The organism is Chelativorans sp. M5D2P16 (assembly GCF_034427935.1).
In the GTDB taxonomy this organism is placed as follows: domain Bacteria; phylum Pseudomonadota; class Alphaproteobacteria; order Rhizobiales; family Rhizobiaceae; genus Chelativorans.
Genome location: NZ_JAXQNM010000027.1, coordinates 1 through 55,044, shown reverse-complemented (window position 1 = coordinate 55,044; position 55,044 = coordinate 1). Strand labels below are relative to the sequence as shown.

The 55,044-nt window shown below is 65.7% G+C and carries 58 protein-coding genes (1 of these 58 only partly in view); 10 read left to right on the top strand and 48 right to left on the bottom strand.

Annotated elements, in window-relative coordinates:
• From SIN08_RS14590 to SIN08_RS14580, 3 genes are all read right to left on the bottom strand, one after another.
• Positions 1–275 carry the 5' end (the start) of a DUF1007 family protein gene (locus tag SIN08_RS14590; RefSeq protein WP_322452330.1) on the bottom strand. 391 nt of this gene lie to the left of the window's left edge, so only the first 275 of its 666 coding nucleotides appear in the window; the start codon lies at positions 273–275; its stop codon lies off the left edge, out of view.
• A gap of 68 nt (positions 276–343) precedes the next feature.
• Positions 344–1,255, bottom strand: a complete 912-nt coding sequence (locus tag SIN08_RS14585) for a LysR family transcriptional regulator (protein WP_322452329.1) — start codon at positions 1,253–1,255, stop codon at positions 344–346.
• A gap of 3 nt (positions 1,256–1,258) precedes the next feature.
• Complete coding sequence (locus tag SIN08_RS14580; protein ID WP_322452328.1) at positions 1,259–2,440, bottom strand: amidase; 1,182 nt, start codon at positions 2,438–2,440, stop codon at positions 1,259–1,261.
• A gap of 545 nt (positions 2,441–2,985) precedes the next feature.
• Between SIN08_RS14580 and SIN08_RS14575 the strand changes: the two genes are divergently transcribed.
• Positions 2,986–4,119 carry a type III PLP-dependent enzyme gene (locus SIN08_RS14575; RefSeq protein WP_322452327.1) on the top strand — a complete coding sequence of 378 codons (1,134 nt, stop codon included), beginning with the start codon at positions 2,986–2,988 and terminating at the stop codon, positions 4,117–4,119.
• 144 nt (positions 4,120–4,263) lie between these two features.
• Positions 4,264–4,806 (top strand): N-acetyltransferase, encoded by a 543-nt coding sequence (locus SIN08_RS14570; protein WP_322452336.1) that lies wholly within the window; start codon positions 4,264–4,266, stop codon positions 4,804–4,806.
• Positions 4,807–4,822: 16 nt separating this feature from the next.
• Here SIN08_RS14570 and SIN08_RS14565 read toward each other — a convergent pair whose 3' ends face one another.
• The 39 genes from SIN08_RS14565 to SIN08_RS14375 all read right to left on the bottom strand — a co-directional run bounded on the left by SIN08_RS14565 (position 4,823) and on the right by SIN08_RS14375 (position 37,302).
• Positions 4,823–5,104, bottom strand: a complete 282-nt coding sequence (locus tag SIN08_RS14565; protein WP_322452326.1) for an SCP2 sterol-binding domain-containing protein — start codon at positions 5,102–5,104, stop codon at positions 4,823–4,825.
• A gap of 99 nt (positions 5,105–5,203) precedes the next feature.
• Positions 5,204–5,743 carry a MarR family winged helix-turn-helix transcriptional regulator gene (locus SIN08_RS14560; protein ID WP_322452325.1) on the bottom strand — a complete coding sequence of 180 codons (540 nt, stop codon included), beginning with the start codon at positions 5,741–5,743 and terminating at the stop codon, positions 5,204–5,206.
• A gap of 245 nt (positions 5,744–5,988) precedes the next feature.
• Positions 5,989–6,477, bottom strand: coding sequence for a hypothetical protein (locus SIN08_RS14555; protein ID WP_322452324.1), 489 nt, complete (start codon positions 6,475–6,477; stop codon positions 5,989–5,991).
• A gap of 12 nt (positions 6,478–6,489) precedes the next feature.
• Positions 6,490–6,897 carry a hypothetical protein gene (locus SIN08_RS14550; protein ID WP_322452323.1) on the bottom strand — a complete coding sequence of 136 codons (408 nt, stop codon included), beginning with the start codon at positions 6,895–6,897 and terminating at the stop codon, positions 6,490–6,492.
• A 13-nt stretch (positions 6,898–6,910) separates the two neighbouring features.
• Positions 6,911–7,414: a rod-binding protein gene (locus tag SIN08_RS14545; RefSeq protein WP_322452322.1), complete on the bottom strand. Its 504-nt coding sequence runs from the start codon at positions 7,412–7,414 to the stop codon at positions 6,911–6,913.
• 112 nt (positions 7,415–7,526) lie between these two features.
• A complete protein-coding gene (locus SIN08_RS14540) occupies positions 7,527–7,916 on the bottom strand; it encodes a hypothetical protein (protein WP_322452321.1) in 390 nt (129 codons plus the stop codon).
• Positions 7,917–7,919: 3 nt separating this feature from the next.
• Entirely contained in the window at positions 7,920–8,666 is a 747-nt protein-coding gene (gene fliR, locus SIN08_RS14535; RefSeq protein WP_322452320.1) for a flagellar biosynthetic protein FliR, read from the bottom strand.
• Positions 8,667–8,918: 252 nt separating this feature from the next.
• Positions 8,919–11,006: a flagellar biosynthesis protein FlhA gene (flhA, locus tag SIN08_RS14530; protein ID WP_322452319.1), complete on the bottom strand. Its 2,088-nt coding sequence runs from the start codon at positions 11,004–11,006 to the stop codon at positions 8,919–8,921.
• Between the two features lie 151 nt (positions 11,007–11,157).
• The gene (locus SIN08_RS14525; RefSeq protein ID WP_322452318.1) at positions 11,158–13,359 is read right to left on the bottom strand and encodes a xanthine dehydrogenase family protein molybdopterin-binding subunit; all 2,202 of its coding nucleotides are present in this window, start codon (positions 13,357–13,359) and stop codon (positions 11,158–11,160) included.
• Positions 13,360–13,362: 3 nt separating this feature from the next.
• The gene (locus SIN08_RS14520) at positions 13,363–13,821 is read right to left on the bottom strand and encodes a (2Fe-2S)-binding protein (protein ID WP_322452317.1); all 459 of its coding nucleotides are present in this window, start codon (positions 13,819–13,821) and stop codon (positions 13,363–13,365) included.
• Positions 13,822–14,029: 208 nt separating this feature from the next.
• Positions 14,030–14,296, bottom strand: coding sequence for a flagellar biosynthesis protein FliQ (gene fliQ, locus SIN08_RS14515; protein ID WP_322452316.1), 267 nt, complete (start codon positions 14,294–14,296; stop codon positions 14,030–14,032).
• Between the two features lie 2 nt (positions 14,297–14,298).
• Positions 14,299–14,688, bottom strand: coding sequence for a flagellar hook assembly protein FlgD (gene flgD / locus SIN08_RS14510; RefSeq protein ID WP_322452315.1), 390 nt, complete (start codon positions 14,686–14,688; stop codon positions 14,299–14,301).
• A 1-nt stretch (position 14,689) separates the two neighbouring features.
• Positions 14,690–15,127, bottom strand: a complete 438-nt coding sequence (gene flbT, locus SIN08_RS14505) for a flagellar biosynthesis repressor FlbT (RefSeq protein WP_322452314.1) — start codon at positions 15,125–15,127, stop codon at positions 14,690–14,692.
• Positions 15,124–15,471, bottom strand: a complete 348-nt coding sequence (gene flaF, locus SIN08_RS14500) for a flagellar biosynthesis regulator FlaF (protein ID WP_322452313.1) — start codon at positions 15,469–15,471, stop codon at positions 15,124–15,126. The genes flbT and flaF overlap by 4 nt, the downstream gene beginning before the upstream one ends.
• Positions 15,472–15,500: 29 nt before the next feature.
• On the bottom strand, positions 15,501–16,541 hold the full coding sequence (locus SIN08_RS14495; protein WP_322452312.1) for a flagellar hook-associated family protein: 1,041 nt from the start codon (positions 16,539–16,541) through the stop codon (positions 15,501–15,503).
• Between the two features lie 3 nt (positions 16,542–16,544).
• Positions 16,545–17,993 carry a flagellar hook-associated protein FlgK gene (flgK, locus tag SIN08_RS14490; protein WP_322452311.1) on the bottom strand — a complete coding sequence of 483 codons (1,449 nt, stop codon included), beginning with the start codon at positions 17,991–17,993 and terminating at the stop codon, positions 16,545–16,547.
• Positions 17,994–18,039: 46 nt separating this feature from the next.
• Positions 18,040–19,188 carry a flagellar hook protein FlgE gene (locus SIN08_RS14485; protein WP_322452310.1) on the bottom strand — a complete coding sequence of 383 codons (1,149 nt, stop codon included), beginning with the start codon at positions 19,186–19,188 and terminating at the stop codon, positions 18,040–18,042.
• 100 nt (positions 19,189–19,288) lie between these two features.
• The gene (locus SIN08_RS14480; RefSeq protein WP_322452309.1) at positions 19,289–19,960 is read right to left on the bottom strand and encodes a response regulator transcription factor; all 672 of its coding nucleotides are present in this window, start codon (positions 19,958–19,960) and stop codon (positions 19,289–19,291) included.
• 113 nt (positions 19,961–20,073) lie between these two features.
• Positions 20,074–20,625: a transglycosylase SLT domain-containing protein gene (locus SIN08_RS14475; protein ID WP_322452308.1), complete on the bottom strand. Its 552-nt coding sequence runs from the start codon at positions 20,623–20,625 to the stop codon at positions 20,074–20,076.
• Positions 20,594–21,889, bottom strand: coding sequence for a flagellar hook-length control protein FliK (locus tag SIN08_RS14470; protein WP_322452307.1), 1,296 nt, complete (start codon positions 21,887–21,889; stop codon positions 20,594–20,596). Before SIN08_RS14470 ends, SIN08_RS14475 begins: the two co-directional genes overlap by 32 nt.
• On the bottom strand, positions 21,886–23,052 hold the full coding sequence (locus SIN08_RS14465; RefSeq protein WP_322452306.1) for a chemotaxis protein: 1,167 nt from the start codon (positions 23,050–23,052) through the stop codon (positions 21,886–21,888). Before SIN08_RS14465 ends, SIN08_RS14470 begins: the two co-directional genes overlap by 4 nt.
• Positions 23,049–24,344: a MotB family protein gene (locus SIN08_RS14460; RefSeq protein ID WP_322452305.1), complete on the bottom strand. Its 1,296-nt coding sequence runs from the start codon at positions 24,342–24,344 to the stop codon at positions 23,049–23,051. Before SIN08_RS14460 ends, SIN08_RS14465 begins: the two co-directional genes overlap by 4 nt.
• Entirely contained in the window at positions 24,341–24,964 is a 624-nt protein-coding gene (locus SIN08_RS14455; RefSeq protein WP_322452304.1) for a hypothetical protein, read from the bottom strand. The genes SIN08_RS14460 and SIN08_RS14455 overlap by 4 nt, the downstream gene beginning before the upstream one ends.
• Complete coding sequence (gene fliF / locus SIN08_RS14450; protein WP_322452303.1) at positions 24,964–26,604, bottom strand: flagellar basal-body MS-ring/collar protein FliF; 1,641 nt, start codon at positions 26,602–26,604, stop codon at positions 24,964–24,966. Before fliF ends, SIN08_RS14455 begins: the two co-directional genes overlap by 1 nt.
• A gap of 114 nt (positions 26,605–26,718) precedes the next feature.
• Positions 26,719–27,636 carry a flagellin gene (locus SIN08_RS14445; protein WP_322452302.1) on the bottom strand — a complete coding sequence of 306 codons (918 nt, stop codon included), beginning with the start codon at positions 27,634–27,636 and terminating at the stop codon, positions 26,719–26,721.
• Between the two features lie 166 nt (positions 27,637–27,802).
• Positions 27,803–28,540: a flagellar type III secretion system pore protein FliP gene (gene fliP, locus SIN08_RS14440; RefSeq protein ID WP_322452301.1), complete on the bottom strand. Its 738-nt coding sequence runs from the start codon at positions 28,538–28,540 to the stop codon at positions 27,803–27,805.
• Positions 28,537–29,043 (bottom strand): flagellar basal body-associated FliL family protein, encoded by a 507-nt coding sequence (locus SIN08_RS14435; protein WP_322452300.1) that lies wholly within the window; start codon positions 29,041–29,043, stop codon positions 28,537–28,539. The genes fliP and SIN08_RS14435 overlap by 4 nt, the downstream gene beginning before the upstream one ends.
• Positions 29,044–29,057: 14 nt before the next feature.
• Positions 29,058–29,777, bottom strand: coding sequence for a flagellar basal body L-ring protein FlgH (gene flgH, locus SIN08_RS14430; protein ID WP_322452299.1), 720 nt, complete (start codon positions 29,775–29,777; stop codon positions 29,058–29,060).
• A complete protein-coding gene (locus SIN08_RS14425; protein ID WP_322452298.1) occupies positions 29,774–30,283 on the bottom strand; it encodes a MotE family protein in 510 nt (169 codons plus the stop codon). The genes flgH and SIN08_RS14425 overlap by 4 nt, the downstream gene beginning before the upstream one ends.
• A gap of 9 nt (positions 30,284–30,292) precedes the next feature.
• Positions 30,293–31,396 (bottom strand): flagellar basal body P-ring protein FlgI, encoded by a 1,104-nt coding sequence (locus SIN08_RS14420; protein ID WP_322452297.1) that lies wholly within the window; start codon positions 31,394–31,396, stop codon positions 30,293–30,295.
• Positions 31,393–31,866, bottom strand: a complete 474-nt coding sequence (flgA, locus tag SIN08_RS14415) for a flagellar basal body P-ring formation chaperone FlgA (RefSeq protein ID WP_322452296.1) — start codon at positions 31,864–31,866, stop codon at positions 31,393–31,395. The genes SIN08_RS14420 and flgA overlap by 4 nt, the downstream gene beginning before the upstream one ends.
• 4 nt (positions 31,867–31,870) lie before the next feature.
• Entirely contained in the window at positions 31,871–32,659 is a 789-nt protein-coding gene (flgG, locus tag SIN08_RS14410; RefSeq protein WP_322452295.1) for a flagellar basal-body rod protein FlgG, read from the bottom strand.
• A 12-nt stretch (positions 32,660–32,671) separates the two neighbouring features.
• Positions 32,672–32,974 (bottom strand): flagellar hook-basal body complex protein FliE, encoded by a 303-nt coding sequence (locus SIN08_RS14405; protein WP_322452294.1) that lies wholly within the window; start codon positions 32,972–32,974, stop codon positions 32,672–32,674.
• Positions 32,971–33,393: a flagellar basal body rod protein FlgC gene (flgC, locus tag SIN08_RS14400; protein WP_322452293.1), complete on the bottom strand. Its 423-nt coding sequence runs from the start codon at positions 33,391–33,393 to the stop codon at positions 32,971–32,973. Before flgC ends, SIN08_RS14405 begins: the two co-directional genes overlap by 4 nt.
• Positions 33,394–33,397: 4 nt before the next feature.
• Positions 33,398–33,775, bottom strand: coding sequence for a flagellar basal body rod protein FlgB (gene flgB, locus SIN08_RS14395; RefSeq protein ID WP_322452292.1), 378 nt, complete (start codon positions 33,773–33,775; stop codon positions 33,398–33,400).
• A 68-nt stretch (positions 33,776–33,843) separates the two neighbouring features.
• Positions 33,844–34,443, bottom strand: a complete 600-nt coding sequence (locus tag SIN08_RS14390; RefSeq protein WP_322452291.1) for a hypothetical protein — start codon at positions 34,441–34,443, stop codon at positions 33,844–33,846.
• The gene (gene fliI / locus SIN08_RS14385; RefSeq protein WP_322452290.1) at positions 34,433–35,806 is read right to left on the bottom strand and encodes a flagellar protein export ATPase FliI; all 1,374 of its coding nucleotides are present in this window, start codon (positions 35,804–35,806) and stop codon (positions 34,433–34,435) included. The genes SIN08_RS14390 and fliI overlap by 11 nt, the downstream gene beginning before the upstream one ends.
• A complete protein-coding gene (gene flgF, locus SIN08_RS14380) occupies positions 35,806–36,525 on the bottom strand; it encodes a flagellar basal-body rod protein FlgF (RefSeq protein WP_322452289.1) in 720 nt (239 codons plus the stop codon). Before flgF ends, fliI begins: the two co-directional genes overlap by 1 nt.
• A gap of 3 nt (positions 36,526–36,528) precedes the next feature.
• Positions 36,529–37,302, bottom strand: a complete 774-nt coding sequence (locus SIN08_RS14375) for a DUF1217 domain-containing protein (protein ID WP_322452288.1) — start codon at positions 37,300–37,302, stop codon at positions 36,529–36,531.
• Between the two features lie 147 nt (positions 37,303–37,449).
• Here SIN08_RS14375 and motA point away from each other — a divergent pair, with 147 nt between their 5' ends.
• Genes motA through SIN08_RS14345 form a run of 6 tightly spaced genes read left to right on the top strand, consistent with a single transcriptional unit; the run spans position 37,450 to position 42,264 of the window.
• A complete protein-coding gene (gene motA / locus SIN08_RS14370) occupies positions 37,450–38,325 on the top strand; it encodes a flagellar motor stator protein MotA (protein WP_322452287.1) in 876 nt (291 codons plus the stop codon).
• Positions 38,322–39,272 (top strand): FliM/FliN family flagellar motor switch protein, encoded by a 951-nt coding sequence (locus SIN08_RS14365; protein WP_322452286.1) that lies wholly within the window; start codon positions 38,322–38,324, stop codon positions 39,270–39,272. The genes motA and SIN08_RS14365 overlap by 4 nt, the downstream gene beginning before the upstream one ends.
• Positions 39,273–39,285: 13 nt before the next feature.
• Complete coding sequence (gene fliN / locus SIN08_RS14360) at positions 39,286–39,648, top strand: flagellar motor switch protein FliN (protein WP_322452285.1); 363 nt, start codon at positions 39,286–39,288, stop codon at positions 39,646–39,648.
• A 43-nt stretch (positions 39,649–39,691) separates the two neighbouring features.
• Positions 39,692–40,696 carry a flagellar motor switch protein FliG gene (locus tag SIN08_RS14355; protein ID WP_416208077.1) on the top strand — a complete coding sequence of 335 codons (1,005 nt, stop codon included), beginning with the start codon at positions 39,692–39,694 and terminating at the stop codon, positions 40,694–40,696.
• Between the two features lie 45 nt (positions 40,697–40,741).
• The gene (flhB, locus tag SIN08_RS14350; RefSeq protein ID WP_322452283.1) at positions 40,742–41,824 is read left to right on the top strand and encodes a flagellar biosynthesis protein FlhB; all 1,083 of its coding nucleotides are present in this window, start codon (positions 40,742–40,744) and stop codon (positions 41,822–41,824) included.
• The gene (locus SIN08_RS14345; RefSeq protein WP_322452282.1) at positions 41,824–42,264 is read left to right on the top strand and encodes a hypothetical protein; all 441 of its coding nucleotides are present in this window, start codon (positions 41,824–41,826) and stop codon (positions 42,262–42,264) included. The genes flhB and SIN08_RS14345 overlap by 1 nt, the downstream gene beginning before the upstream one ends.
• A 12-nt stretch (positions 42,265–42,276) precedes the next feature.
• On the opposite strand, the gene SIN08_RS14340 is transcribed toward SIN08_RS14345, so the two are convergent.
• The 5 genes from SIN08_RS14340 to SIN08_RS14320 all read right to left on the bottom strand — a co-directional run bounded on the left by SIN08_RS14340 (position 42,277) and on the right by SIN08_RS14320 (position 47,968).
• A complete protein-coding gene (locus SIN08_RS14340) occupies positions 42,277–43,278 on the bottom strand; it encodes a sn-glycerol-3-phosphate ABC transporter ATP-binding protein UgpC (protein ID WP_322452281.1) in 1,002 nt (333 codons plus the stop codon).
• Between the two features lie 283 nt (positions 43,279–43,561).
• Entirely contained in the window at positions 43,562–44,629 is a 1,068-nt protein-coding gene (locus SIN08_RS14335) for a Gfo/Idh/MocA family oxidoreductase (protein WP_322452280.1), read from the bottom strand.
• The gene (locus tag SIN08_RS14330; RefSeq protein ID WP_322452279.1) at positions 44,626–45,465 is read right to left on the bottom strand and encodes a carbohydrate ABC transporter permease; all 840 of its coding nucleotides are present in this window, start codon (positions 45,463–45,465) and stop codon (positions 44,626–44,628) included. Before SIN08_RS14330 ends, SIN08_RS14335 begins: the two co-directional genes overlap by 4 nt.
• A 253-nt stretch (positions 45,466–45,718) precedes the next feature.
• On the bottom strand, positions 45,719–46,639 hold the full coding sequence (locus SIN08_RS14325) for a sugar ABC transporter permease (RefSeq protein WP_322452278.1): 921 nt from the start codon (positions 46,637–46,639) through the stop codon (positions 45,719–45,721).
• Positions 46,640–46,705: 66 nt separating this feature from the next.
• Positions 46,706–47,968: an ABC transporter substrate-binding protein gene (locus SIN08_RS14320; RefSeq protein WP_322452277.1), complete on the bottom strand. Its 1,263-nt coding sequence runs from the start codon at positions 47,966–47,968 to the stop codon at positions 46,706–46,708.
• A gap of 338 nt (positions 47,969–48,306) precedes the next feature.
• Between SIN08_RS14320 and SIN08_RS14315 the strand changes: the two genes are divergently transcribed.
• Positions 48,307–49,197, top strand: coding sequence for a BadF/BadG/BcrA/BcrD ATPase family protein (locus SIN08_RS14315; protein ID WP_322452276.1), 891 nt, complete (start codon positions 48,307–48,309; stop codon positions 49,195–49,197).
• Here SIN08_RS14315 and SIN08_RS14310 read toward each other — a convergent pair.
• The gene (locus tag SIN08_RS14310; RefSeq protein ID WP_322452274.1) at positions 49,194–50,477 is read right to left on the bottom strand and encodes an FAD-binding oxidoreductase; all 1,284 of its coding nucleotides are present in this window, start codon (positions 50,475–50,477) and stop codon (positions 49,194–49,196) included. The two genes, SIN08_RS14315 and SIN08_RS14310, sit on opposite strands and share 4 nt — an antisense overlap.
• Positions 50,478–51,076: 599 nt before the next feature.
• On the opposite strand from SIN08_RS14310, the gene SIN08_RS14305 reads away from it, so the two are divergent.
• On the top strand, positions 51,077–55,030 hold the full coding sequence (locus tag SIN08_RS14305) for a DUF6923 family protein (protein WP_322452273.1): 3,954 nt from the start codon (positions 51,077–51,079) through the stop codon (positions 55,028–55,030).
• Positions 55,031–55,044: the final 14 nt, after the last annotated feature.

Sequence of the window (55,044 nt, the reverse complement as noted above, 5' to 3'; positions counted from 1 at the left end):
GCCAGCGATTCGTGAACGACGTCGGCCACCTCCTGCAACTCTTCCGTATCGAGTTGCAGGTCCTTGTTCTTGTCGAATTCCACCAGAACGGTGCTGGAGAACAGGTCGTCGAAACGCCAGAGATGGCGCAGCGCCTCCACGCGGTGTTCGTCGTCGACGACGACGTCCAGCCGGGCTTCCGCGAAGACGTGCGGGTGCGCGGGTGCCTGGGCAGCCGTGACGAGCAGAGCGGCGAGCGCTGCGGTCAGCGTTTCCGTTCTTCTGCGGGCATGCATGGAAGGACGTCCCCCGTCGCTGTCTCGAAAGGCGCCTTGTCTATCATGAACCCGGCGAAAATGGGACGTCACAAACGATCGTCCTCGCTGCAGTTCTCCTTCAGCCAGCGGGCGAGGAAATCCACCAGCGCCCGCACCTTGGCCGGCATGTAGCGGCGGTGGGGGAAGACGGCGAAGATGCCGGCACCGTCGGTGAGGTATTCGTCGAGGAGCGGGACAAGGCGGCCGGCCTTCACCTCAGGCGCGGCGATGAAATCGGGCTGGATGGCGAAGCCCAGGCCGGCGACTGCTGCCGTCCTCACCGCCAGCGGGCTGTTGACCTCGATCGGACCCGAGACGGGAACCAGGATCGGGCTGCCGTCGGCTTCCCTGAAGTGCCATTGGTGGCGGAAGCGGTTGTTGGTGTCGACGATGCAGGGCAGGTGCTGCAGGTCGCGCGGATGCTTAGGCCGGCCGTATTTCTCGATGAGTGTCGGGGCGGCGCAGAGCGGAAGCCGGAAGGGGGCCAGCCGCCGTGCGATCAGCGAGGAATCCTCGAGCTTGGTGATGCGGATGGCAAGGTCGAAGCTTTCCTCCACCAGATCGACGAAACGGTCGTCGAGATGGATGTCGAGGACGATATCGGGATGGGCGGCGGCGAAATCGACGAGGGATTGGCCGATCGGCACGTCGGCGAAGGTTCTGGGGGCCGAGAGCTTGATGCGGCCGCGTATGTCCCCCGACGATTCGCGGACGGTCTCGGAGAGGTGGTCGATCTCGCGAACGATCTCCATCGCCCGCTGATAATAGACGTGGCCGGTCTCGGTGAGAGAGAATTGCCGCGTCGTGCGGTTGAGCAGCAGCGCGCCCAGCTCGTCTTCCAACTCGCGCACATATTTCGAAAGCAGCGCCTTCGATTTTCCGATCCTGCGGGCGGCGGCAGAAAAGCCTTCCGCCTCGACGACGTTGATGAAGGCGCGCATGCGGGTGAGCGTGTCCATGGCTCAGGACAGGAGGCTGGCGGCAATGCGGATGAGTTGACAGTCGCTGCCGGCCGGGCCGAGCAGAGATATCCCGAAAGGCGCACCGTAGACCTCGCCGAGCGGCACGGTGATCTGCGGCCATCCGAGCAGGCCGGCGATGGAAGTCAATGTGAGGGCCTTTTCGCGGTAGCCCTCCAACTCGGCCTGGGTGGCGATCTTGAGCGGCGCGGCGGATGGTTGCGAGGGCATGACGACCACCGAATCCGGGCCCATCAGGGCGGCGAAGTCGGATTGGAAGTCGCGCCGGCGGCGGCGGGCGGCTTCGGCCGTTTCCGCGCTGATCGACCGGCCATAGGCGAAGCGCTCTTTCACGCCGGGACCGAGGTCGCGGTCCCTCTTCGACAGGAAGGCGCCGTGCACCTGCCATGCCTCGTGGGCCTGGATCTCCTTGAAGCGCTCGAAAAGCTCGGCCGGCTCGCCCGGCAGAGCGAGGAAGCCGGGATCGCGGTGGAAATGGGCGCGGATCCGCTCCAGCATATCGCCGTAGACCGACCGTTCCTCCGGTCCGAACAGCAGCGCTTCCAATTCGGCGATGCGGACCGGGCGGCGAAGCTCCCGCGCATGGGGGTCGTCGCCCAGCAGCAATTCGCCGACGGCCGCATAGACGGCCATGTCGCGAGCGAACCAGCCGAACGTATCGAAGGAGGGCGAAAGGGGCATCGCGCCTTCCATGGAGATCCGTCCGTGGGTCGTGCGCAGTCCGGCCAGCCCGCAGAAGGAGGCCGGTGCCCGGATTGAACCGTTCGTGTCGGAGCCTACCGCGATGTCGGCCAGCCCGCCGGCGACCGCGGCGGCGGAACCGGAGGAGGAGCCGCCGGTGACGCGCTCGCGCGCCCGCGGGTTCACCGGCGGGGCGAAGTGGGCGTTCATGCCGATCATGGAGAAGGTGAGTTCGTCGCTCTGTGTCTTGCCGGCGAAGCGGGCGCCGGCATCGAGCAGCGCCTGGACGGCCGGGGCGGTGGTTTCGGCGATGCCCATCTCGGATTCGCGCTGGGGATTGCCGCCGCCGGTGGGATAGCCCGCAACGTCGTAGATGTCCTTGACGGCAAGGGAGAGGCCGGCGAGCGGCCCGGCAACGGCCGAGGGGACCGGCCGGTCGGGATAATCGAGAAAAGCGTTCAGCGCGTCGCGTGTCGCCGTCATGTCAACTCCCCTCGCAAATCGGTCGTCCGGACAATCGGCGCTCGGAGGATTTTTTTCAAGCACAGGGCAATTTTTCGTTGATTGTGACGGCCTACGCGACTATATCGCGCCTGCCCCAAGTCGCACGTGCCTGTGGGCGTCCGCCGGGCCTCGGATATGGCGAGGAAACCGGTACGGTACCTGGACCTAACCGCTCCAGTCGATCTTACGGCCACCCGGAAGATCGAGGACGTCTTGAAGCAACGACGGTGCGGGCCTTTCTGGTGTCTGCCGGTTGTCCAAAGACCGGGGTTACTGAAGAGGCACACCTTCATTGCCGGCAGTGCGGTTGGGTCTCTCCCATACCAAAGCTGAGGCAGACAGAGCCGAGCCTTCGCCTTCCGGCGGGAGCTCATCGTCATGCGTCGCGTATCGCGGGTTTCGGTGATTTCCACCCTCCGTCCCGCCGATCCGTCGAGCCGCATGCTTTGTCCACCGCGGGCGTTGAAGCCCGCAATGCTTGAGCTTGTGTCCGGGCGGCTTCCGCCCGCAATGGAGAGACCCCAATGGCCACGCAGCGCATCCTCGATTTTCTCGCCACCCGACGCCCCGACGGTCCGTGCCTCGTCGTCGATCTCGATGTCGTGCGCGACAACTACCGCGCCTTCGAGAAGGCCCTGCCGGATTCGCGGATCTTCTATGCCGTGAAGGCCAATCCCGCGCCGGAGATCCTGAAGCTTCTGGCGGGCCTCGGCTCGTGCTTCGACACCGCTTCGGTTCCGGAGATCGAGATGGCCCTGAATGCCGGCGCCACGCCGGAGCGCATCTCCTTCGGCAACACCATCAAGAAGGAGCGCGACATCGCCCGCGCCTTCGATCTGGGCATTCGCCTGTTCGCCGTCGACTGTGTGGAAGAGGTGGAGAAGGTTGCCCGCGCCGCCCCCGGCAGCAAGGTCTTCTGCCGTGTGCTGACCGACGGCACGGGCGCGGAATGGCCGCTGTCGCGCAAGTTCGGCTGCGCGCCGGCCATGGCGATCGACGTTCTGCGCCAGGCGCGGGCGCTCGGGCTCGACCCTTATGGCGTCTCCTTCCATGTCGGCTCGCAGCAGACGGACCTCTCCGCCTGGGACAGGGCACTGAGCGATGCCCGTGCCGTCTTCGGCGCGCTGGCGGAGGAGGGCATCGTCCTCAAGATGGTCAATATGGGCGGCGGCTTTCCGACGCGCTATCTGCGCGACGTGCCGGAGGCACAGGCTTACGGGCAGGCGATCTTTTCCGCGCTCAGGAAACATTTCGGCAACCGTCTGCCGGAGACGATCATCGAGCCCGGTCGTGGCATGGTGGGCAATGCCGGTGTCATCAAGTCCGAGATCGTGCTGATTTCGCGGAAATCGAACGATGACGAGGTGCGCTGGGTCTATCTCGACATCGGCAAGTTCGGCGGGCTGGCCGAAACGATGGACGAGGCGATCCGCTATCCGCTGGTCACCCGGCACGACGGCAGCGAGACGGCGCCATGCGTGCTGGCCGGCCCCACCTGCGATTCGGCGGATGTGCTCTACGAGAAGACGCCTTATCCGCTGCCGCTCGCACTTACCGTGGGAGACGAAGTGCTGATCGAGGGCACCGGCGCCTACACGACCACCTATGCCTCGGTGGCCTTCAACGGCTTCGAGCCTCTTCGCGCTTATGTGATCTGAGGGACGGCGGGTCTGCCGCCTGTCGCCTTGCCGGTGGGGCGGATGCCCACCCTCGTACCGAAACACCCGTCGAGGATTGGGACAATGGTCCAGCATGCTGTGGAAACGGCCCGTTTCGCGGGTTTCGCCGCACCGCCCGTCGATATGTTGGCGCCGGGCGCATTTTCCATCGCCCTCGAAACGCCGAAGGACATTGCGGCGCGCGAGGCGCTGCTTGATCGTGCGATGGGGCCGGGCCGGAAGCGCAAAAGCTCGGAGATGCTGCGGCGTGGGCGTGAGCCCTCGGACGGTCTCGCCTTTGTCGCGCGCGGGGCGGACGGCGCGGTCGTCGGTACCGTGCGCCTGTGGGACATCCGCCTGGGTCCGGAGGGCAGGGCGGCCCTTCTTCTGGGGCCCCTTGCGGTCGAGCCGACGCTGAAGGGCGCGGGTATCGGTGCTTCGCTGGTGCGGCATGCGGTGGCGGAAGCGCGCCGCCTCGGGCACCGGGCGATCCTTCTGGTGGGCGATCCGGGTTATTATGCCCGCTTCGGTTTCTCCGCCCGCAAGACGTGCACCCTCTCCATGCCCGGACCCTACGCGCCGGAGCGCTTTCTCGCCTTGGACCTTTGTGAAGGGGCGCTGGACGGGGCGTGCGGCGTGCTCCAGCCCGTCGGCAAAAGGATCTACGCGGCGGCGCGCGCGGCCTGAGCGCGCGCCTTGCAGATCAGAGCAGGGCGTTGAGCCGCATGGCCAGGGACAAGTCGCCGTGCGCGCGGACCTTGCCCTGCATAAAGGCGGCGGTGGGGTCGAGCTCACCGGCCACAATGGCTTCCAGGTCGTCCTTGGCAAGGCTGACGGTGCAGTCGGCCGCCGCGTTCTGCGTAGACACCGACTCGCCGTCGATCAGAACAACGCCGGCATCGCCGCAGTCGAATTTCACAGAGCCCGTGAAGCCCGAGCCGGACAGACGCTCGCGCATCTTGCCGGCGATCTGCTCCATCTCCATTGCTACCCCCTCCATGTGCGGCGCAAAAACAGGGCCGCGAAACTGTGCTGCGGCGGATAGCCGGAGCACAGCCCGGATAGCAATGTGATGACGTTTACGTCAATGTGAATCACTTGCCACCGGCACGCCTTTTCCGAGCAGGCGGTCGAGAAGCTCGGCCAGGCGCTCGAGATTGTCTTTCCCTCCGAGGCGCTTGACGATCCGGTTCTCGTGTTCCTGCCAGAGCTCCACCATTCGGTTGACGAAGTTGATCCCGTCGTCGGTCAGGTAGAGGGAGTGGGAGCGGCGGTCGCCGCTGCCCTTGCGCCGTTCCGCAAGGCCGCGCGCCTCGATGCTGTCCATCAGGAAGACGAAGTTGGCGCGCTTGATACCCAATCCTTCGGCGATGGTCGTCTGTTTCTGGCCGGGATGCTTGGCAATCATGGCCAGAACGGAGAATTCCGCTGGGCGCAGGTTGAGCTTCGTCAGAGTCTCGGCAAAATCCTGGAAGACGAGCAGTTGGGCGCGGCGCAGCTTGAAATCAAGGAGCGAGGTCATGCATGGCAGCCCCTCGTGCTCCGGCGCCACGAGCGGCGAATTCGCATTCAGATCGGCATTGCAACAGCATGCCTTGTTCACTTCAGTCGCCGGCGAGATCATGAAAACCTCCAATACATGACACATATTCAACAAAGGCGCCCGCTGTGCGAGCGGGATAGGACGCCACGAGCGATGAAAACGTTGGGCTCTGCGCCTATCGAGATGTCCTAAAAAAAATCAATTTGGGTATATAATTCCGACCCAAACCAAGTCCGTTTGAAAACGTCATAGTCGAGATCAGGCCCAGATAGGCCCGAGCAGGGAGGATTCCTGCTCCAATTACGCCGGATTATATCTCATATGCGTCATTCGGTCGGGTTTATGCGCCGCCGAATAATGTTGTCGCGTATTTCCGATTTGGATAGATAATCGATCTGCTCAATCAGGACCTCGTGGACCAGCGTGTCGCCCACGCGTGCATTGATGCCGTCGCGTATACCTTCGCGGAAGGCATCGAGGTCGAGGGCGGCGCGGTCGGAAAAATCGATCTGGGGGTTTCCGTAGAGGTAGTCGTGCAACTCGTCGACCAGCAGCATCTCCGCCGGCACCGACAGCGCTTTCAGCTTTTTCGGCTCCACCGTGTAGGCGAGCCTGGCGAGGAAGTAGCCGCCGACACCACCCGTCGTGGCTACGGGCACCGAGATCACCGGCGTGCGGATATAGTCCAGTCCGCCGAAGAAGGCGGCCGGCGCGGAATTCGGGTCCTTCGCCGCCTGCGACATCTGGAAAGAGTAGAGCACCGAGGCCAGTGTCGCGGCGCTGATCCAGACGGCGGCGAGCAGGAATTTCAGCATTGCCGACGATCCCTAGCGCTGTCCGAATTCGCGGACAGAATAGGTCCCGTCGGCCTGGGCGCGTTCGGCGGCTTGCCGCAACAGCGTCGCCACCTCGCCGACTGCGCCGAGATGCGCCTGGATCGCTGCCTCGTTGACCGACAGCCGTTCACGCAGCCGGCTCAGTGCCGTCCGATGCTCCGCATTGAGTGCGGCCGGATCGACGTTCCTGAAGGCCCTGCCGAGTTCGTGCAGGTGGCGACTCTTGCGGGTGTTGGAAGCTCTGATGTCAAAGCCCGGATCCGTGCGGATGGATGCCGTTTCGGCCTCGATCACCTCTTCGACACGGCTGATCAGGCTGAGCAGCGCGCCGGCCCGGGCGTATGTCGCGGACAACTCCGTTGCGGATGCGGGACCGGCGGGGGAAGTGGCTTTCTGCATTGATATCTTTCCGCTAGGCGTCTTCATTGTCGACGGCAACCTGGCCGGAGACGGTGGCGACCGTCTTGCGCTCGATCTCTTCGACGAGCCCCGTCGCAAGCGTCTGCTGTTCGGCTGTCGCGAGCCTCGTCGGGTGGCCGGACAGGCCGGCGACGGGTTTCTTCTTCCCGTCCTCCAGCGTGTGCTCCCCGAGCACGCGCTCGGCGATGCCGATGCCACCACGCTCGGCCATGGCCGTGCCGAGTTCCTGTGCGAGCATTCCCCGCCACATCTCGCCGGCCAAGCCCTCGCCGTAGAAGGTCGTGCTGTCTTCCGGCAGCATCGACTGCAGGAAGTTCTGCAGCACCATGGATTCGAACTGCACGAAGTGCGCCGGCCTGCCGGTGACCGGCGCGTCGGTTCGCGGCGCAGCCGCCGCCGGCGCTTCGAAGGCGGCGGTGGCGTCCGCCGCATATGTTTGCAGCCGGGCGCGCGCCGCCTCCACCTTTTGCGGATCGGCGGCCCGGGCCACGTCCATGAGGATGTCTCCGGGGGGTGAGATTGCCAAGAGCGTCTACCCTGAACCTGTTGCGTTCCTCCGACTATGGCAGCGAAAGCTTGCGGCAGGCTTGCCGGCCGGATGATCTCGGTCAGCTTGAACCGGAGCGCTTGTGTTCGATGATCTCGTGCAGCGCCTTTTCCTCGGCGTCCCGTTCGTGCCTGCGTAAGGCCCGGGCGTGGGCGCGCCCCGCCGCTTCGACGCGCGCCCCGGCGACGGCCGTTTTTTCGGCTTCGGCGGCCGCCCGCGCACGGCTTGCCTCGGCGCGGGCGAGCGCACGGTCGATGCCGTCGTGGTAGATGGCCGGGAACAGGTCGGCCAGGCTGTCGGGAGCATCGAGCCGGCCGGCGATTGCTTCGGCCTCGGCTCCGGCGGCGGCGGCCTCGCGCGCATGCGCGGCGCTGCGGTTCTCGTGCACTTCCTTCAACCGCCTTTGGAGGTCGAGGAGCCGTGCCAGTTTCTGCAGTCTCGCCGTTGCCATGTTTCACCTGCCGATGGTCGTCGGCAGAAACCCGTCCGCAAAGAGGCTGAGGAACGTGCCGATCCCCAGATACATGAGCAGGAGGCCGCCGACGATGACGAAGGGAAGGGAGATGAAATAGATCGGGATCTGCGGCGTGAGCTTGTTGATGAAACCGATGGCCAGATTGACCACGATGGCATAGGCCACGAAGGGGCTGCCCAGTCGGATCATCACGAAGAAGGCCTGCGAGAGCGTGTCGGCGAGATCGGTGAGCGCCGATTGCGGATCGAACAGAAGGTCGACCGGCGCCAGCCGGTAGGAGCCGATCAATGCCTGGATGATGGCGTGGTGGAAATCGAGCACGAAGAGCAGCATCAGCGCCGAAAAGGAAATGAGGGCTGCGATCTCCGGCTGCGGCTCGTTCTCCTCGATGGCGATACCGCCGCCGGCCATGCCGAAGCCCATCATCATGGCCATGCCCGCGCCGATATACTGCAACGCCAGCATGTAGAAGCGCGCCACCAGCCCGATCAGCGCGCCGACCAGAAGCTCCGAGCCGATGAGCACCAGAAGCACCTGCGGCTGGCGTGAGACGTAAGGCACGATCTGGTCCCACAGATGCGCCAGCAAGGCGAGCGAGACCGCGACGGCGACGAAGAGGCGGATCTGCACGGGCACGCGCGCGCTACCGAGGCCCGGCATGAGCATGACGCAGGCGCCGATGCGGCAGAAGGCGAGGAAGGCGGCGAGGACGGCTGTCTCGAGCATCGCTTATCGCACCGCGCGGAGACGGGTTGTAAGCAAAGCGCGCTGTCCCGCGCCTCCCTCCGTCATCCCGGAAGCCACAGCGAAGCGGAGGCTGTCCGGGATCCATTCCGTGACCTGTCCAGGTTCCGGAATGGATCCCGGCTTGCGGCCGCAAAGCTCCCTTGGCCGGGATGACGTCGGGCGGCGTGCGCTGCCGGGCGCCATTCATAAGCTCGGGGCAAAAGGGAGCGTCAAACGTGTTGGCATATGCGCCTACGAAATCGCCCCCATTACCTTGATCTCCACGCCCTTGGCGATTTCGACGTGGCTCAGCACTGGCAGATTGGGGAAGAGCCGCTCGATGATCATGCGCACATAGGGCCGCGCGTCCGGTGCCGTCACCAGGACGAAGCGCTTGCCGGTGTCGAGATGCGTGCGGATCGCCTGTCCCGCCTCCTGGCCGAATTCCTCGAGCTGGCGCGGGTCGATGTCGAACTCGCGCACCTCTCCCTTCGGGTCGCGCTTCAGCGCCTGATGGAAGGCGAGGTCCCAGCGGTTGCCGAGCCTCAGCACGTTCAGGACGCCGCCCTCGCTGAGATCCCCGCAGATCTGCTGGGCCATGCGGATGCGCACGTGCTCCACGATCTGCTCGGTGCGGCGGATGTGCGGGGCGATCTCGGCGATGGCCTCGATGATCAGGTGCAGGTTGCGGATCGAGATGCGCTCGGCGAGCAGGAGCTTCAGCACGGCCTGCAGGCCCGGATAGGTGATGTGGGAGGAGCAGATCTCGTCGGAAAGCTTCCGGTATTCCGGGTCGAGCCGGTCGATCAGCGCCTTCATGTCCTTGTAGGACAGGAGCTGCGGCAGGTTGTTGCGGATCACCTCGGACAGATGCGTCAACAAGACCGACATGTTGTCGGCATAGGCAAGCTGCGCGTTCTTCAGCTCCTCCTCGAACATTTCGGGCACCGAGAAGGCGCGCATGCCGAAGGCGGGCTCCTTCACCTCCTCGCCGGGCAGGTCCGGGGCCGGCTTGCTGCCCAGAAGGGCGAGCAGTTCGCCCACGCGCAGCCCGTGCTCGGCCACGACGGTGCCGTGGATCTTGATGCGGTAGCTCTTGGGCGGAATGGAGAAATCGTCCGTCAGCCGCACCTCGGGCACCACGAAGCCGTATTGCGTGGCGAACTTCTTGCGCATCTTGTTCATGCGGAAGGCGAGTTCCCGATGCGAGGCGATCAGCCGCGTGGAAAGCTGCTTGCCGATCAGGAGCTCGATCTCGGCCGTCTTCAGCGAGGCCTTGACCGAGTTCTGCTCCTCCTCGGCGGCGCTGAGCTGCTCCTGGCGCGCGGTCTCGGCTTCCGCCTCCTTGCGCTGCCTTTCCCGCCGCGGCAGCATATAGCCGAGCCCCGCCATCGTGCCGGCCAGCGCCAGGAAGGGCAGGACCGGCAGTCCGGGCATCAGCGCCAGCACGGCAAGCAGCATGGCCGCCACGAAAAGGGCGCGCGGATAGGCGCTCAATTGCCCGAAGACGGCCTGGTCGGCGGAGCCGCGCGTCCCGCCCTTGGAAACGAGAAGCCCGGCGGCCAGCGAGACGATGAGCGCGGGGATCTGCGAGACCAGCCCGTCGCCCACCGAAAGCTTGGTGAAGACGTCGGAGGCCTCAGTGAGGTCCATGCCGTGGCGCGCATAGCCGATGGCGATGCCGCCGACGATGTTTATCGCGGTGATGATCAGGCCGGCGATCGCGTCGCCGCGCACGAACTTGGAAGCACCGTCCATGGCGCCGAAGAAGGAGCTTTCCTCCTCCAGTTCGCTGCGCCGGCGCTGCGCCTCCTTCTCGTCGATGAGGCCCGCCGACAGGTCCGCGTCGATCGACATCTGCTTGCCGGGAATGGCGTCGAGCGTGAAGCGCGCACCCACCTCGGCGATGCGGGTCGACCCCTTGGTGATGACGACGAAGTTCACCACGATCAGGATCAGGAAGACGATCAGCCCGATCACGAAGTCGCCGCTCATGACCAGCTTGGAAAAGCCGCCGATCACATAGCCGGCGGCGTTGGTGCCCTCGTGCCCCTCCGACAGGATCATGCGCGTGGTCGCGATGTTGAGCGACAGGCGCATCATCGTGGCGATCAGCAGGATGGTGGGAAAGGAGGAAAAATCGAGCGGCCGCTGGATCCACAGCGCCACCATGAGGATCAGCACCGAAAAGGCGATGGAAAAGGCCAGCCCCACGTCGATCAGGAAGGCCGGAATGGGCAGGAACAGCACACCCAGGATGATGATGACGCCCACCGCAAAACCGATGTCGCGGCTGTGCCCCCGCGTCTCGCCCGCGCCTACGCTCTCGCTCAATGCCATTCACGCCTCCATCAGGCGGGGAGGATAGGGAGCGAAGCTTGTGCGAGGGCGGAGCGGGCTCGCCGGGATTGTTCTCACCGGCGACAGCAGGGCCATCTTAAGACAACGGCCGCGATGAGAATCGCGGCCGTCTTCCATGTCGTATGCTTGGCTACGCCGACAGGTTCTTGGTAATCGGGAGCTTTCGGACCGTCTCACCAGTTGCGGCCCGCAGGGCGTTGGCGACGGCCGGGCCGATCGGCGGCACGCCAGGCTCGCCGACGCCGGTGGGCGGCTCGTCGGACGGCACGATGTGTACCTCCACGCGCGGCATCTGATCGATCCTGAGCGGTGTGTATGTGTCGTAGTTCTCCTGGTCGACCACACCGCCCGTCAGGGTCAGTTCCTCCTGCAGAATCGCCCCGAGTCCGAAGCCAATGCCGCCCTCCATCTGAGCGCGGATCTGGTCGGGATTGATCGCGGTGCCGCAATCCACGGCGCAGACCACGCGGTCGACCGTGAAGTCACTGCCGCCATTATAGGTGATCTCTACCACCTCGGCGACATAGGTCGAGAAGCTTTCATGGAGCGCCACGCCGCGGAAACGGCCTTCCGGCAACGGTTCGCCCCAGCCCGCCTTTTCCGCCGCCAGCCTCAGCACGCCCGCATGGCGCGGGTGTTTGCTGAGCATCGACAGGCGAAACTCGACCGGATCGCGATTGGCAGCCGCCGCCAGTTCGTCGATCAAGGTCTCCATGACATAGGCCGTATGGGTGGAGCCCACCGAACGCCACCACAGCACCGGGATCTTCACGTCGGTGGTCGTCAGCTCGACCTTCAGGTTCGGGATAGCGTAAGGCAAGTTCGTCGCGCCTTCCACCGAGGTCGGGTCGATGCCATCCTTGATCATTGCGGCCATGGGGGAGCCGGACATGATCGACTGGCCGACGATATGATCGTAGAGAGCGACGACATTGCCGTCCGTGTCGAGACCAGCTTTCACCGCGTGCACATAGGCCGGCCGGTAGCGACCGCCCCGCATGTCGTTCTCGCGGGTCCATTGCACCTTCACCGGCTTACCGGGGCCGAGTGCGCGGGCGATGGCCACCGACTCGACGATCAGGTCGGCGTCAGAGACCGCTCGGCGGCCGAAGCTGCCGCCGGTCTTCATCACGTGCAAGCGCACCTTGTCCGGCGTGGTGCCGCCAACCTGCGCGGCGACGGCCTGATAGAGATCGGGCATCTGGTGTCCGCCCCAGACGTCGACGATGCCGTCCTCGTTGAGGCGGGCGACCGCGTTGAGCGGCTCTATCGAGGCATGGACGAGATAGGGGAACTCGTAGTGGCCCTCGATGACCTTGTCCGCATTTGCCAGTGCTGCGGCAGTATCGCCGTCGTTGCGCGCGGTGGCTGCGCCCGCGCCGTCGGCCGTCCTGTTGTACTCGGCCGTGATCTCGGCCGTGCCGCGCTTTTCGGCATTGGCCTCGTTCCAGGTCACCTCCACGAGGTCACGGCCCTTGAGCGCGGTCCACATGTCCCTACCGATCACGGCGACACCGCGCGGCGTCTGGACGACGTCGACGATGCCTTCGAGCGCCTTGGCCTTGGAGGCGTCAAAGCTTTCCACCTCGGCGCCGAATTTCGGCGGATGGATCATGACGGCCGTCACGAGACCGTCCATCTTGAGGTCGATCGTGTAAGTCTGCGTGCCCTTCGTCTTGCCGGGCGAATCATAGCGCTTGAGGCTGTCCGAGCCGATCTGGGTCCACTTGTCGCGCGGCTTCAGCGGTACGTCGTCCGGGATCGGCATCGCGGCGGCGGCTTCCGACAGCTCGCCGAAATTCGCCTGTTTGCCCGAGGCGTGCGACACGACGCCGGAAGCGACCGTGATCTCCTCCGCCGGCACGTCCCAACGCTCAGCCGCGGCCGCCACCAGCATGGTGCGCGCGGCGGCGCCCGCCTTGCGATAGCGCTCCCAGGACGAAGCCATCGAAGTGGAGCCGCCGGTTCCCTGCATGGCCCCGCCCCAGGCGAGGTTGCCATAGGCGGCGCTGTTGCCCGAGCCGCCGACCACGTCGACCTGATTCCAGTCACCCTCGAGCTCTTCCATGACCAGCGTGGCGATGCCGAAATAGGCGCCTTGCCCCATCTCGAACTGCGAGGAGCGGATGACGATCTGGTTCTCCGGCGTGATCTCGACATAGGTCTGGAACGGGTTCGCCTCCGTGGCCTCCGGCGCGGATTGCGCGCCAGCCGGGGCGGCGGCTATCAGCCGGTAGCCGACGGCGAGGCCCGCGGCCGTTGCGGCGGTGCCGAGGAGGAACTGGCGGCGCGTGGGCTGCACCGCGCTTCTGTTCAAACGAAACGGCAACATGGCTCAGGCCTCCAGGCGGTGGGCGGCCTCGTGGATGGCCGCGCGGATACGTTGATAGGTTGCGCAGCGGCACAGATTGCCGCTCATCGCCGAATCGATGTCCGCGTCGGTGGGCTTCGGCGTCTCCGTCAGAAGGGCCACGGCCGACATGATCTGGCCGGACTGGCAATAGCCGCACTGCGGCACGTCGAACTCGGCCCACACGGCGTGCACCATTTCACCGACCTTGCCGGAAACGCCCTCGATGGTTGTGATGGAGGCGCCTTCGACGTCGCCGACCATGATCTGGCAGGAGCGTGTGGGCATGCCGTCCACATGAACCGTGCAGGCACCGCACTGGGCGAGACCGCAGCCGAATTTCGTTCCCGTGAGCCCGGTGACGTCACGGATCGCCCAGAGCAGCGGCATCTCCGGATCGACGTCGAGTGTTCGCGCTTCGCCATTGAGGGAAAAAGCGACCATGGCTTGCTCTCCTTGTATTGAGCTGGCTATCGCGTTGAGCCTCTGCCGGCTGACACCGACTCTTACCGAGGCGTAGCTGACGGAGGGCAGGGTAGAACCGGGCCGCCTCAGCGACAAGCCGTTAGGGGAATGATCGCGAGAACGTGAAGCGACCTCTGAAGGGGAAAGGGTCGTCGGCCTGAAACAGGCTCGGGGCAACTGAACCTTCTCAGAATCCGTCCTGGATCCGCTGGAAAATGACGGTCGTAAACGACGAGATCTGCGCCCCCACGAACGGGCCCGAGAAGGCGACGGCGAGCAGGATGGCGACGATCTTGGGCACGAAGGTCAGCGTGATCTCCTGCACCTGGGTGAGGGCCTGGACGAGCGCGATGCCGACGCCGACGACCATGGCGACGATCACGGCCGGGCTGGAGGCGACCAGCACCGTCCAGATGGCATATTGCACGATGTCGAGGGCGTCGGCTTCGTTCATGGTCAGCGGATCACCACGCCGGGGCCGACGATCACCTCCTCGCCGCCCTCGAGCTTCGCCACGACGCCGTCGGCGTAAAGCTTGACCTCCGAGACGACGCCGGTCACCGTGCCGTCGGCCGAGGTGATCTCGCGGCCCACCAGTCCGCTCGCCTGGGAGAGGGAGGAAGCGGCCAGGATCTCCTCCAGCTTGGCGTTCATCTGCACCGACTGCTCGACCTGGGAAAAGGTGGCGAGCTGGGCGACGTAGTCCGTCGATTCCATCGGGCTCGTCGGGTCCTGGTTCTTCATCTGTGCCACCAGCAGGCGCAGAAAGGACTGGTAGTCGACGGTCTGCGGCGCGCCGGCCGCGTTCTGGCTTTGCGTTGCCGCGTTTACGGCCGAGACATCCATTTCATTCTCCCACGGCTTGCGGCAGGGTGAATTCTTCCTGCCGGGACGACGTCCGGAGGATCTCCTCCTCCAGCGGATAAAGGGCGCGGATCGCCTTCAGCGCCTCGTAGACCCTGTCCTCGCAGACCAGCGTGTCGACGTGCTTCAGGCCGGCCAGCACGCGCTCGTTTCTGAAGGTGACGAGCAGGTTGGAAAGGGTCTGGCGAAAAAGCCGGCGGGCCTTTTCCGCACCGTCCGGATTCATCATCATCACCTGTGCCACGAAATAGAGCTGGCGCAGCGGCGTGCGCGCATCCTCCGGCTGGAGGACGTGGCTTTGCAAAAGGAACTGCACGTCGTTGAGGAATTCCAGCGAGACTTTCCGGTCGACCTTGATGACAGCGCCGTTGACGTAGATCTTCTCGCCCGCCTTCAGCGATATCTTCAGCGTGTTGGTCATTTCAGGCCGTCGCGGATGATCTGCGATATCTCAATCAGGCCGTCGAAATTGTCGGAACGGCCCTGGCGGACCTCCTCGCCCTCGCGCAAAAGCCACAGGCCGATGGAGATCAGGTTGGCGCGCAGCGCCTCGGGCAGCTCGTTCTCCGGACTGCCCAGATCCTCGACCAGCGCGGTCCACACCCGGTTCATGAACAGAATAGCCTCGATGGCCTCGTGCGAATTCGGTCCGGCCTTGCGCGCGGCGTCGAGCAGCTCGATCGAGCGGGTCAGCAACTGGCCTTCGCGGTCCTTCGCGTCGGCCACCGAATCCGCCTGAATCTCGCTGTAGGAGAACTGGTACATGGGCTGTGCGATCTCGCTTGCTGATGCGGTTACGGCAGATATCTGAGCAGGCTCAGCTGCTGGATGCGTGCGGTAAGCGCGTAGGATGTCTCGATCTGCGTCAGGAGTTCGTTGACCTTGGTGGCGGCTTCGTAGGGGTCCACACCTTCCAGATCCGTGATCATGGTCTTGAAAAGGTCGACCTGGGAGGAGATTCGCTCGCTGGCGTCGCTGACGCGCTGCTCCGCCAGACCGACCTCGGACTGGATATGGGCAACGTCGGCAATCGCCTGGCCGACGAATTGCGTACCGCGCTCGTAAAGTGCGGTGCGCGCGTTCTCGCTCAGCGGCACCTTCATGAGGTCGGTCAGAACGGCGGCCGTCATGGCGATCCTGCGTATGCCCGCCTCGTTGGCGGTTATCGAGGTCTCGGATGTCTCGTTGAGCGTGATGCGGCTCGTTATCTTTCGGTCCGAGGCGTTGGACCAGTCGTCCCACCCGCTTCCCATGAAGTAGGTCTCGACCTCGTCGAGGAAGGCGTTCATTTCAGCGGCCGTGATGCCGGCGGCCGCCGGGTCGGTCTGCGTGAAGCCGAAGTGGCTCTGAAAAAGAGTGTCGAAGCCCTGTTTGTTGGCGGAAGCCGGGTCGGTGAAATCGTTGATCGGCTTGGTATCGGTGTTGATGCCGGCAAACAGGTGTTCGCCGTTCACGCTGGTGTTGAGGATGCCGGTCATCGTCTCCAGGCTGCGTCTGGCTTCCTCCGCGATGGTCTGCGGCGCTTCCATGTTGGGGGCGGTCGTCAGCGTGGTCAGCAGTTTTTCGCCCAGGCCGTGAAGCTGCTCGAGACCGTCCTGGGTGGCGGCGAGCCGGCTCGCCGCCATGCTGTTGGCATCGACCAGCCCTTCAAGCCGCTCGATGTCGCGGGCCATGGAAAAGGTCGTGCCGGCGCGCGCGCCGAGCACCGCACCGGGATCGCTCAAGCGGCTCGTGGTGGCCTCGTTCTGGCTTTGCACCAGCTCCGACTGCAGGCGCATCATCTGATAGCGCAGCGCCTGCGACATGCTGGCGGTGGAAATGAAAGAGGTTTTCATCGGTCAGCGCGCCACCTGCATCAATTGTGAAAGCATCTCGTCGACGACGCTCATCAGTTTCGCCGACGCCTCATAGGAGCGTTCGAGCTCCAGAAGCAGAGCCATTTCCTCGTCGATGTTCACGCCTGTCGCGTTCGAGAGCGCGGTGGCGGTGTGCATCGCCAGCGCTTCCTTCGCCTGCGCGCCGCCGCTGGCCTCCTTGCGCAGGCCTTCCAGCCAGCCGATGGATTCGCTCGTGAAGGCGTTCAGGCTCTTCGTCGTCCCAAGCGAAGCGGCGGGATCGAAGACCATCGGCTCGTCGAGGCCCGCTATGTAGCTGTCGAGCAGGTCCGAGAAGGAGGCCGCGTCGTCCGGATTGTGGTCGTACACGATCCCGTCGCGCAGCCGCTCCGGATCACCGCCCGCCGCAGCGTCGACATTGGCATTGATGCCGATCCTGCCTGCGAGCCCGTCGACCAGTGCGCCGGAAGCGGGCAGGCCCGGGCCGCCGTTCCAGGTGAACAGGCCGGCCATGTCGGCCCCGGTGCCGGCGGGGTCGGATTCGGCGAAAGCGGTGATGAGCCCGCGAGCGGTCTCGTCGAGCTGGCGCTGCATGTCGACGGCTACCTGGTCCCGCAATTGCAGGCTCGCGGCCAGGCTGCCCGAGGCGGTGGTATTGCCGCCGGTGCCGGAAGCCAGCGGTACGCCGTCGATATAGACGGCGTTGCCGGTCATGCCGGGCGCGAAGGCGTCGGTCCGTGCGAAAGTGATCGCCCGCGGCACCGTTTCGAAGAGGGTCGTGCCGTCCGCCGTCGTGACGACCAGGTCGTTGTCGGCGCGGCTGATCGTGGAGACGGGCACGTATCCGGAGATCTTCTTCAGGAGCGCGTCGCGCCGGTCGAGCGCATCGGAGACGTCGCGTCCGGCACGTGTACCCCGGATCACTTCGGTGTTGGCGGCCTCGAATTGGGCGAGCAGCTCGTTCAGCTCTCCCACCGAGGTGGCGATGTCGGCATCGAGTTCGGTGCGGAAGGATTGAACGGCTTCCGTGCCGTTGTTGAGCGAGCGCACCATTCCACGCGCCGCTTCGACCGCCGTCTCGGCAAGGGTGCGGTTCGACGGCGCGGCGGCATAGTTCTGAAGCGCGGTCTGCAGTTTGCCCAGCGCGGAAGCCGGCGAGGTGGCGTTGTCGGTCCCGTTCACTTCGAGGCGCAGCCGGTCCAGCCCCTGCGAGATACGCGACTGGCCCTGCCAGCTCGACAGCGCGGAAAGGTTCTGCTTGAACAGCGCATCGTCCGTCGCCCGGCGGATTTCGCTGATGCGGGCGCCGGGCGCCGTGCTGGAAAGGACACCGGCGCGGCGCGTATAGTCCGGATTGGAGGCTTCGGCGACGTTGCGCGAAACGATGTTGGTTTGGCGGGAGGCGTTGAACAGTGCGGATTGGGCGATATTCAGTGCGGAAGTAAGCGACATTTTCTCTCTTTCCGAGGCCTCGTCCTGTCTTCAGCCCCTTTCGCCTCTATCGCTTCAGATTGACCAGAAGCTCCATCAGCTCCGAGCCGGTCTGAAACACCTTGGAGTTTGCGGTGTAGCTGCGCTGTGACTGGATCATGTCGGTGAGCTCTTCGGCGATATCGACATTGGAGTTCTCCAGCGCACCGGACACCACCTTGCCGGCACCGACCTCCATGGCGTTGCCGTAGTAGACGGGGCCGGACTCGGGGCTCTGGGCAAACACGTTGCCGGAAAGCACTTCGAGCTGGTCCGGGCTGGTGACGGTGCCGAACTGGATCTCGTAGAGGGCAACGAAGGAGCCGTCCTCGTATTGCGCGTAGACGGTGCCATCGGTATCGATCTGGATGGTGTCGATCTCGCTCCCCAGCGCTCCGTTCGCTTCGGCCTGCTGGAGCTTGTATTCGTTGCCCGTCTGGCTCAGCGAGACATCGAGGTCGACCGTTTGACCCTGCGGCAGGTTGACGGTCCCCGACACGTCGGCCGTCAAGGTGCCAGTGGAGGCGTTGAAGCTGGCGGTGCCGAACGCGTTTCCATCGACCGTGATGTCCCAGTCGGCCTCGCCGGTGGCGGCGTTCTCGCTCACCTTCTCGAAGACGATTTCCATGACCTGCGTGTTGCCGGTCTGGTCGACATAGGAGAGTGAGGCGGTGTGGGTATAGCCGACGTCGGCGCTGGCCGGCAGGTTGGCCGCGAAATCGCCTTCGGTCGACGGGGTGGGCAGACGGTTTGCGGCGGTGATGCTGATCGCCTCTTCCGCACCCGTCTCGAGGTTCGTGCCCATCAGGTAGAAGCCGGCGGCGTTGACCAACCGGCCGGTATCGTCGGGCACGAAGGAGCCCGCGCGTGTCAGGTAGTTCTGTCCGTTGGCGTCCTGGACCTTGAAGAAGCCGTCCCCCTCGATCGCCAGGTCGGTGACCGAGGTGGTGTATTGCAGCACGCCCTGATCGGAGATGGAATTGCGTACCGTGGTCGTGACGCCGCCGGAATTGTAGGAGCCCTGGGTGCTCGGGACCACCAGCGTCGAGAACTCGGTTCTGGCCTTCTTGTATCCGTTGGTGCCGGAGTTGGCGATGTTGTCGGCGACGGTGGACAGGCGGTTGGCCTGCGCGTTCATGCCGGACACACCGGTCTTCATCATGCCGTAGAGGCTCATCGCGGACGTCTCCTCGTATTGCGCGCCTTGAGGGGAGTCTAGCTGCCGGGACTTGCGTGAAACTGGCGTGGCGGCGTTCCGCCCCGCCGCCCCGACGGGTTCACCCCACGAGCCGGTATCCGAGATAGCGCTTGGAATCGATGGGATCGAAGCCCAGCTTCTGGCGCAGCTTCTTGCGCAGCTTGCTGATGTGGCTCTCCACGACGTTCTCCTCGACCTCGTCGTCGAAAATGCCGTAGATGGCGTTGAAGATCTGTGTCTTGGTGACCCGCCGCGAGGCGTTGCTCGCCAGGTACTCCAGGATGCGCCGCTCGCGGCGCGGCAGCGGCAGCGGTTCGCCGTCGATCTCCGGGTCGCGGCCGTCGGTGAAGATGCGCATCGGGCCGATCTCGGTGAAGCTCGTTTCCTGCTTCTGCATGCGCCGCGTAATCGCGTTGATGCGGGCTAGGATCTCGCGCACATGCACCGGCTTGCGCACCACGTCATCGACGCCGGATTCGAAAAGCCGCAGCGTATCTTCAAGGGAGTTCTTCTCGCTCAGCACGAGTACCGGAGCGCTCGAGCGGCCGCGAATCTTGCGTGTCGGCTTCTCGGGCGCAGCGCACTGGCCGAGGAGGAAGGCGCTGACCGATTGCAGGTCTTCCTCCGGGGCCGTCGTCACCCATTCCCCGAATTCACCGGGGCTGAAGCCCGCGGTGGCGACACCTTCCTTGTTGAAAAGTGAATTATATCCCTCGGTGACGAGGTCGCGTTCGTCTACGACAATTATCATTCGGCCGCCCTCCGAATCAGTTACCCCACCAAGAGGTACCCGGTCGGCGGAATCGGGCACAATAGTTTTTTTATGAAAATTTTAACTCTTTTTCGATACGATAAAATCTTCAATCAAGGATTGCAGAACATGCGTGCCTTTGCAGTCCACTCACCGAAACTCGTCGCCACCATGTTGGCGATGACGCGGCATAGATAGCGCTTCTGTGCCGGGTCGTTGTCGGGGCCGGCATGATAGCGTGCCACGGCCATGGACCAGGTCTCGTTCTGCCGCTTCAGCCGGTCAAGGAAACGTGCGGCGTAGTCCACGTTGCGCCGGGGCTCGAGCATCTCGGCAACGCTGCGGAATTCGGCGGCGTGGTAATGGTGATTGATCTGCATGCAGCCGAGGTCGATGAGTTTGGCGCCCCGCCTCCGCGCCCGGGTGAATTCGGCGATCGCCTCCGCGGCGCTTTTGGCGAAGACGGCCTTTCCCTCGATGTTCAGCGCATAGGGCTGAAGACTGCCCTTCACACCGGTTTCGGTCAGGCCGACGGCGTAGAGGATACCGGGCGGGACGTCGTATTTCTCGGCCGCGCGCAAGATCTCCGCTTCGCACGGATTGGCCGCGGCGAGGGTGCCCGTCAACAGAAGGCTAGATATACAGGTCGCCGCCCGTTTCAGCATCGTCGTGTCCCTCGGCCGGCCTTGCGCCGCGGTTCCCGTTGCCGCCTTCGCGATGGGAATTGGCGGCACCGCTTTGCTGCTCTCCGCTGCCCGGACCGGGCTGAAAGCCCTGCTCCCGGCCTGTCGTGCCGGCGTTGACGTTGGTGCCCTGGGGTGCCTGCTGAACGGTGATGCGGTCAATCTCGTAGCCGAGCGCGCGCAGCGCCCGCGTGATTGCCTCACCGTCCGCATGCAATCTCTGGCGCGCGTCGGCGGTCTCGACCTGAAGTTCTACCGATAGTTGCTCTCCGGATACCGTCAGCCGAGCCGTCACCATGCCCAGTTCCGCCGGCTGAAGCTGGATCTTCATCACGTGCAGCGTTTCGGCGCGGCGGAAGGTGCCGGCGGCGGCCTGTGCCGCTTCGCTCGCAGTGCTCCTGAAGACCGGATCGGCCTCCAGCGACGTCACGAGCTGGCCCCCGGTGGATCCCGTTCCCGAGGTGGTGGAGCCGGTCGCCGGTGCGGGCGCCGTCTGGACGTTCACCACACGAAACGGCTTTTTGCCGTCGTCGGCGCCGGGTTCTGCATCCGGATTTCTCTCCCGCGCGCCGTCCGCTCGTGCGCCGTCGATCCGTGCGGCGAGCGCTTCGTGCGCCCGTGCCTTGTCAGCCTGAAGGAGAGGCTCTCCGCCGGAAGCCGCACGCGGCGGGGCAGGGCGTTCTGCGGGCGGGCGCAACGCCGCTTCCGGCGCCTCTGCACCAGCCGCTTCAACGCCGCCTATCCGTTTGGCCAAGGCAGTGCCGGATTTGGTTGCCGCACCGGATGCTTCCGTGACACGGTCCGGCGTATCTTCGCTCTTAGCGGCAACTCCGGTGCCTTCACCGCGTGCAGCGGTGCTTTTCATTCGCAGCGGAAGCTCGGCGGCGGCCTTGCTATTGCCCTGCGCCGGTTCGGCGCCGCGCTTCTGCGGTGTCTGCCCGAGGGAGGCGTCGAGGGACAGGCGGAGCATTCCTTCATCGCTCACGCCAGGCATCTCATTGTCAGGGGCGTCCTGCCCCGCTTCCTGTGGAAGGGAGAGTCTTTCGAGAAACCCCTTGATCTGCCAATCGTGCCGCCCGGCGCCTTCCTCCCCGGGACGCAAGCTTGCCGCGGATTGCTCTTGCCGCCCATCTTCCAGCGCACGGTGAAAGGTCAACGCATCGGAGGGAAGTTTTCCGGACCTACGCCCGGCGTCCTGCATGCCCGCCAGGATGGCCGGACCGCCTGCCTTGATCGCCTCCGTCATGGTCTTGCCTCCTCCCCGAGAAGCGCATCGATGGCGCGGAGCTTGTCCCGCGTCGCGGCCACGTATTCGGCCGTCGCCGGAGCGGCGTCGGTCTCGTCCTCCGCCGCGGCCGGAACGGTTTCAGCCCACTCCGCGGTCGCCGGTGGCGCGATCACGTCCGCGGCGATCTCGCGCGCTGCCTTCAGAAGACGCCGATCGCCGGACGACAGACGGGATTCGTCGATACGTCGCAGCACCGCCAGCACGTCGTCGACTTCCGGCGAGGCGACCCGGGCGGCATTGGCGTAAAGAAGGGCGCGCGGGTCGTCTTCCGCCTCCTCCGCAGGCGCATAGTCACGGGCCTTACCCGCGGCGAACGCGAGCAGGTCGCGGTGACTGTCGATGGCGCTCTGGCGGGCGATGCGCAGATAGATCGCATGGGCCTTTTCCCGGTCCATCTCCGCGACGATCGCCTCCAGCGCGTTCAGATCGATCTCGGCATGCAAAGCCACGACCCCGGAAACGAAATCCTCCGCGAAGCGGCTCGCATAGGGCGAGCGCACGAAGCGTCGCACATACTGCTCGGCCGCCCGGAGAAAGCGTTCGGTGGCTTTCAGGGATGCGCTGATGGCGACACTGCGGCGCAGCGCCGCTTCCTCGATCAGCGTGCCGGGGCTGAGCAGCCGCGCCCGGTCGAAAAGGTCGAGGGCGGCAGCCGGGTCCTCCTGCGTCAGGAGCGACCCCGCCATCAGGGCCAGGGGCGCGGCGAGCACACCGTCGAGATCGAGCGGCTCGGTTTCGCGCAGCAATTCGCGCGCGCTAGCGGCGTCGCCGTGCGCATAGCGCACCACGCCCCGGGCGAAGGTTTCTTCCGCACCTTCGAAGTTCAGCCGGGAGACGATCATGTCCAGCGTTTCCGGATTGCCGCCGCTGGCGCCGTAGATCAGCACTGCCTCGCGATTGCGCGGGTCCTCGAAGGCTTCGGAAGTGGCCTCACGCAGACGCCCGTCGATGATGCCGAGCAGCTTGGCCTGCATGGGAAGGGCTGCGTGGTCGCCGTCGGCGATCCTGTCCTGAACGCGCTGCAGTGAGCGCACCATCTCATAAGGCTCCAGCCCTTCGGCCGGCGCGTGCGTGCCTGAAAACGCCGCCAGCAGAGCCGCCGCCGTCAGCCGGCCTTTCATCGCGGCATCTCCAGCAGGATCTCGATGCGCCGGTTGGCGGCGGCGAGCGGATCGTCCGGGCGTTTCAAATGCCGGTCGGCGAAGCCCGCCACCTCTTCAAGCCGCGCCTCGTCCAAACCACCGCGCACCAGCATGTACTGAGCCGCGTGCGCGCGGGCGGTGGAAAGGCGCCAATTGTCGTAATTTCCATCGCTGTACGGCCGTGCGTCCGTGTGTCCGTGCACGCGCACCAGGCCGGGTCTTTGCGCGAGCACGCGGCCGATCTTCTCCATCGCCGTCACCAGGGGACGGGCCGGCACGGCGGAGCCGACCGGGAACATGCCGTTGCGGACGTCGTCCATGACGGAGATGAGAACGCCGTCCTGTCCCGCCTCGACGGTGACGGAAGCGGCGAGGCCCTCGCCTTCGAGCGCTCTAGCAAGCGATGTGCGCACGGCATCGGCCGCCCGCTCGCGCACGGCAGCCTCCTCCTGCCGCTCCTTCTTCGCCGGTTCCGCCTGGTCGGGCCGGGCGCTTTCTTCGGCCGGCGCAAGGGGCTGGGCCTCCGCGACGCTTTCAAGGGCCGGCGCGCGCGCCGGTTCACCGCCCGCGCTCTGTGCAGCCGCGCTTGGCTCCCGCTCCTCGGCGCGCGAGAGGCGTTCTTCGCCGGTCTCCTCGGCGCGCGCGTCGCCACCGAAGGGATTTTCCCGCGCTTCGTCGGGATCGCCCTCGACACCGGTCCGCGGCTCCGAGACCTGCTGCGACCAGAAATCCGGCGCGAAGGGGTCGCGGTAAGCCTCTCCGCCGGAGGCGCCGGAAGACGGGCCGGCATCCTGCTCGCCGCCTTCGCCTTTCGGCGAGACGTTCTGGTCCATGCCGGTTTCGGCGGCGATCTCGGCCAGAACCGCATAGGGATCGGAGAAGAAATTCTCGTCGGAGACCCTGCCCGTCTCCTCGCCCGCCCCCCCGGGGGTCTGGTCGCGCTCACCGGTCGGCGTCCCTTCGGGATCTCCGACATGCTGCGGTCGAGTAGCGTGGTTCTGCGGCGCCAGCCCCATGTCTTCCAGACCCTTGCTGCTGGTGCTGCGGTCGATCAGCTTGACGGGGTTGAAGTAGCTGGCAAGGGCGGAGCGCGTCTGCTCGTTGGCGGCGTTGATCAGCCACATGACGAGGAAGAAGCACATCATCGCGGTCATGAAATCGGCGAAGGCGATCTTCCAGACGCCGCCGTGATGGCCCTCGTCCTCGTCATCGCCGCCCCGGCGCACGATAATGATTTCCGGCTGGCGTTCCCCGCCGTCGGCCATCGTCATGACAGCACCTCGGCAAGGGTCCCCGACCATTCGGCGAGACGCGTTTCGAACAGACTCTCGTCGATCCTCGCCGTGAGGTCGAAACCTGTCCCCTCGGAGAAATCCACCGAAGCGGCATGTGGCCCCAGCCGCGCGCGCAGCGCATCGCACAGAAAGGTGGTGCCGCTGACGCGAACGCGCACGCGCACCGAATCCTGTTCGGCCAGCGCGTCCTCCACGATACGCGCGAGTTCGTCGACCGCGCGGCTTTGCAGATCTTCCGTCAGGACCGCGCCGAGAACGCGTGCGGCGCTGGCGCAGGTCCGGGATATGACCTCCTGCTTCATCTCTTCGAAGTTTCGGGAGATGGCTTCGCCGGCCTCCTCGCCGAGCCGGCGGACGGTCTCTTGCAGTTCCTCGGCGTGATGCCGGCGCTCGGCTGCCAGCTTTTCCTCGAACTCCTTTTCGAGGCGCTGGACGAGCGCCGCTTCGGCTTCGGCCACCGCCTTTTCGACGGCGGTCCGTCCCGTCGCATCCGGCACCGGGCGCGGCGGTATCGGATCGTCAGCCCGCTGCGCGGGGCGCGTGGCGGCGAGTGTGCCGAAATCGGGCAGGGCGTCGGCGAGCGCTGCTGCGGCCATCAGTTCGCGACCTCCGCCTCGGCACGCGCCCACTTGCGCAGGATGTGGGCCGTGCGCTCCTCGCTAAGGTCCACCATGCGGGCGAGGCGGGCCTGCGGGGCGGGCCTGATCTTCAGCGGATAGCCGTCACCCGCCTCTTCCTCGTCGGCGGTTTCCGCATCCATTCCACCGGCGGCCGGCAGGCGCTGCTCGCCCGAGCGGTCGGGCAATGCCGCCTGTGCCTCGTTTTCCACCGCGCCGGCCGTCGCCGGTGCGACGAGCGCAGCCCCCAGAGGCTTCAGGCCGAACCAGGTGACGAGGAAGGCGACCAGGACGAAGGCGGCGGCGTTGATCATGGTGCCGGCATGCCGGTTCATGAAGGCCATCGGCCCAGCGGGCTGGACCTCGACCCCGTCCAGTCCGTCGATGAACTCGACGGCGGCGACGTTCAAGAGGTCGCCGCGCGCTTCGTCGAAGCCGGTCGCGGAGACGACGACGGACTGAATTTCATCGAGCCGCCGGCGGATCTCTTCCGGGGCGGCATTCTCGCCCAGAAGTCCGGCGAGCCGGGCCTGGTTGACAACGACGGCGATGGAGAGGCGGTTGACCTGGTACCCGTTGCTGGTGGTGGCGATCCGTTTCGTGTTGATCTCGTAATTGGTGGTCTCCTCGCGCCGCTCGCTCTCCTCGGAGGAGCGCGGCAGCTCGCCGGCCGGCGTCTCCTCCTCAGGCAGGTTCTGCAGCACGGTGGTCGGCGTGGCTGCGGTTTCCTGGGTGGCGCTGTCGTTGGAGCGGACGATCTGGACGGAGCGCTCGACACGCGAATCGGGATCGTAGATGACCTCCTCCACCTGGCGCGCATCGGTGTTCACCGTGGCCTTCACGCTGGCACGGAAATTGTCCGGGCCGAGATAGGGGGAAAGCGCGCGGCGGATGTTCTCCTCGATCTGCGATTCCACCGTGCGCTCGATGCCGATCGAGCGCTGGGCGGTGTTGTTGGCCGGGTCGTCGCCGGCGGCAAGCAGCGTGCCGGTGGAGTCGAGCACCGTCACCTTCTCCGTGTTCAGGCCGGGCACGGCGGCAGAGACGAGGTAGCGGATCGAGGCGGCCTTCTCGACCCCCTCGATGCCGGCGGTGCGGATGACCACGGAGGCGGAAGGCTCCTGGGCCTCGCGCCGGAAATTGCCACGCTCCTCCATGACGATGTGCACGCGGGCGGCCTTGATGCCGGCGATCGACTGGATGGTGCGCGCGATCTCGCCTTCGAGCGCGCGCACACGCGTCACCTCCTGCATGAAGGTGGTGAGTCCCAGCGAGCCGACATTGTCGAAGAGCTCGTAGCCGGCATTGGTGCTGGTCGGCAGGCCCTTCTCGGCGAGCAGCATGCGCGCCTGGGCCGTCTTGCCGGCCGGCACGAGCACGGCGGTGCCGTCGGAGTTCACGTCGAAGCTGATGCCGGCCTCGCCGAGCACGAGGCCGATCTGGTTCACGTCGGCACGTTCCAGCCCGACATAGAGCGTCTCGTAGGCCGGCTTGTTGAGATAGAGCGCGCCGGTGACGATGACGGCCATCACGAGGGCCAGAACACCCCCCATCATGGCGAGGCGGCGCGGCCCCAGGCTCTTCAGATTTTCGACGACGGTTCGAAGCTGCTCAGGCAAGTCGACAACGCTCCCAGCGAATTGCCGGGCAAGCCTAGAGCGCGAAGCTTGTGCGAAAATGAAATGGGCCGCGCAGTGCGCGGCCCATCCCCATGATCGGAACGAAGGCTGCCGTCAGCGGAACAGCGACAGGATGTTCTGGGCGTTGGAGTTGGCGATGGAGAGCGCCTGGACGCCCAACTGCTGCTGCACCTGGAGGGCGGACAGACGGGCCGACTCCTCGTTCATATCGGCGTCGACGAGCTGGCCGACACCGCGATCGATCGCATCCGCCAGCTTGGAAACGAAGTCGTTCTGCAGGTCGATGCGCGACTTGGCGGCACCCAGCGAGGACGCACCGGTTGCGATGTCGGCGAGGGCCGTCTCGATCCCGGTCAGCATGTCGTTGAAGTCGGTCTCGTCCAGACCGGCGCCGGTGACGTCGAGCGTCATGACGGAGGCCGTCGCGGCGCCGGCACCGGTGGTCGTGAACTCGGTGTCCAGAATGCCGGCATTGGCACCGCCGCTGTCGATGAGGCGGATGTCGGCGAGCGTGACGTTGATCTCACCGGTCGTGACGGCGCCGGTGGAATCGCGGTTGTAGGACGAGATCACGCTGAATTCGGTGGTCGCCGCGGTCGAGTCGGTCGTCAGCAGACTGGTACCGGCATAGCTCGCGCCGGACGTTTCCGTGAGCTGTGCCTGCAGGGCCGTGATCTCGCTCTGGATCTTGGAGCGGTCCTCGGAGCTCGAAGTCTTGGCGAGCAGGACCTTCTCCTTGATCTGGTCGACGACGTCCTTGGCCGAATCCATCGCCGTGTAGGCGGTGTCGACCTTGCCGGCGGCCAGGCCGAGCGCGTCCTGGACCACGGAGTTGGCCTTGTTGTCGGAGCGCATGGTGGTGGCGATCGACCAGTAGGCGGCGTTGTCGGACGCCTCGTTCACGCGCAGACCGGTGGAGATGCGCGACTGCGTCGTCGCCATGTCCTTGGAGATGGAGTTGAGGGTCTGCAGCGCGGTCATCGCTGCGGCATTGGTGTTGAGACTTGCCATGGGAAAGTGTCCCTGAGTGTGCATGAAAAGGGACATACCGGGCCGGCCGGTATGGCGGAGAGGCATCATGCCGGTGAACCGGGGGCTCACCTCCGCCATGCATTGCCCCCGCGTTATGCCGGCGATTCACTAACAAACAGATAATACGGCGCGGCCCTAACAGCCGCTAGAAGAAGGAGCGCACGAGGCTGCCCACGAGCAGGTTCCACCCGTCGATCAGCACGAAGAACAGGATCTTGAAGGGCAGCGAGACCACGGTCGGCGGCAGCATCATCATGCCCATGGACATGGTGATGGTGGCGACGATCAGGTCGATCACCAGAAAGGGAAGGACGACGAGAAAACCGATCTCGAAGCCGCGCCGGATCTCAGAGATCATGAAAGCCGGGATGAGGACGCGCAGGTCCGCGGCTTCGGCCGATGTCTCCACGCCCCCGCGCTCGACCGCGAGATCGGCGAAAAGCGTGTAGTCCTCCTCGCGCACATTGTCGGCCATGAAATCGCGAAAGGGCTCGGTAATGCGCTCCATGGCCACCGATTCGGAGATCTCGTTGTCCATCAGCGGGCGCACCCCCTCGTTCCATGCGCGGTCGAATGTGGGCGCCATGACATAGAAGGTCATGAAAAGCGCCAGGCTGATGAGGATGAGATTCGCCGGCGTGGTCGGCAGGCCCATGCCGGCGCGCAGGATGGCGAAGGCGATGACGAACCGGGTGAAGCTCGTCACCATGATGAGGATCCCCGGCGCAATCGATAGAACGGTCAGCAGGCCGAAGAGCTGGATGATGTAGCCCACCGTGGTGCCGTCCGCATTGCCGGCGAGCGCCTCGAAATCGAGCGTCTGGGCGGCGGCGGGAACGGTGGCCGCGATCCAGGCCGCGAAGGTGAGCGTGGTGCGCTTCATTCGTAAAGGAATGTCCTGATCAGGATGTCGTCGACGCGACCTTCGCTGCGGATGCGGGCGCGCTCGCGCAGGTCCGCCCTGAGGTGCTGAAAGCCGCTCGCGCTTTCGATCTGCCGCAGCTTCACGGTGCGGATATAGGCGAGGATGTCCTGGTGAACCTTTCGCGCGAGCGCGGGGTCCGGCGCGCCGTCGAAGACCGCAGCCAGTTCCATGCGCACCCAGATCTCGGTGGGGTCGGCCAGGTTGGTGGTGATCGGGTCGAGGTCGATCACCGCAGGCGCGGCGACCGAGACCGGGTCTGCCGGTCCATCGTTTCCGCGTGCGGCGGGCTCCTCCTCTTTGACGGTGCCGGGCTCGGAGGCGGGTGCCTGCCTTGCCTCCAGGTAGCCGCCGGTGATCCAGCCCATGCCGACCGCCAGCGCCGTGACGACGATGAGGGCCATAACCTGCAGCACGAGGGGAGTGCCCTTGGCCTTCTGCTTGTCTTCGAGAACCAGTGCCACGCTTTGTCTCTCCGTCAGAAGGGCAGCACCGTGTCGAGGATCTGCTGGCCGTAGGGCGGCTGCTGCACCTCGCTCAAGCGCCCGCGGCCGCCGTAGGAAATCCGCGCCTCGGCGATGCGCTCGTAGGAAACGGTGTTGTGCGGGCCGATATCGGCGGGGCGCACGATGCCGGCGATGGTGAGCACCCGCAGCTCGAAGTTGACGCGCACCTCCTGCGTGCCGGAAATGCGCAGATTGCCGTTGGGCAGCTTGTCGGTCACCACGGCGGCGACGACCAGCTTCAGGTCCTCGGAACGCTCGGTCCTGCCTTCGGAGTCGGTGGAGGTGCCGGATCCGATCTCGCCCTGGGCCTGGGCATTGCCGCTGGCGCTGCCGCTCGGGCTGCCGGTGCTGAAGGAGCCGAAGACGCCGAGGTCGCGGGCGGCCTGTCGCGAGCGCATGGATTCGTTTTCGAAACGTGCCTTGTCGTTGATCCTGATCTCGACGGTCAGGATGTCGCCGACATGCAACGCTCGCGGATCGGTGAAGAGCCGGCTTTGCCGATCGCTCCAGAGGGAATAGCGGGCAAGCGGCGGCTCGGTCTTGTTGGGATAGTGATAGGCCGGCAGCATGGTGGGTTCGGCGCCGGCGCCCACCGGCGACAGCTTCGGTGCCCGGCCCAGTTCGTCCGCCGTCGTGCAGCCGCCCAGCGCAAGTGCGGCGGCAATGAGAGCGGCGCCTGCGGGCGGTCTCATGAAGGATCCTCGGGACGGGCCGCACTGGCGATGATGGTGGTCAGCGTCGCCGCGGACTTGCTGTTCATCTCGTTGAGGATGAGGCCGGCCGTGCGCGGCTCCAGGCGCATCAGGATGGCGGCGGCGAGTTCGACGCGTACTTCCGCCAGGCGTTCGGCGGCCGCATCCGGGCGCATGCTGGAATAGATCTGCACGAGGTCACCCTCGGCGCGGGCGAGGAAGGCATCGCGGCGCGCGAGCCAGGCTTCGTATTCGGCGCGCTTTTCCTCCAGCGCCGCGATGCGGGCGTCGATCTCTCCGCGCAGGCTTTCCAGTTCCTCGGTCTGCAGGATGTAGCGGCGGTCGCGCGCGGCGTCGGCGATGTTCGTACAGAAGCGCTGGACCTCGTCTCCGGTATCGGCGGCACGGACCGTCCCCGGCGCGAGCAGCACAGCCAGGAGCGCGGCGGAGAAAAACGATTTCCCCGCCCGGTTCGCCGTCTTTTTCATGCGTAAGCGCTTTCGCATGGATCGCTCCTATTGCAGCACGAGTTCGGCCTGCAGTGCACCGGCGGACTTGATGCCCTGCAGGATGGCAATGATGCCGTCGGGCTTCACGCCCAGCCGGTTGAGGCCGGAGACGAGCGTTTGCAGATCGGGTCCGTCGAGCACGGCCACGCGGGCGTCCGGCTGGTCGGCGTCGATGACCGTGTAGGGTTCGATTTCGGTTTCGCCGAATGAGAACGGCTCCGGCTGGACGACGCGCGGCATTTCGGTGACCCGAACCGTGAGCGCCCCGTGGCTGATGCCGACGCGCGAGATTCGCACATCGTTGCCGATCACCACGGTGCCGGTTCTCTCGTCGACGACCACGCGCGCGGGCGCGTCCGGCTCGACAACGAGGTTTTCAATTTCGGCATAAAAACGGGCGGCGGATATGTTCTTCGGCTTGCGAATGTTGACCGTGCGCGAATCCTGCTCCATCGCCAGCCGCGCCCCGAAACGCTTCTTCGTATAGGCGTTGATCGCGTCGGTGACGCGCACGGCCGTGGAGAAGTCAGGATTGCGCAACTGCAGGGTGAGCATCAGCATGTCGTTGAAGGCGGCCTTGACGGTGCGCTCGACGACCGCGCCGTTCGGCACGCGGCCGGCGGTCGGAACGCCTCGGGTCAGGGTCTCGGCCTGGCCCTCGGCGGAGAAGCCCGACACGACAACCGCCCCTTGAGCCACGGCATAGATCTCGCCATCGGCGGCTCTCAGCGGCGTCATGACGAGCGTGCCGCCGGCAAGCGAGGAAGCGTCGCCGAGGGAGGACACGCTGATGTCGATCCGTGCGCCGGACTGGACGAAGGGCGGCAGGTTGGCGGTCACGATGACGGCCGCCACATTCCTGGCGCGCGCCCTGCCGCCCTCGGTGGCGATGCCCAGGTTCTGCAGCATGGCGCGCATGGACTGTTCGGTGTAGGGCGCGTTGCGCAAGCTGTCGCCCGAGCCGTTGAGGCCGATCACTAGGCCGTAGCCGACCAGCTGGTTGTCGCGCGAGGCCTGCAGTTCGGCGAGGTCCTTGATGCGCGAAGCACCCACCGCGGGCGCGGCGGCGAAAAGAACGATGAGACCGGTGAGCAGCAATCGCCGGATCATGAGGCGCTGACCCTGACCGTGCCGTCGGCCATGACGATGCCGGTGATGACGGCGCCGCTATCCATGTTGCGCAGCTTGATGAGGTCGCCTGCCGCCCCCGATTCCAGCGGCACGGCAGTGAGCGAGATGGTCAGTGCTCCCTCGCTGAAGATGACCGTGACCGCCGTGCCCGGCTCGACCAGATAAGCCTCGCGGACGGAGGAAAGCGGCACCAGGCGCCCTGGCAGCAATGTGCGTCGGGCGACTTTCCCTTCGATATCCCCGGGCGCGCGGGCAATCGCGGCCATGCCCTTCTGGCGGCGGCGCAGGGTCACCTCGTCGAGCGCATTGGCCGAAACCGTTTCGCCCGGATAGATGACGCGCAGCGGGACGACCACGGTCTCCTGCGCGGCGGCGGAGGCCGAGAAGAAGGCGAGGGCGGCGGCGAGCCCTGCAAACCGGAATCGTCTTCCTGCAGATCCGCGGCGCATCGGTCTAGCGAATCGACTGGGTCACGGTGGCGGCCATCTCGTCGGCCGCGCGGATGACCTTGGAGTTCATCTCATAGGCGCGCTGAGCGGAAATCAGCTCGGTGATCTCCTTCACCGGATCGACATTGGAATCTTCCAGATAGCCCTGTTCGATCGTCGCGAAGCCGGGATCGCCCGGCACGCCGACATTGGCGGGGCCGGAGGCGACTGTCTCGCGGAAGAGATTGTTGCCGATGGGCGAAAGGCCGGCCTCGTTGGAGAAGGTGGCAAGCGTGAGCTGACCCAGCTCCTGCAACTCGTTCTGCCCGTCGATGCGGGCGAAGACCTGGCCGGTCTTGTTGACGATGACGTCGACAGCGTCCTCGGGGACGACGATCGCCGGCGTGACGGGGAAGCCGTCGACGGTGACCAGCTCTCCGTTGGCGTTGGTGTTGAAGGCGCCGGCGCGGGTGTAAAGCGGCTCGCCGTCCGCGCCCTCGATCTCGAACCAGCCCTTGCCCACAAGCGCCAGGTCGAACTTGTTGCCGGTGTTGCTGAGGGAACCCTGGATGTGGACGTTGCGCACGGCGGCGGTCTTCACGCCGAGGCCGATGTTTGCGCCTTCGGGGACGACGGCCTGGTTCGCCCGCTCCGGCACGCCCTGCAGCCGCTCGACCTGGTAGAGCAGGTCCGAGAACTCGGCGCGGGCGCGCTTGAAGCCGGTGGTGTTGATGTTGGCGATGTTGTTGGCGATCACCTCGAGATTGGTCTGCTGGGCGGTCATGCCGGTGGCGGCGATGGACAGGGCTTTCATGGGCTGCTTCCTTCAGATCGCCATGCGGCTGACTTCGAGATAGGCGGTAACGATCTTGTCGCGGATGGCGATCGCCGCCTGGAGCGACTGTTCCGCGCTCATCACCGCGTCGACCACGGCGCGCGTGTCGGCCTCGCCTTCGAGTGCCTGCAGCGAAACGCCTTCGGCTCTCTCGAGGCGCGCTACGGTGTTGGTGGCCAGTTCGCTGACCATCTCGGAGAAGGCGTCACCGGTGGTCGAGCGCGCCGTACCCGCTTCCGGCAGGAGAGCCTGCGTGCCGGAAAGGGGCGTTACGTTGCCGAGGCCGGTGATCATGAGCTGCTCCGTAACAGGTCGATGGTCATGGAAATCATTTCGCGCGCCTGCTTCATGCTCTGCAGGTTGGCTTCATAGCCGCGGCCGGCCTCGCGCATGTCGGCTATCTCGACCAGCATGTTCACATTGGGCATCTTGACGTAGCCCGATGCGTCGGCGGCCTCGTGGCCCGGCAGGTATTCCATGGGGAACTCCGTCGGGTCGCGGGCGATGGCCGAGACCTCCACCATCGCTCCCCCGCTGGCGCGGTCCAGCTCGGCGGCGAAGCTGATGGTCTTGCGCCGGTAGGGATCGCCGCCGGGGATGTCGCTGGTCGACTGTGCGTTGGCGAGGTTCTCCGAGACCACGCGCATGCGCTCCGACTGGGCCATGAGGCCGGAGCCGGAAACCTTGAGGGCGGCGGAAAGGGCGTCGCTCATTTCCTCAACTCCTCGCCGTCATCATCATCATGCGGTGGAAGGACTTGACGATGGCCGTGTTGAGCTCGAAGGTGCGGCGGATTTCTCCCGCCTTGATCAGTTCGTCCTCCAAAACGACGCTGTTTCCGGAGGGCAGAAGCTTCGGGTCCTCCTGCGCCTCGACAAGAATGGAAGAGGGCGTCGCGCCGGTCTTCTGGTGCACGGCATGGGTCGCCTCCATCGCGACCTTGGTATTGTCGAGCACGCTTTCGAAGGGCTCGACATCGAGCGCCTTGTAGCCGGGCGTGTTGATATTGGCGATGTTGCCGGACACCGCCGTCTGGCGCACGGACAGCCAGCGCGCCTGCTGCGTGGCAAGATCGAACAGATTGACGGGCTGCATGGCGACTCCCATGAATTTCGAAGCCGACGATAGGCAGCCAGTCTTGCGTGGGCCTTGCGCCGGCACGGCTAGCGCGACAGCCGAATCTCCTTTTCATCCGAGGTAACCAGTACCCAACTTCCGTCGCGGGTGCCGATCTGCGCAACACGGCTGCCGTCGGGCAGGAGAGATCCGCGCTGGACGATCCAGAAGCCGTCCTCGTCCTCGATCATCGCCCGGCCGTTGCCGGCGTCGATCAGACGATAGCTCAGCTTGTCGCCCGGGAAGGGCTGTTCGGGAATGTCGTCCGCATCGAAAGGCGCCTCGGGCACCGTTCCGGTGGGGAGGAAGTCGATCCGCGGCATGGCATCGCGCGCCAGGGGGATGCGCTCGTCGGCGAGGTCGGCAAGGGCGGCTACGCCGCCGGGGCCGTCGCGGGACGTGGCCGCGGAAAGCCGGAGCGGCCTGACCCCGAAGCTGTCCTGGTTGAAGAAGATGTACCAGGGAAAAAGCGCGCACACCGCCGCCAGGCCAATGCCGCAGCCGGCCACGAGCCAGTCATGGCTGCCGGCCTGCGCGACATGTCCGGACAGGCGTCTGAAGAGGCCCGGCTTCTCCGCGTCTTCCTCGGGCACGTCTTCAACGGGTGTCGCATCCGCCAGGACGAGGCCGGCAAGCTTATCCGTCACGGGACGTCTCCTTGGTCTTGAGCCGGGCGGCAAGCTCGGCGAAGGGGTCGGCCGCGGGCGGGTCGCCGGGGCTTTGCCGCAGCGCCTCGTAAATCACCGGCACCTGCCGCACCGCCTGGTCCAGCTCGGGATCGAGCCCGGCCTGGAAGCCGCCCAGAAGGCGGATGTCGCGCGTTTCCTCGAAACGGGCGATCATGGCCTTGAGCCGCTGGATGAGAAGCCGCTTGTCCGGCGTCCAGGCGCGGTCGGCGAGCCGTGAGATGGAGGCGAGCGGATCGACGGGCGGATAGCGCCCCTGCTCGGCGATTGCCCGGTCCAGTACCACATGGCCATCGAGGATGCCGCGCACGCAGTCGGCGACGGGGTCGTTGTGGTCGTCTCCGTCGACGAGGACGGAGAGAATGGCGGTGATGGAGCCCTGGCCGTTTTCGCCGGGGCCGGCGCGCTCCAGAAGCTTCGGCAGATCGGTGAAGACCGAGGCGGGATAGCCGCGCGCCACCGGCGGTTCGCCGGCGCCGATGGTGACCTGGCGGGCGGCATGCGCGTAGCGCGTCACCGAATCGAGGATCAGCAGCACCCTTTCGCCACGGTCGCGGAAGCATTCGGCCACACGCATGGCGGTGTCGGCGGCGCGGCGGCGCATCATGGCCGTCTCGTCACTGGTAGCAATTACGGCGACGGTCTTTGCCATGCTCTTTTCGCCGATCGTGTCTTCCAGGAATTCCCGCACCTCGCGGCCGCGCTCGCCGACCATGGCGACGACGACTGTATCGAAGGCCTCGGCCTTCGCGAGCATGGCAAGCAGTGTCGACTTGCCCACCCCGGAGCCGGCGAAGACGCCCATGCGCTGGCCGTGGCAGAGCGGGGTGAAGAGATCGATCGCGCGCACGCCCGTCATGAACGGCTGGGTGACGCGCTGCCGGCGCAGGGCGGCCGGCGTGCGCGGTTGCTCGTGGCGCGTCCCGCCCGGCGGTCGGATGAGCGGCGGCCCGGAGTCGATCGCACGGCCCAGTGCATCGATGACCCGCCCCCGCCAGCTTTCATGCGGCACGACGTCGAAGGGGCCGGCGGTGAAGACCGGCTGGCCGAGCGCGGCTTCGGCGTCCGCTTCGTAAGGGGCGACCAGAACATCCTCGGCCGAGATGCGGACGATCTCTCCGCGGCATTCCACCCCTTGAGCGCGGTAGGAGACGATATCGCCCAGCCGTGCAGCCCGGGACAGGCCGCGGACGCGGTAGTGCACGGGTGTGATCTCGCAGATGCGGCCGCCGTGCCGGACGATATGGCGCGGGTCGCGGAAGCGCAGATAGGCGCATTCGAGCGCCGTCAGCGGGCCATCGGCGTTCGGCAGGGGCGCGTCCATCAGGATCCCAGGGTCTTGATGGCGTCCTTCATGGCCGTATCACCGTCGCGCGCCAGCGCGGTGACCTGTTCGAAGGTGCGCTGCACCTCGATGAGGCGCATCATCTCCTTGACGGGGTTCACGTTGGAGCCCTCCAGGAACCCCTGGGCGACACCGACGTCCGGCCGGTCGACCACCGGCTGGGGCTGCTGGTCGGGGAGAAAGCCGGAGTTGCCGTAGCGGACCGCGCCCGGACCGGGCGTGAAGGCGAAGAGGCCGATGGCGCCGAGCAGTTGCCCGTTCTGGCGCAGCGTGCCGTCGGCGCCGGCCTCGGGCGGTCCGGCTTGCGGATCGAGAAGCAGGGGCGCGCCGCCGGCGTCGAGCACCGGATGCCCTTCGAGCGTGACCAGTTCGCCCGTATCCAGCATGGTGAAGCGGCCGTCGCGCGACATCATCGGCCCGGCGGGGGTCTCGACGGCGAACCAGGCATCGCCCTGGACGGCGAAATCGAACGGGCTGCCCGTCTCCTGGAGCGCGCCCGCGCGTGTGTCGTAAAAGTCGTCGCCGGCCGAAACGAAGCTGACCGACTTGTCGGTGAGGCCGTTCATGACGTCGTCGAAGGTGACGCCGCCGGCGCGGAAGCCCGTGGTGCCGCTGTTGGCGACATTGTCGGCGATGGTCGCCAGGCGCTTTTCCAGCGCCATTTGCGAGGAGAGGGAGACGTAAAGTCCGGTCTGCACTGTCTATTTCCTCATCTGGGCAATGGCGAGAAGCGTGTCGGTCGAAATGCCGAACGAGGCCGGCTCGCTGAAAAGGGCGGCGATCGAGCTTTGCGGGCTGTAGCTGGGATTCTCGACCTCCCACATGGTGGCGAAGCGTTTCAGAAAGTCGGCCAGCTTGTCGGGATCCTTGAAATCCTCTATGTCCAGACGGTCCTTGAACATCTCGACCTGCTTGTCGATGTCGGCCTGGGCGAGGGTTTCCGGAAAACCCAGTGCCGTGCGCACCACCTGCGCAAGGGCCGGGTCCGCCAGAACCTCGTAGAACGAATCCAGCCCGTCGGCCTTGCGCTCGAAGTAGAGCGCAAGGCGCACCCCCTCGTTTCGTTGGCCGGCATCCTCCTCCAGCGTCTGGCGCAGATACTTGTTCACCGTTCCGGTGGTGGGGGAATAAAAGGTGGTCGTTTCCTCGCCGTAGCGGGCGAAGTTGAAAGTCTCGACGAATTCCTTGTAGCGCTTGTCGGTCAGACTGTTGGCGAAGCTGTCCTGGTCGTCGACACCTTCCTTGAGCGCCTTGACCATGAACGCCTTGGCATAGGCCATGTCCTCCAGCCCGTGCGCCTTCATGGCATAGCGGAAGAGGCGGTCGTCGGCGACGAATTCCTCTATGGTCTTCACCTTCTCGATGTTCTCGCGATAATATTCCGTCTCGCGGCCGACCATCGGCTGCGCCTCGACGCGGCTGATGGACTGCGCCATGTCGCGCGCAATGAGTTGATAGCTCGTATAGGTGTTCATCTCGCCGCCCCCGCGCGTTTTCCGGGCAAGCCTAGGGCGCCTGGCTTGTGCGAAGCTTTCTTCCCTTGCACGCCCCGCGCTTCAAGCCTCACGCAAGCCACGGCCTCTAATGCGGAAGAAACCGTTTCTTACGCGAAGGCTGTTGGCGTGGGCATACTCATCGGACTGGTCGTAACCTTTGGCTGTGTGATCGGCGGCTTCATGGCGATGGGGGGGCATATCGACGTGCTCATCCAGCCATGGGAGGTGGTCATCATCGGCGGCGCGGCGCTGGGTACCTTCCTCGTCGCCAACCCGCTGGCAACGGTCAAGGACACCGGCAAGGCATGCCTCGAGGCTTTCAAACACGCGGTGCCGAAGCAGAAAGAGTATCTCGAGACGCTCGGCCTTCTGCACAATCTCATGCGCGAGTTGCGCACCAAGTCGCGCAGCGAGGTGGAGAATCATATCGACAATCCCGAGGAATCGTCGATTTTCCAGACCTATCCGAGCGTCCTGAAGGACCGCGCGCTCACCCACTTCATCTGCGATTACTGTCGCATCATCATTATCGGCAATGCCCGGCCCTTCGAGATCGAAGCGCTGATGGACGAGGAGATCCAGACGATCCGGCGCGACAAGCTGAAGCCGTATCACGCGCTGCAGGCGGTGGCGGACGGCTTGCCGGCACTTGGGATCGTCGCGGCGGTACTGGGCGTGATCAAGGCCATGGGCGCGCTCGACCAGTCGCCGGAAATCCTCGGCGCGCTCGTCGGGGCGGCGCTGGTCGGCACCTTCCTCGGCATTTTCCTTTCCTATGCGATCGTCGGCCCGATCGCCACGAAGATCAAGATCGTGCGTGACAAGCGCAACCGGCTCTATGTGATCGTGAAGCAGACCCTGCTCGCCTACATGAACGGATCGCTTCCACAGGTCGCGGTGGAGTTCGGGCGCAAGACCATCTCCGCCTATGACCGGCCCTCGATCGACGCGGTCGAGGAAAACACGCTCAACGCCGGCGCGGCGGAGAAGAAGGCGGCATGACGGAGATGGCGGCGGAAGCGCACAATCCCGAGATGATGCGCAAGCTCATCGTCGAGCGCCTCGTCGGCGCCACGAGCGACCCGCGCCACGTGAGCGAGGCAGCGCGTGCGCTGGCCACGCGGGTGCTTCCGCTGGTTTCGGAGACGCTGGCGGATGTCTTCCCCACGCCCCTGACGGTGGATCTTGCCGACATCGACATCGTGCGGCTCGCCGATCTCAAGCCGGAAGGGGAATCGTTCGACGCGCTTGTGGTGGTGCCGGCGCTGACCTCGCGCGATGCGCTGACGTTGCGCCTCGATCCGCAGGCGCTTTCGCTTCTCGTCAGCACTTTCTTCGGCGGTGACCCGGACATTGCCGTACCGCCGCTCACCCGGGTCCCATCAAGGATTGAGCTCGACGTCGCGACGATGGTGTTTGATATTTTCGCGCAAGCCATCAACGGGACGGGACCGCGGGCATTCGGGCTGCGGCTGCCCGTCGGGCGGCCGCTCGCGGGCCCGCGCGACTTCAAGCGCTTCATCGTCCGCGACGGGCCGGGCGTCTGCGTGACGTTTACGATCGGCGCGGGCGAGGAAGGCGGAAGACTGACCGCCTGGATGCCCCAGCGCGTGCTCATGGAATCGCGCGGCCCCATGAACACGCGAGCACCGGACCGGCGCTCGGCCGCGGAATGGCGCCAACGTTTCGGCGGCGAGGTACTGCGCTCGAAGGTGGAACTGACGGCGACGGTCCCGCTCACCAAGGTGCCGCTCGGCGCGCTCGCCGAATTGCGGGAAGGGCAGGTGCTCGAACTGGGCGCGAACGCCCAGGGCGAGACACGGCTGACCGTGCGCGGCCGCCCCGTCTTCATCTGCGAGTTCGGCAAGCTCGGGCAAAACTACACCGTGCGGGTGAAGCAACCATTCGACGCCAGGCAGGACGTGTTGAACGGGCTTCTGGCCGGCTGACAGGAGAGGCGGAATGAGCAAGACGAAAGCAGCGCCCGAAAACGGCGAGGAGGAAGGCCTCGACAAGGCCATCGAGGAACTGCGCGACGCGCTGCACGACGAGGAGCAGGCGCACCCCGCGGGCGGTCATGCCGACTTCGTCATGGGCATTCCGGTGGAGGTGCAGATCGTGCTCGGCAGCACCGAGATGCCCGTTTCCGAGTTGATGGCGCTGGAGAAGGGCTCCACCGTTTCGCTCGACCGGCGGATCGGCGAGCCCGTGGACATCGTCGTGAACGGGCGCCGCATTGCGCGCGGGGAAATCACGCTTCTGGAGCAGGACACCAGCCGCTTCGGCGTGCGCTTGACGGAAATCGGCGGCACGACGGCACGATGAGCGTCCGCGCTTTCCACCTTTTCCCGCAATTTGTCGCGAGCACGTGGGGGCGGCGGTGAAGCTGACGCAGGCACAGAAGGCGGCGGCCATCCTGGTGGCGATGGGCAAGCCGTCAGCCGGGCGGCTGTTGAAGTTCTTCAAGCAGGAAGAGCTGAAGTCGCTCATCGAGGCCGCACGGCTCCTGCGCACCATTCCCCAGGCCGAACTGGAGAAGGTGGTGGAGGAGTTTGAGAACGAGTTCACGGAAGGCGCCGGCCTGCTCGATTCCGCCGATAGTATGGACACCATTCTCTCAGAATCCCTGTCGCCGGAGGAGGTGAACGTCCTCCTCGGCCGCAAGGACCCGCCGCCGCTCGGGGCCGAGGAGGTGTGGGCCGAGATCGAGAAGCTCGAGCCGGGGCGGCTCGCCAGGCTTCTGGCGCAGGAGCATCCGCAGACGGTGGCGGTCATCCTCGCCCGCATGGCCCCGCAGGCGGGATCGAAGGTGGTGCGCGAACTGGACCGGTCCCAGCGCGGCGAGGTGATCCGGCGCGTCGCCTCCATGGGCCAGGTTCCGCAGGCCGCCAAGGCGGTCATCGAAAAGCGCATTGCCGAGATCCTGCGCGCGGAGGCGAGCGGCAAGGATGCTTCGGCGGGCCAGGCCCGGGTCGCGCGGCTTCTCAACGAGCTCGACCGTGAGGACATCACCGACGTCATGGACGATCTTGAGAAGGCGGGTTCGGAGGATGTCGAGGGCATCCGCGCCAGGCTGTTCACCTTCGAGGAGGTCGTCCATCTGTCGCAGAAGGCACGCGTCGCCCTCTTCGACGGACTGCCGGCCGACCTGGTCACGGCTTCCTTGCGCGGCGCGCCCGGGGAACTGGCCGAAGCCGTGCTTTCGGCGCTCGGCGCCCGTTCCCGCCGCATGATCGAATCCGAACTGCAGATGGAGGACGACGGCGTCTCAGTGGAGGCGATCGGCGAGGCCCGCCGCCGCATCGCCGCGACCGCGGTGGAGCTTGCCCAAAAGGGCGTGATCGAACTGCCTTCGGCGCAGAACGCCGCCTGATGAAGCGCCAGCCGAAAGGAAGCGCTCCGCCCGTGACGAGATCTGATGGCTGAGGGGCCGGACAAGGAAAGCAAGACCGAGGAAGCCACCGAGAAAAAGGTCCGCGACTCGGTCGAAAAGGGGCAGTTGCCCTTCTCAAGGGAGGCGCCCGTCTTCGCCTCGTTCCTGGCCATCCTCGTTTTCGTGCTCTTCTTTGCCGAAAACAACGCCGTGCGTCTCGGGGGCTTTCTGTCGATCTTCATCGAGCGGGCCGATGACTGGTCGCTGGCGACGCAGACGGACGCGATCGCCATTTACCGCATCGTCTTTGTCGAGATCGCCAAGGTCGCCGGCGTGCTCATGCTTCTCCTGATCTCGGCGGGCCTTGCCGCCTCCCTGCTTCAGAACACGCCGCGCTTCGTGCTCGAACGCATTCGGCCGAAAGCGTCGCGGATCTCGCTCGCCAGCGGCTGGTCACGGCTGTTCGGGGCGCGGGGCATGGTGGAGTTCGCCAAGTCGCTCGGCAAGCTCCTGGTGGTCGGCGGCTTCGTCGTCTTCACGCTGCGCGCCGCCGACACGCGCCTTCTTTCCGGAATGATCACCCATCCGATGGTCTTCACCACCGTCATCCGGGATGTCGTCGTCGATATTTTGTTGGCGGTCACGCTCGTGATGACGGTGATCGCCGTGGCCGATTTCGCGTGGTCGCGGTTCAGCTGGCGCCGCGACCTGCGCATGACGCGCCAGGAGGTGAAGGACGAGCAGAAGCAGACGGAAGGCGATCCCATCGTCAAGGCGCGGCAGCGCTCCCTGGCACGCGACCGTGCGCGCCAGCGAATGATGGCGGCGGTGCCGCAGGCGACCCTGGTCATTGCCAACCCGACCCACTTCGCCATCGCCATGCGCTATCGGCGCGACCAGGATGCCGCCCCCCTTGTCGTCGCCAAGGGCCAGGACCTGATCGCGCTCAAGATTCGCGAGATTGCGCGCGAGAACGGGGTGCCGGTGTTCGAGGAGCCGGCGCTCGCCCGCTCCATGTACAAACAAGTTTCGGTGGATAGCATGATACCGCCTGAATTCTACAAGGCGGTCGCCGAACTGGTCCGCCGGGTCTACAGGCTGGGTGAGAAGCAGGGAGGGGACAGGTGATGAATCGGCAACCGCATTCGGCAGCGCGCGAAGTCATCGTCGCGAACGCCATCCAGGATGTCGCCAACGAACTGCGGCTCATCGAGCTGGCCGACTATGTGGCGTTCATCCGTCTGGAAAGCATGGCAAGCATCGCCGACATCGTCGAGTCGGCGGCCGAACTTTATTTCATGCCCGGCACGCTGCGCCTTGGCCACGGGTGCGAAGCCCATGTGGGCTGGACCGACACGCCGAGAATCGCGCTCGATCTCGAACTGTGGCCAAAGGGGGCCAAGGTCTATTTCACCTTGTCGCTCAATCCGCTCGATGCGGCCGTGGAGGTAAACTACGTCGCGTTCGACAACCCGTCGGACGATCCGGAGGCAAACACCGCCTTCCTCGGGGAGGCGCTGGAGGACGCGCGCATCCGCAGGACGCTGCCCAGCTGCCTCACCCGGTAGGAGCTACCGCCTTCAGGCGATCGCCTGGCCGTCGGCGTCGAAACGGTGGATGCTTTCCCGCTGAGGTGTGGCGAACAGGACGTCGTCGGGCGCGAAGCGGTGTTCGCCGAACAGGCGGACCGTGACGAAGCCGGCCTTCTCCGTATCGAGATAGAGAATCGTGTCGGCGCCCAGATGCTCGGCGTGGAGCACGGTGCCCTTCCAATCCCCCGAACCGGGATCCACGGAGATGTGCTCGGGACGGATGCCGAGGGTCTGCGCGCCGCTTTCGCCGAGCTTCTCCGCCTCGACGAAGTTCATCTTGGGCGAGCCGATGAAGCCGGCGACGAAGAGGTTGGCCGGCTTGTTGTAGAGCTCCATCGGCGTGCCGATCTGTTCGATGCGGCCGGCATTGAGGATGACGATGCGATCGGCGAGCGTCATCGCCTCCACCTGATCGTGGGTGACATAGATCATGGTGGCTTCGAGCTCGCGGTGCAGCTTGGCGAGCTCCAGCCGGGTATTGACCCTCAAGGCGGCGTCGAGGTTCGACAGCGGTTCGTCGAACAGGAAGAGCTTGGGGTTGCGCACGATGGCGCGGCCGATGGCGACGCGCTGGCGCTGTCCGCCGGACAGCTCGGCCGGGCGGCGGTCGAGATATTCCTCGAGGCCCAGCATCGAGGAGGCCATGGCGACGCGCTTTTTGATCTCATCGCGCGGGCGGCCTGCTTGCTTCAGCCCCAATCCCATATTGTCGCGCACGTTCAGATGCGGATAGAGCGCGTAGCTCTGGAAGACCATGGCGATGCCGCGCTTGGCCGGCGGCACGGCATCGACCGGGGCGCCGTCGATCAGGACCTGTCCGGACGTCGCGTCCTCCAACCCGGCGACGACACGCAGCAATGTGGACTTGCCGCAGCCCGAAGGACCGACGAAGATGACGAACTCGCCATCCGCCACTTCTAGATCGATGCCTTTCAGCACTTCCGTGGCGCCGAAGGACTTGTAGATGTTTTCCAGTTTCAGTGAGCCCACGGTGATCCTCTTTTGATGGCGTTCGTGCTTCGCCAGATCCGAGATGCAGACATCCCTTCAGGCCCCCTTCTGGCATGCCGACCGCATTGTTCCGCGCGCGTCATCCCCGAAGCCGGAGCGCAAGCGGAGGCTGTCCGAGATCCATTCCGGAACATTGAAGAGTCTCGGAATGGATCCCGGCTCGCGGTCGTAAACTCCCTTGGCCGGGATGACGCGGAAAGGGATATGCCAACGGGCCGGAGGCGTGCGCGAAGGAGCATGCGATCCTGCCGGTTTTCCATCATCACAGCTTCACCGCGCGCCCGGTGCGCACGCTTTCGTCCGCAGCCAGGCACACCTTCAGCGACTGCACCGCGTCCTCCATGTGACGGGAGAGGTCGAAGTCTTCACGGACGGCCTTGAGCAGGAAGTCCTGCTCGCGCTCGCAGAGATCCTGGTGACCGGGCTCCCCCTCCATCTCGAGGACCTCGTCGGGCCTTGAGAAGCGGCCCTCGGCGTTGCGCTCGGCGTGGTGGATGCGGATGGTGGCGGTCCTGGTGTGGGTGTCGATGTCGTCCGACTTCGCACCTTCGTCCATGACGATCGACACGCTGCCCTTCGGTGACATGATGTCTTTTACGAAGAACGCCGTTTCCGAGATCATCGGCCCCCAGCCCGCCTCGTACCAGCCGACAGAGCCGTCCGCGAACAGCACCTGCAGGTGACCGTAATTGTACATGTCCGGGTTGATCTCGTCGGAAAGCCTGAGCCCCATGCCGCGCACCTCCACCGGCTTCGCATCGGTGATCTGGCACATCACGTCGACATAGTGCACGCCGCAGTCGACGATCGGCGAGGTGGTCTCCATGAGCTGGCGGTGGGTCTGCCAGGTGGGGCCGCTCGACTGCTGGTTCAGATTCATGCGGAAGACGTAGGGACCGCCCAGCGCCCGGGCTTCGGCGATCAGCCGCTGCCACGAGGGATGGTGGCGCAGGATGTAGCCCACCACCAGCTTGCGGCCGTTCGCCTTCGCCGCGGCGACGACCCGCTCGGCGTCCTTCACGGTGGTCGCCAGCGGCTTTTCGACAAAGACGTGGCAGCCGGCTTCCAGCGCCATCACTGCGTAGTCGGCGTGGCTATCGGAATAGGTGTTGATGGAGGCGACGTCCGGCTTCTCGCGTTTCAGCGCTTCCTTGAACGCGCGTTCCACCGCGTATTCCGCAAGCTCGCCCTCCAGTTCCACGGACGAGCGGTTGACGAGCGCGGCGATTTCGAAACCGGGATTGCGGTGATAGGCGAGCGCGTGGCTGCGGCCCATATTGCCGAGACCGGCGACGACGACGCGCAGCGGCTTTGGCTGCTGTTCGCTCATTTGACGGCTCCTGCTGTGATCCCGCGGATGAGCTGGCGGGAGAAGATCAGGTAGAGGATGAGAACGGGGAGGATCGCCAGCGAGAGGGCGGCCAGCACCGCATTCCAGTTGGTGACGAACTGGCCGATGAAAACCTGGGCGCCGAGCGTGATGGTCTTGGTCGCTTCGGACGGCGCCAGGATCAGGGGGAACCAGAGATCGTTCCAGATCGGGATCATGGTGAAGACGGCGACCGTCGCCATGGCCGGGCGAACCAGCGGCAGGACGAGGCGGAAGAAGATGCGGTATTCCGAAAGCCCGTCGATGCGGCCGGCGTTCTTCAGATCGTTGGAGACCTGCCGCATGAATTCCGACAGGATGAAAATGGCGAGCGGCAATCCTTGGGCGGTGTAGACGAGGATAAGCGAGACGAGCGTGTTCACCAGACCCGAGGCGACCATCAACTCCAGGATGGCCACCGTGCCGAGGCGGATCGGGATCATGATGCCGAGCGCCAGATAGAGCGCCATCAGCGGATTGCCGCGGAAGCGGTATTCGGCGAGCGCAAAGGCGGCCATGGCGCCGAAGATCAGCACGCCGGCCAGCGAGCCTACGGTCACGATGACGCTGTTCTGGAAATAAAGGAGAAAGTCGCCCTGGGCGAGCACGGTGTCGTAGCCGATCAGGCTGAAGGTTTCGGCATCGGGGAGCGAGAGCGGCGAGCGGAAGATCGCCCGACGGTCCTTGAACGAATTGATGACGATGACGAAGACGGGGAAGAGCGCGATCACCGTGTAGGCGATCAGGATCGCGTGCGCGGCCACGCTGCGCCAGGAAGAGGTGCGGGCGCGGCTCATGGGGTGGTCTTCCCGTTGAACCGAAGCGTGGACGCCCGTGCCTTGAGGGCGTCATCCCGGCCAAGGGAGCTTCGCGACCGCGAGCCGGGATCCATTCCGTGACTCGTCCATGTTCCGGAATGGATCCCGGACAGCCTCCGCTGTCGCTCCGACTTCCGGGATGACGTGCCCAACGGGGAGACGCCCGAGCGCTTCGACGTGAAGGGGCCGTGCTCAATCCGATACATCGCTACAAACGCCTGCATCCCGCACCTCAAAACTGATACCGCCTAAGCCGCGTCTGGATCACGAAGAGATAGAGGCACACGCCGACCAGGATGATGAAAAACATCATGGAGGCGATGGTGGCGCCCATGTTCGAGTCCCCGGTTTGCAGCTGAAAGCCGAAGAAGGTCCGGTAGAGAAATGTGCCGAGAATATCGGTGGAGAAGTTCGGCCCGGCGAGCGCGCCCTGCGTCGCGTAGATCAGGTCGAAGGCGTTGAAGTTGCCGACGAAGGTGAGCACCGAAATGATGCCGATCGACGGCAGGATGAGCGGCAGCTTGATCTTCCAGAACTGCGCCATCCCGGTGATGCCGTCGCATTCGGCCGCTTCCAGGATCTCGTCGGGAATGGCCAGCAGGGCGGCGTAGATGAGCATCATGGGTATGCCGACGAACTGCCACACGGAGATAAGGCCGAGCGTCGTCAGCGCATATTCCTCCTTGCCGAGCCATGGCTCGAAAAGGCCGCGCAATCCAACCAAATCGAGGAGGCTAGGCGCCACCCCCCAGATCGGGCTCAGGATCAGCTTCCAGACAAAGCCGACGATGACGAAGGACAGGATCGTCGGCACGAAGATCGCCGTGCGGTAGAAGCCGCGCAGGCGCAGGTGAGGGCTCGACAAGAGGGCGGCCAGCAGGATGCCGACCGGGTTCTGCACCGCCATGTGGATGATGAAGAACCATGTGTTGTTCCACAACGCGTTCCAGAAGCTCGCCGACCAGCGCGGATCGCCGAGCAGCGTGCGGAAATTGTCGAGACCGACGAAAACCTGCCCGTCCGGCCCGGTGCTGAAGAGGGAGAGCTGCAGCGTGCCGAAAAGCGGCAGGATCATCACCGTCGTGTAGACGATGACGGCGGGTGCCAGGAAAACGGCGATGTGCCAGCGGATCGGCTTCTTCGCGGCAGCCATTCTTTTCCCCGTCGTGCAATGGCAAGGCGGAACCGCTTTGACCAGCGGTTCCGCGACTGGCCGCTGTTACTGCTGCTGCGGCTCGTACCAGCTCTCGAGCCCTTCCTGCAGGCGCTGCGCCGCTTCCTCGGGCGTCTCGGTACCGTTGATCACATTGGCGGCGGCGACCCAGGTCTCGTTTTCGAGGTTGGGCGTTCCGCGCGAGAGGATCTGATAGGTCGAGCGGATCGTCGGCTCGCATTCCTCGCGCCAGGAGACGAATTCCCGCGCCAGCGGATCTTCCATTTCCACCGGCGTGGAGGACAGGCTGAAGAAGCCGGGAAGCGCGTTGGCGTAGATCCTGGCGAACTCGTCCGAGGCGACCCAGGAGAGGAAGGTCTTCGCCGCTTCGGCATTGGGGCTCGCCGCGTTGAGGCCGATGCCGATATCGGTATGGTCGGAGATGTAGCAGGTGTCTCCTGAAGCCTTCACCGGCGGCGGGAAGGCGCCCATCTCGAAATCGGCCTGCTCGTTGAAGACGGAGATTTCCCAGGAGCCGGCGGGATAGATCGCCGCGCGGCCGAGGGTGAAGAGGTTCTGGCTGTCGGGATAGGACTGCGCCTCGAAGCCGTCGCCCAGATAGTCGCGCCAGCGCGCCAGGGTCTCGTACGGCTCGACCCATTGCGGATCGGTCAGCTTCTGCTCGCCCTTGATCAGCGCCAACCGGCCTTCCTCGCCCTTCCAGTAGTTCGGGCCGATGTTCTGGTAGCCCATGGTGGCGGCTTCCCACAGGTCCTTCGTTCCCATTGCCATGGGGATGTAGGTGCCGTCTTCCTTGATCTCGTCGAGAAGGGCGAAGAACTCCTCCTCCGTCTCGGGCGGTTCCAGGCCCAACTCCTCGAAGGCGTCCTTGTTGTAGATGAAGCCGTGGATCACGGAGGCCATCGGCACGCAGAAGGTGGTGGAGCCGTCGTCGGTCTGCCAGGCCGCTTTGGCGACGTCGGAGAAGTTCTCCATGCCGGAAAGATCGGTGAGATCGGCAAGCTGCCCCTTGTTGTAAAGCTCCAGAGAGGCGTCGAAGGGGCGGCAGGTAATCAGGTCGCCGGCCGACCCCGCGTCCAGCTTCGCGTTCAGCGCGGCGTTGTACTCGGTGGGTGCCGAGGGGGAGAAGTTGAGCTTGATGCCGGGATTGGCTTCTTCGAAGGCGGGGATGAGCTGCTCCTGCCAGATGGCCAGGTCGTCGTTGCGCCAGCTTTCGATCGTCAGCGTGACGTCCTGGGCGGCGGCAATCGCCGCCGTGCCGAGCATGGTCGTCGCCGTCAGCATTGCAGTCGTGGATATGCGTATCATGTCTTTCTCCCTGTCGGCGCCTTGCGCCATCGATGTTCCCGTTATCCTGTCCCCGGTGACGGCGATCATAGCCTTTTCGTCATTGCCTCAACAACGGTGATCGCCGCCGCTGGTCCGACCGCGACGGGCCGGGTATAAAGAGACCCTGTCTGATGCCAGAAGCGATCCACATCACCGCTTGTCCAATTGTAATGCCAATCGATGCCACTCGGGCCAATTATGTTAATAAGATTTCGCATCGGATTTCCAGTGCGAAAAAGATTGATGAAAATCTGTATGTTAACTTCAATGGGTCGGATGCGTAGCCGTTTTGAGTCTCATATTGGTATGATACTGGGATGCATGTTGCAAGGGAAGACAAGGTGATCCTGCTGGCGGTCGATGGCGGCGGAACGGGCTGCCGCGCGCTGGTCGCCAATGCGCAGGGCCGGGTGCTCGGGCGCGGTGAGAGCGGTGCGGCCAATATCATGACCGATCCGGAGGGAGCACTCCGTCACGTGCTGGAGGCCGCCGGGCGGGCCTCGGCGGCGGCCGCGTTGCCGCGGGGGTCGCTGGAAGGCAGCCGGGCCGTGCTGGCCATGGCGGGGGCCAATGTCGGCGGATACGGGGCGGTGCTCAAGGCGAAGCTGCCCTTCGCCGACAGCATCGTGGAATCGGACGCGGCGGCCGCCGTGCGCGGCGCCTTGGGCCCGCATGACGGGGCGGCCGCCATCGTCGGCACCGGCTCCGTCTTCGGCGGGCGCCTTGCGGGACAGGTCAGGATCATCGGCGGCTGGGGCTTTCTCCTCGGAGACCAGGCGAGCGGCGCGCGTCTCGGCCGCGCGCTTCTCGAGGAGGTGCTGCTCGCGCATGACGGGATCAGGCCCGGGTCGGCGCTGACGGGTGCGGTGCTGGCGCGTTTCGACCACGATCCGGGCGCGATCGTCACTTTCGGGAAGGAGGCGCGGCCCGCCGATTTCGGCGCCTTTGCGCCGGAGATCTTCGCCGCTGCCGAAAAGGGCGATCCGGTGGCCGGTACGCTCGTCGCAGACGGCGTGGCGGCGATCGAGGCCGCTCTTGACGCGGTCATGCCGAAAGGGTGCGACCGGCTCTGCCTGCTGGGCGGCCTTGGCGAACCCTATGCGCCCTATCTCGGCGCACGCTACCGGGCGATCCTGCAGCCGCCCCTGGGAACGGCGCTCGACGGCGCGCTCACGCTGGCGGTGGAGCGCTTCGGGGGCGGTGCCTAGCGCAGCATGCGCAGCAGATGCACTGCCTGCGCCCCCCATTCGATGCCCGCCTCCCGCAGGGCGCGCAGCCGCTGCGGATGCGGATCGCTCACCGGCAGCGGCAAGTCGTCCGCCGGGGTGGCGCCGAGGATGTGGTCGGCCAACACCTTGCCGAAGACGGTGCCGGGCGCGATGCCGCGGCCGTTATAGCCGCTGAAGCCGATCACATTGGGCGCCAGGCGGTGGAATTTCGGCAGGCTGTCGTCCGTCATGCCAATCATGCCGTACCAGCTGTGGGTAAAGCGTACCGCGCCGAGGGCGGGGAAAATGCGGCGTATCGCCCGCCGCGCCCAGGCGGCATGCACGGCGGGGCCCGTGCAGCGCAAGGCGCCGACGCTGCCGAAGACGAGGCGCCCCTCGCCGTCGAGCCGGAAGGATGTGAGCACCTTGTTGGTGTCCCAGGCGCCCTGCCGTCCGGGCAGGATGGCCTTGCGCAGCGCGTCCGGGAGCGGTTCGGTGGCGAACTGGAAGTAAGGCAGGTGGACGAGTTCCCAGCGCAGTTCCGGCCACAAGCCCGTCGTATAGGCGTTGGTGGCGGAGACGACCCAGTCCACGGTCACGTGGCCGCCCGGCGTTTCCACCCGCCAAAGGCCCGCATCGCGTTCGATGGCGCGGACGGGTGAACGGGTGAAGATCTGTGCGCCGGCGGCCATCGCCGCTTGCGCCAGGCCGCGCGCATAGGCAAGCGGCTGGAGCGTGCCGGCCCGTTCGTCGAGCAGTGCCCCGCCAAAGGCCGCACTGCCGATCTTTGCCGCCGCTTCGCCGGCATCGAGCAGACGGACGGGCGCGTTGCGCGCCTGCCATTGCCGCGCGCGCTCCTCGATCTGCCTCAGCCCGCTCGCGCCGACGGCACAGTGCAGCGTCCCCGACCGCTCCGGCTCGCAGGCGATCGCGTGCTTCTCGACCAGCGCGAAGACGAGGCGCGGCGCCTCGCCCAGGAGCGTCAGGAGCCGCTCCCCGTGGACCGTGCCCAACGTCTTCGGCAACTCGTCCGGCAGCACCCACATGCCGGCATTGACCAGCCCGACATTGCGGCCCGAACCTCCATGGCCGATCTCGCAGCCCTCGAGCACGACCGTCCTTGCCCCGGCCTCGGCCAGATGGAGGGCTGCCGACAGACCGGTGAAGCCGCCGCCGACCACCGCGACATCGGCTTTCAGCGCGCCGGCAAGGGCCGAAGTTTGCGGCGCGGGCGGTGCGGTTCGGGCCCAGAGGCCCTGGCCGTCGGGGTGTTCCTGCATGGCGAGCGAGCCTGCCTTTACTCACGGTCGGCGGCAGCTTTGGCACGGGTGTGCGCAAATGCCAATGGGCACGCGCGCCGACGGCGCGACGGGCTCCCCGTCTTTCCGGGAGGTGCCTGCGAATCCATGCGGTTTGCTATTTTACCGTAAGCATACGCCTCGCGTACTGACGTAAACGCCGCGCCGTTCCTATCGTGCCGGCGATTCTCTGCGCGTCGTGCTGGCGCGGCGTGGTCTTGCGTATCCGTCCCTTGTGCATGTGTACGCCCGCTGCGGGCATCCGGCAGTCATACCAAGCCAACGGGATCCCCATGCCGACAGAACGCGAAAGCCATCATTCCTCCACAGCCGAGACGCGCAATATTGCGGAACCCTTTCGACACACCCGGGGCAATGGACCGGTTTCGTGGATGCGGTCGGCATGCGGCGCAGCGTGGGCCGTGCTCACCGGCGCGCGCATGGCGGCACGGACGTGCAGAGGGAGATGGATTTGGGCCGCTGCGCTCCTCCTTGTCACGGCTGCCCTTGCTGTCGGCAATCCTCGTGGTGCGGCGGCGCAAAGCGTGCCGGATTTCGGACAGTGCGACGGCCGGATGTTCATGAGCGTCGCCGAGTTCGGCGATCCGGACACCGGAATATTTCAAGTCGGCACGGCGCAGAATCCCTTCACCTATGATCGGTTTGGAACCATCCCCAAAACACACGTGATCGCTTACAACCCCCAGGACAACTATCTATATTCGCTGAACGATAACGACGGACATCTTACGAGGATCGGCAGCGACGGCAGTTACGAGAACGTGCCGCTTTCTCCGCCGCTGCCGATTGGCACAGGCGCACCGTTCAACCTCGCCGGCGAATTCGGCGCAGATGGCCATCTCTATATCGGAGGCCGCCACGACGTTCTCTATAAGATCGATCTGGGGACCGCCACCTGGACCTCCATCACTCTGAGCGAGAATGCCGATGTTGCTGATTTCGCTTTGCGCGATGGCCTCCTTTACGGGGTCAGCGACAGCCATGAGCTGAAATCAGTCGACCCGGATACGGGTACTGTAAACAACCTGGGCACCGTTCCAGTGACCGGAATTTTCGGCGCCATGTTCGGTGCTCCGAACGGCATTTACGGCGTCAGCATTCAAGAAGAGCAATTCTACAAATTCGACGAGAATGCCTTGTCCGCGACGGCGATTTCCCGGGTGCCGGGAAGTTGGGACGACGACGGCGCCAAATGCGCTTCATCGATCATCGATCTCCCCGCCGATATCCAGGTGACCAAGGTAAGCGACTCGGACTCCTACATCCCCGGTCAGGATGTGACCTACACGATCACGATCTCCAATCCGAACGGCCCCTTCGGCGTGTCGGGCCTCGAGGTGATCGACGATCCGACGCCGGACGGTATCACGAATGCCCAATGGACGTGCACGGCCTCCGCCGGCGCAAGCTGCCGGCATGCGAGCGGCACGGGCGGCATCGACAGTGAGAGAGTGGGTGTGCCGGTCGGTGGCGTCGTCACGTTCGACCTCACCATGGAAGTGCCGCCGGACCATGATGGCGAGCTGGTCAATGTCGTCACGGCCATGAACCCCCAGGATTCGGGGGATCCCAATCCGGACGACAACACGTCGAGCTTCGCCAAGCTGCCGGCCCGTATGGAGCTTAGGAAAACGGGGAACCTGATCGCCGGCGGTAACGGCCAGGCGGATGCAAACGAAGAGATCGAGTACAGCTTTACGATCGAGAACACCGGCGGTGTGAAGCTGACCAACCTCACGGTCAGCGATCCGATGATGACGGTCTCGGGTTCCATTGCGGAACTGGATCCCGGCACAAGCGGCACCCTCACGGCGCGCTACACGCTGACGCAGGCTGACATTGATTCGGGCCGGCTGGAGAACCAGGCGACGGCGCATGCGCAGGCTTCCAGCGGTACGCTCACCGATCTTTCGGACGATCCGAACGAGGCGGCGGATGTGGATTCGGAAGGGGACGGGGAGCCGGACGATCCGACGGTGGTGGTCTTTGCGCAGGATATCGCCGCCGACTTCCTCAAGGAAGCCACGCTCAACGGCGACGGCGACGGCTTTGCCGATGTCGGCGAGACGATCGACTACGCCTTCACGATCGAGAACACGGGCAATGTGACGCTGTCGAACCTGACCGTCAGCGACGACAGGGCCACCGTCCAGGGCGGGCCGCTGGCCAGCCTGGCGCCGGGGGCGACCGACAGCACCACCTTCAGCGCCAGCTACACGGTCACCCAGGCCGACATCGACGCCGGGGAGGTGGTCAACCAGGCCACCGCCACCGCCGTCTCGCCGCGCGGCACGCGGGTCGCGGCGCTGTCGGACGACCCGGCCGACCCGACCGACCAGGATCAGGACGGCGACCATTACCCCGACGACCCGACGCGGCTGGTGCTCGACCAGCAGCCGGAGCTGGACCTCGTCAAGACCGTGGAACTCGCGGACACCAACGACAACGGCTACGCCGATGTCGGCGAGACCCTCACCTATGCCTTCACCGTCACCAACACCGGCAATGTGACGCTCACCGGCATCACCATCGACGACGACAAGGCGGACGTTTCGGGCGGGCCGCTGGCGAGCCTGGAAGCGCAGGAGCGCGACGAAACCACCTTCACCGCCACCTACACGATCACGCCCGCCGATATCGACCGCGGGCATTTCGAGAACACCGCCACGGTGCACGGCACCGCCCCCGACGGCACGACGGTGATGGCCGACTCGCACGGCGAGGGCGGCACCGGCCCGACGGTGATCGCGTTCCAGCAGAAGCCTGCCGTGCGGCTGGAGATGACGGGCGCCTTCGACGACGCCGACGACGACGGCCTTGCCGAGGCGGGCGAGACGGTCGCCTACACGGTCACCGTCTACAACGAAGGCAATGTGACGCTCACCAATGTCGATGTCGCCGGCGTGGCCGCGCCCGATCCGGGCGTGCCGGCCAGCATCCTGACGCTCGCCGTCGACGGCAGCCCCCTCGCCAGCCTGCCCGCCGACGAAACGGCGACCCTTTCCGCCACCCACACGCTCACCCAGGCCGACATCGACGCCGGCCTGGCGCTGGCGCAGGTGCGCGCCGGCGGCGGCGCCCCCGACGGCAGCACGGTCGAGGACCTGTCGGACGATCCGGGCGAGGCCGCCGATGTCGACCTGAACGGCGACGACATTCCCGACGACCCGGTGGCGGTGGACCTGCCGCGCAAGGGGGCGCTGTCGACGGTCAAGGGCGGCGTGTTCGAGGACGTCGACGGCAACGGTGCGGCCGATCCCGGCGACCGGCTCCTCTACACCGTCACCGTCACCAACACGGGCAACGTGACGCTCCACGACGTTGCGCCCCACGACGAGGGCCCGCGCTTCGACGGCAAGCCCGGCACCGGCACCCTGTCGGCCTTCACGCCGGGGCCGGTCACCCTGGCGCCGAAGGACACGCAGGACTTCACCGCCGCCTACACGCTCACCCAGGCCGACATCGACCACGCCGTCGGCGTCAGGAACGGCGTCACCAACACGGCCACGGCCACCGGCACCACGCCGGACGGCGAGAAGATCACCTCGCCGCCTTCGGAGCCGGCGCCCGGCACCTCCGGCGGGCTGTCGCTGCCCGGCGCCGCCATCACCAAGGTGGCGGCGCTGACCGAGATACGCCGCGGCGAGCGCGTGCCCTACACCATCACCGTCGCCTCGACCACGGACGATCCCGTGACCGGCAGGGTGATCGACATCATGCCGGCCGGCTTCTCCTATGTGGAGGGTACGGCGCGCCTCGACGGCCGCGCCGTCGAGCCCGCGGTCGAGGGCCGGACGCTCTCCTTTACCGGCCTGACGATCACCGACCAGGAGACGGTCATCACCCTGTCGCTGATGCCGTCGGGCGCTGCCCAGCCGGGCAAGTACGTCAACCGGGCGCGCGTCGTCGGTGCCGACGGCCGGCTCCTCTCGAAGGAGGCGCGGGCCGAGGTCGAGATCGTCCCCGAGCCGGTGTTCGACTGCGGCGACCTCATCGGCAAGGTGTTCGACGATCTGAACCGCAACGGCTACCAGGACGCCGGCGAGCCGGGCCTGCCGGGGGTCAGGGTGACGACGGTCAAGGGCCTGCGCATCACCACCGACAAGCACGGCCGCTTCCACGTCGCCTGCGCCGACCTGCCCGATCAGCGCATCGGCTCCACCTTCATCATGAAGCTCGACCCGCGCACGCTGCCCACCGGCTACCGGCTAACGACGGAGAACCCGCGCACGGTGCGGCTGACCGCCGGCAAGGCCTCGCGCCTCAACTTCGGCGCCGCCATCGGCCGCGTCGTCCGGCTCGACCTTTCCGACGCCGCCTTCCTGCCCGGCACGGTGGAACTCAAGCCCGAATGGCACGGCCAGCTCCTCACCCTCATCGACCTCCTGGAAGCCGAGCCCTCGGTGCTGCGCCTCGCCTACATCGACGCCGCCGCCGACAGCCGCCTCGCCAGGGACCGCACCCGAACCGTCCGCCGCGCCCTCACCGAACTCTGGAAAACAACCCCCGCATGATACCGCCTCGAAAT

Coding starts and splice junctions, on each gene's coding strand:
- SIN08_RS14585 (WP_322452329.1), bottom strand. CDS start 1,255: ATGGACACGCTCACCCGCATGCGCGCCTTCATCAACGTCGTCGAGGCG.
- SIN08_RS14580 (WP_322452328.1), bottom strand. CDS start 2,440: ATGACGGCGACACGCGACGCGCTGAACGCTTTTCTCGATTATCCCGAC.
- SIN08_RS14575 (WP_322452327.1), top strand. CDS start 2,986: ATGGCCACGCAGCGCATCCTCGATTTTCTCGCCACCCGACGCCCCGAC.
- SIN08_RS14570 (WP_322452336.1), top strand. CDS start 4,264: ATGTTGGCGCCGGGCGCATTTTCCATCGCCCTCGAAACGCCGAAGGAC.
- SIN08_RS14565 (WP_322452326.1), bottom strand. CDS start 5,104: ATGGAGATGGAGCAGATCGCCGGCAAGATGCGCGAGCGTCTGTCCGGC.
- SIN08_RS14560 (WP_322452325.1), bottom strand. CDS start 5,743: ATGATCTCGCCGGCGACTGAAGTGAACAAGGCATGCTGTTGCAATGCC.
- SIN08_RS14555 (WP_322452324.1), bottom strand. CDS start 6,477: ATGCTGAAATTCCTGCTCGCCGCCGTCTGGATCAGCGCCGCGACACTG.
- SIN08_RS14550 (WP_322452323.1), bottom strand. CDS start 6,897: ATGCAGAAAGCCACTTCCCCCGCCGGTCCCGCATCCGCAACGGAGTTG.
- SIN08_RS14545 (WP_322452322.1), bottom strand. CDS start 7,414: ATGGACGTGGCCCGGGCCGCCGATCCGCAAAAGGTGGAGGCGGCGCGC.
- SIN08_RS14540 (WP_322452321.1), bottom strand. CDS start 7,916: ATGGCAACGGCGAGACTGCAGAAACTGGCACGGCTCCTCGACCTCCAA.
- fliR (WP_322452320.1), bottom strand. CDS start 8,666: ATGCTCGAGACAGCCGTCCTCGCCGCCTTCCTCGCCTTCTGCCGCATC.
- flhA (WP_322452319.1), bottom strand. CDS start 11,006: ATGGCATTGAGCGAGAGCGTAGGCGCGGGCGAGACGCGGGGGCACAGC.
- SIN08_RS14525 (WP_322452318.1), bottom strand. CDS start 13,359: ATGTTGCCGTTTCGTTTGAACAGAAGCGCGGTGCAGCCCACGCGCCGC.
- SIN08_RS14520 (WP_322452317.1), bottom strand. CDS start 13,821: ATGGTCGCTTTTTCCCTCAATGGCGAAGCGCGAACACTCGACGTCGAT.
- fliQ (WP_322452316.1), bottom strand. CDS start 14,296: ATGAACGAAGCCGACGCCCTCGACATCGTGCAATATGCCATCTGGACG.
- flgD (WP_322452315.1), bottom strand. CDS start 14,688: ATGGATGTCTCGGCCGTAAACGCGGCAACGCAAAGCCAGAACGCGGCC.
- flbT (WP_322452314.1), bottom strand. CDS start 15,127: ATGACCAACACGCTGAAGATATCGCTGAAGGCGGGCGAGAAGATCTAC.
- flaF (WP_322452313.1), bottom strand. CDS start 15,471: ATGTACCAGTTCTCCTACAGCGAGATTCAGGCGGATTCGGTGGCCGAC.
- SIN08_RS14495 (WP_322452312.1), bottom strand. CDS start 16,541: ATGAAAACCTCTTTCATTTCCACCGCCAGCATGTCGCAGGCGCTGCGC.
- flgK (WP_322452311.1), bottom strand. CDS start 17,993: ATGTCGCTTACTTCCGCACTGAATATCGCCCAATCCGCACTGTTCAAC.
- SIN08_RS14485 (WP_322452310.1), bottom strand. CDS start 19,188: ATGAGCCTCTACGGCATGATGAAGACCGGTGTGTCCGGCATGAACGCG.
- SIN08_RS14480 (WP_322452309.1), bottom strand. CDS start 19,960: ATGATAATTGTCGTAGACGAACGCGACCTCGTCACCGAGGGATATAAT.
- SIN08_RS14475 (WP_322452308.1), bottom strand. CDS start 20,625: ATGCTGAAACGGGCGGCGACCTGTATATCTAGCCTTCTGTTGACGGGC.
- SIN08_RS14470 (WP_322452307.1), bottom strand. CDS start 21,889: ATGACGGAGGCGATCAAGGCAGGCGGTCCGGCCATCCTGGCGGGCATG.
- SIN08_RS14465 (WP_322452306.1), bottom strand. CDS start 23,052: ATGAAAGGCCGGCTGACGGCGGCGGCTCTGCTGGCGGCGTTTTCAGGC.
- SIN08_RS14460 (WP_322452305.1), bottom strand. CDS start 24,344: ATGACGATGGCCGACGGCGGGGAACGCCAGCCGGAAATCATTATCGTG.
- SIN08_RS14455 (WP_322452304.1), bottom strand. CDS start 24,964: ATGGCCGCAGCAGCGCTCGCCGACGCCCTGCCCGATTTCGGCACACTC.
- SIN08_RS14445 (WP_322452302.1), bottom strand. CDS start 27,636: ATGGCAAGTCTCAACACCAATGCCGCAGCGATGACCGCGCTGCAGACC.
- fliP (WP_322452301.1), bottom strand. CDS start 28,540: ATGAAGCGCACCACGCTCACCTTCGCGGCCTGGATCGCGGCCACCGTT.
- flgH (WP_322452299.1), bottom strand. CDS start 29,777: ATGAGACCGCCCGCAGGCGCCGCTCTCATTGCCGCCGCACTTGCGCTG.
- SIN08_RS14425 (WP_322452298.1), bottom strand. CDS start 30,283: ATGCGAAAGCGCTTACGCATGAAAAAGACGGCGAACCGGGCGGGGAAA.
- SIN08_RS14420 (WP_322452297.1), bottom strand. CDS start 31,396: ATGATCCGGCGATTGCTGCTCACCGGTCTCATCGTTCTTTTCGCCGCC.
- flgA (WP_322452296.1), bottom strand. CDS start 31,866: ATGCGCCGCGGATCTGCAGGAAGACGATTCCGGTTTGCAGGGCTCGCC.
- flgG (WP_322452295.1), bottom strand. CDS start 32,659: ATGAAAGCCCTGTCCATCGCCGCCACCGGCATGACCGCCCAGCAGACC.
- SIN08_RS14405 (WP_322452294.1), bottom strand. CDS start 32,974: ATGATCACCGGCCTCGGCAACGTAACGCCCCTTTCCGGCACGCAGGCT.
- flgC (WP_322452293.1), bottom strand. CDS start 33,393: ATGAGCGACGCCCTTTCCGCCGCCCTCAAGGTTTCCGGCTCCGGCCTC.
- flgB (WP_322452292.1), bottom strand. CDS start 33,775: ATGCAGCCCGTCAATCTGTTCGATCTTGCCACGCAGCAGGCGCGCTGG.
- fliI (WP_322452290.1), bottom strand. CDS start 35,806: ATGGACGCGCCCCTGCCGAACGCCGATGGCCCGCTGACGGCGCTCGAA.
- SIN08_RS14375 (WP_322452288.1), bottom strand. CDS start 37,302: ATGAACACCTATACGAGCTATCAACTCATTGCGCGCGACATGGCGCAG.
- SIN08_RS14365 (WP_322452286.1), top strand. CDS start 38,322: ATGACGGAGATGGCGGCGGAAGCGCACAATCCCGAGATGATGCGCAAG.
- fliN (WP_322452285.1), top strand. CDS start 39,286: ATGAGCAAGACGAAAGCAGCGCCCGAAAACGGCGAGGAGGAAGGCCTC.
- flhB (WP_322452283.1), top strand. CDS start 40,742: ATGGCTGAGGGGCCGGACAAGGAAAGCAAGACCGAGGAAGCCACCGAG.
- SIN08_RS14345 (WP_322452282.1), top strand. CDS start 41,824: ATGAATCGGCAACCGCATTCGGCAGCGCGCGAAGTCATCGTCGCGAAC.
- SIN08_RS14335 (WP_322452280.1), bottom strand. CDS start 44,629: ATGAGCGAACAGCAGCCAAAGCCGCTGCGCGTCGTCGTCGCCGGTCTC.
- SIN08_RS14330 (WP_322452279.1), bottom strand. CDS start 45,465: ATGAGCCGCGCCCGCACCTCTTCCTGGCGCAGCGTGGCCGCGCACGCG.
- SIN08_RS14325 (WP_322452278.1), bottom strand. CDS start 46,639: ATGGCTGCCGCGAAGAAGCCGATCCGCTGGCACATCGCCGTTTTCCTG.
- SIN08_RS14320 (WP_322452277.1), bottom strand. CDS start 47,968: ATGATACGCATATCCACGACTGCAATGCTGACGGCGACGACCATGCTC.
- SIN08_RS14315 (WP_322452276.1), top strand. CDS start 48,307: ATGCATGTTGCAAGGGAAGACAAGGTGATCCTGCTGGCGGTCGATGGC.
- SIN08_RS14310 (WP_322452274.1), bottom strand. CDS start 50,477: ATGCAGGAACACCCCGACGGCCAGGGCCTCTGGGCCCGAACCGCACCG.
- SIN08_RS14305 (WP_322452273.1), top strand. CDS start 51,077: ATGAGCGTCGCCGAGTTCGGCGATCCGGACACCGGAATATTTCAAGTC.